54 protein-coding genes and 1 tRNA gene (1 of these 55 cut by a window edge) are annotated in these 47660 nt (G+C 69.3%); 16 read left to right on the top strand and 39 right to left on the bottom strand.

What is annotated here, in order from left to right; all coding sequences use genetic code 11:
* The 5 genes from ACGFYY_RS23625 to ACGFYY_RS23605 all read left to right on the top strand — a co-directional run.
* The coding region (locus ACGFYY_RS23625; protein WP_393712045.1) for an MMPL family transporter at nt 1–1218 on the top strand (1218 nt) is incomplete at its 5' end.
* 63 nt (nt 1219–1281) lie between these two features.
* Nucleotides 1282–2862, top strand: coding sequence for a molybdopterin-dependent oxidoreductase (locus ACGFYY_RS23620; RefSeq protein WP_393712043.1), 1581 nt, complete (start codon nt 1282–1284; stop codon nt 2860–2862).
* An 89-nt stretch (nt 2863–2951) separates the two neighbouring features.
* Nucleotides 2952–3602, top strand: a complete 651-nt coding sequence (locus ACGFYY_RS23615) for a fasciclin domain-containing protein (protein WP_393712041.1) — start codon at nt 2952–2954, stop codon at nt 3600–3602.
* A gap of 770 nt (nt 3603–4372) precedes the next feature.
* Nucleotides 4373–5656: a molybdopterin-dependent oxidoreductase gene (locus ACGFYY_RS23610; protein WP_393712039.1), complete on the top strand. Its 1284-nt coding sequence runs from the start codon at nt 4373–4375 to the stop codon at nt 5654–5656.
* A complete protein-coding gene (locus ACGFYY_RS23605; RefSeq protein ID WP_364852281.1) occupies nt 5653–6156 on the top strand; it encodes a hypothetical protein in 504 nt (167 codons plus the stop codon). The genes ACGFYY_RS23610 and ACGFYY_RS23605 overlap by 4 nt, the downstream gene beginning before the upstream one ends.
* Nucleotides 6157–6223: 67 nt before the next feature.
* On the opposite strand, the gene ACGFYY_RS23600 is transcribed toward ACGFYY_RS23605, so the two are convergent.
* From ACGFYY_RS23600 to ACGFYY_RS23585, 4 genes are all read right to left on the bottom strand, one after another.
* Complete coding sequence (locus ACGFYY_RS23600) at nt 6224–7102, bottom strand: cytochrome c biogenesis CcdA family protein (protein WP_393712036.1); 879 nt, start codon at nt 7100–7102, stop codon at nt 6224–6226.
* Nucleotides 7103–7108: 6 nt separating this feature from the next.
* On the bottom strand, nt 7109–7693 hold the full coding sequence (locus ACGFYY_RS23595; RefSeq protein WP_393712034.1) for a redoxin domain-containing protein: 585 nt from the start codon (nt 7691–7693) through the stop codon (nt 7109–7111).
* A gap of 96 nt (nt 7694–7789) precedes the next feature.
* Nucleotides 7790–8509 (bottom strand): Crp/Fnr family transcriptional regulator, encoded by a 720-nt coding sequence (locus ACGFYY_RS23590; RefSeq protein WP_393712032.1) that lies wholly within the window; start codon nt 8507–8509, stop codon nt 7790–7792.
* A gap of 185 nt (nt 8510–8694) precedes the next feature.
* Nucleotides 8695–9177 (bottom strand): hypothetical protein, encoded by a 483-nt coding sequence (locus ACGFYY_RS23585; RefSeq protein ID WP_364852290.1) that lies wholly within the window; start codon nt 9175–9177, stop codon nt 8695–8697.
* 354 nt (nt 9178–9531) lie between these two features.
* On the opposite strand from ACGFYY_RS23585, the gene ACGFYY_RS23580 reads away from it, so the two are divergent.
* Nucleotides 9532–10179 (top strand): carbonic anhydrase, encoded by a 648-nt coding sequence (locus tag ACGFYY_RS23580; protein WP_364852292.1) that lies wholly within the window; start codon nt 9532–9534, stop codon nt 10177–10179.
* 195 nt (nt 10180–10374) lie between these two features.
* On the opposite strand, the gene ACGFYY_RS23575 is transcribed toward ACGFYY_RS23580, so the two are convergent.
* The gene (locus tag ACGFYY_RS23575; protein ID WP_364852294.1) at nt 10375–11061 is read right to left on the bottom strand and encodes a methyltransferase domain-containing protein; all 687 of its coding nucleotides are present in this window, start codon (nt 11059–11061) and stop codon (nt 10375–10377) included.
* 165 nt (nt 11062–11226) lie between these two features.
* On the bottom strand, nt 11227–12102 hold the full coding sequence (locus ACGFYY_RS23570; protein ID WP_364852296.1) for a DUF4394 domain-containing protein: 876 nt from the start codon (nt 12100–12102) through the stop codon (nt 11227–11229).
* A gap of 1069 nt (nt 12103–13171) precedes the next feature.
* Between ACGFYY_RS23570 and ACGFYY_RS23565 the strand changes: the two genes are divergently transcribed.
* From ACGFYY_RS23565 to ACGFYY_RS23555, 3 genes are all read left to right on the top strand, one after another.
* Nucleotides 13172–14776, top strand: a complete 1605-nt coding sequence (locus tag ACGFYY_RS23565) for a DUF4331 domain-containing protein (protein ID WP_364852300.1) — start codon at nt 13172–13174, stop codon at nt 14774–14776.
* 106 nt (nt 14777–14882) lie between these two features.
* Entirely contained in the window at nt 14883–16232 is a 1350-nt protein-coding gene (locus ACGFYY_RS23560) for a tetratricopeptide repeat protein (RefSeq protein WP_364852303.1), read from the top strand.
* Nucleotides 16229–17929 carry a nickel transporter gene (locus ACGFYY_RS23555; RefSeq protein ID WP_364852305.1) on the top strand — a complete coding sequence of 567 codons (1701 nt, stop codon included), beginning with the start codon at nt 16229–16231 and terminating at the stop codon, nt 17927–17929. Before ACGFYY_RS23560 ends, ACGFYY_RS23555 begins: the two co-directional genes overlap by 4 nt.
* A gap of 69 nt (nt 17930–17998) precedes the next feature.
* On the opposite strand, the gene ACGFYY_RS23550 is transcribed toward ACGFYY_RS23555, so the two are convergent.
* From ACGFYY_RS23550 to ACGFYY_RS23530, 5 genes are read right to left on the bottom strand one after another with little or no spacing between them, the layout of a single operon-like run.
* Nucleotides 17999–18427 carry a hypothetical protein gene (locus ACGFYY_RS23550; RefSeq protein ID WP_364852307.1) on the bottom strand — a complete coding sequence of 143 codons (429 nt, stop codon included), beginning with the start codon at nt 18425–18427 and terminating at the stop codon, nt 17999–18001.
* Entirely contained in the window at nt 18424–18663 is a 240-nt protein-coding gene (locus ACGFYY_RS23545) for a hypothetical protein (RefSeq protein WP_364852308.1), read from the bottom strand. The genes ACGFYY_RS23550 and ACGFYY_RS23545 overlap by 4 nt, the downstream gene beginning before the upstream one ends.
* Nucleotides 18660–19070, bottom strand: coding sequence for an HK97 gp10 family phage protein (locus ACGFYY_RS23540; protein WP_364852310.1), 411 nt, complete (start codon nt 19068–19070; stop codon nt 18660–18662). Before ACGFYY_RS23540 ends, ACGFYY_RS23545 begins: the two co-directional genes overlap by 4 nt.
* Nucleotides 19067–19477 (bottom strand): DUF6093 family protein, encoded by a 411-nt coding sequence (locus ACGFYY_RS23535; protein WP_393712026.1) that lies wholly within the window; start codon nt 19475–19477, stop codon nt 19067–19069. The genes ACGFYY_RS23540 and ACGFYY_RS23535 overlap by 4 nt, the downstream gene beginning before the upstream one ends.
* Nucleotides 19470–19838: a hypothetical protein gene (locus ACGFYY_RS23530; protein ID WP_393712024.1), complete on the bottom strand. Its 369-nt coding sequence runs from the start codon at nt 19836–19838 to the stop codon at nt 19470–19472. Before ACGFYY_RS23530 ends, ACGFYY_RS23535 begins: the two co-directional genes overlap by 8 nt.
* Nucleotides 19839–19933: 95 nt before the next feature.
* On the opposite strand from ACGFYY_RS23530, the gene ACGFYY_RS23525 reads away from it, so the two are divergent.
* On the top strand, nt 19934–20464 hold the full coding sequence (locus ACGFYY_RS23525) for a hypothetical protein (protein ID WP_364852316.1): 531 nt from the start codon (nt 19934–19936) through the stop codon (nt 20462–20464).
* A 668-nt stretch (nt 20465–21132) separates the two neighbouring features.
* Here ACGFYY_RS23525 and ACGFYY_RS23520 read toward each other — a convergent pair.
* From ACGFYY_RS23520 to ACGFYY_RS23500, 5 genes are all read right to left on the bottom strand, one after another.
* The gene (locus ACGFYY_RS23520; RefSeq protein ID WP_364852318.1) at nt 21133–21453 is read right to left on the bottom strand and encodes a hypothetical protein; all 321 of its coding nucleotides are present in this window, start codon (nt 21451–21453) and stop codon (nt 21133–21135) included.
* A gap of 56 nt (nt 21454–21509) precedes the next feature.
* Nucleotides 21510–21704 (bottom strand): hypothetical protein, encoded by a 195-nt coding sequence (locus ACGFYY_RS23515; protein ID WP_393712021.1) that lies wholly within the window; start codon nt 21702–21704, stop codon nt 21510–21512.
* Nucleotides 21701–22750 (bottom strand): major capsid protein, encoded by a 1050-nt coding sequence (locus ACGFYY_RS23510; RefSeq protein WP_364852320.1) that lies wholly within the window; start codon nt 22748–22750, stop codon nt 21701–21703. Before ACGFYY_RS23510 ends, ACGFYY_RS23515 begins: the two co-directional genes overlap by 4 nt.
* On the bottom strand, nt 22750–23172 hold the full coding sequence (locus tag ACGFYY_RS23505) for a head decoration protein (protein WP_393712018.1): 423 nt from the start codon (nt 23170–23172) through the stop codon (nt 22750–22752). Before ACGFYY_RS23505 ends, ACGFYY_RS23510 begins: the two co-directional genes overlap by 1 nt.
* A gap of 109 nt (nt 23173–23281) precedes the next feature.
* Nucleotides 23282–23956, bottom strand: coding sequence for a hypothetical protein (locus ACGFYY_RS23500; RefSeq protein ID WP_393712016.1), 675 nt, complete (start codon nt 23954–23956; stop codon nt 23282–23284).
* 127 nt (nt 23957–24083) lie between these two features.
* On the opposite strand from ACGFYY_RS23500, the gene ACGFYY_RS23495 reads away from it, so the two are divergent.
* Nucleotides 24084–24596, top strand: a complete 513-nt coding sequence (locus tag ACGFYY_RS23495; protein ID WP_393712014.1) for a hypothetical protein — start codon at nt 24084–24086, stop codon at nt 24594–24596.
* Here the strand turns inward: ACGFYY_RS23495 and ACGFYY_RS23490 are convergent.
* The 6 genes from ACGFYY_RS23490 to ACGFYY_RS23465 form a co-directional block, all read right to left on the bottom strand.
* The gene (locus tag ACGFYY_RS23490) at nt 24553–26304 is read right to left on the bottom strand and encodes a hypothetical protein (RefSeq protein ID WP_393712012.1); all 1752 of its coding nucleotides are present in this window, start codon (nt 26302–26304) and stop codon (nt 24553–24555) included. The genes ACGFYY_RS23495 and ACGFYY_RS23490 overlap by 44 nt on opposite strands.
* A gap of 133 nt (nt 26305–26437) precedes the next feature.
* Entirely contained in the window at nt 26438–27844 is a 1407-nt protein-coding gene (locus tag ACGFYY_RS23485; RefSeq protein ID WP_393712010.1) for a terminase large subunit domain-containing protein, read from the bottom strand.
* Between the two features lie 118 nt (nt 27845–27962).
* The gene (locus ACGFYY_RS23480) at nt 27963–28514 is read right to left on the bottom strand and encodes a hypothetical protein (RefSeq protein ID WP_364852334.1); all 552 of its coding nucleotides are present in this window, start codon (nt 28512–28514) and stop codon (nt 27963–27965) included.
* 703 nt (nt 28515–29217) lie between these two features.
* On the bottom strand, nt 29218–30657 hold the full coding sequence (locus tag ACGFYY_RS23475; RefSeq protein ID WP_393712007.1) for a ParB N-terminal domain-containing protein: 1440 nt from the start codon (nt 30655–30657) through the stop codon (nt 29218–29220).
* Nucleotides 30654–31325: a ParB/RepB/Spo0J family partition protein gene (locus ACGFYY_RS23470; RefSeq protein WP_393712005.1), complete on the bottom strand. Its 672-nt coding sequence runs from the start codon at nt 31323–31325 to the stop codon at nt 30654–30656. The genes ACGFYY_RS23475 and ACGFYY_RS23470 overlap by 4 nt, the downstream gene beginning before the upstream one ends.
* Before the next feature lie 63 nt (nt 31326–31388).
* Nucleotides 31389–32099: a methyltransferase domain-containing protein gene (locus ACGFYY_RS23465; RefSeq protein ID WP_364852342.1), complete on the bottom strand. Its 711-nt coding sequence runs from the start codon at nt 32097–32099 to the stop codon at nt 31389–31391.
* 230 nt (nt 32100–32329) lie between these two features.
* Between ACGFYY_RS23465 and gltX the strand changes: the two genes are divergently transcribed.
* On the top strand, nt 32330–33709 hold the full coding sequence (gene gltX / locus ACGFYY_RS23460) for a glutamate--tRNA ligase (protein ID WP_364852403.1): 1380 nt from the start codon (nt 32330–32332) through the stop codon (nt 33707–33709).
* A 3-nt stretch (nt 33710–33712) separates the two neighbouring features.
* On the opposite strand, the gene ACGFYY_RS23455 is transcribed toward gltX, so the two are convergent.
* Genes ACGFYY_RS23455 through ACGFYY_RS23420 form a run of 8 tightly spaced genes read right to left on the bottom strand, consistent with a single transcriptional unit; the run spans nt 33713 to nt 42389 of the window.
* Nucleotides 33713–34699 carry a glycosyltransferase gene (locus ACGFYY_RS23455; protein WP_364852344.1) on the bottom strand — a complete coding sequence of 329 codons (987 nt, stop codon included), beginning with the start codon at nt 34697–34699 and terminating at the stop codon, nt 33713–33715.
* On the bottom strand, nt 34614–35309 hold the full coding sequence (locus tag ACGFYY_RS23450; RefSeq protein WP_364852346.1) for an HD domain-containing protein: 696 nt from the start codon (nt 35307–35309) through the stop codon (nt 34614–34616). Before ACGFYY_RS23450 ends, ACGFYY_RS23455 begins: the two co-directional genes overlap by 86 nt.
* Nucleotides 35306–37027 (bottom strand): carbamoyltransferase C-terminal domain-containing protein, encoded by a 1722-nt coding sequence (locus ACGFYY_RS23445; protein WP_393712001.1) that lies wholly within the window; start codon nt 37025–37027, stop codon nt 35306–35308. Before ACGFYY_RS23445 ends, ACGFYY_RS23450 begins: the two co-directional genes overlap by 4 nt.
* Nucleotides 37027–37824: a radical SAM protein gene (locus tag ACGFYY_RS23440; protein ID WP_364852405.1), complete on the bottom strand. Its 798-nt coding sequence runs from the start codon at nt 37822–37824 to the stop codon at nt 37027–37029. Before ACGFYY_RS23440 ends, ACGFYY_RS23445 begins: the two co-directional genes overlap by 1 nt.
* Nucleotides 37824–38948: a hypothetical protein gene (locus ACGFYY_RS23435; protein ID WP_364852350.1), complete on the bottom strand. Its 1125-nt coding sequence runs from the start codon at nt 38946–38948 to the stop codon at nt 37824–37826. The genes ACGFYY_RS23440 and ACGFYY_RS23435 overlap by 1 nt, the downstream gene beginning before the upstream one ends.
* On the bottom strand, nt 38945–40054 hold the full coding sequence (locus ACGFYY_RS23430; protein WP_364852352.1) for a radical SAM protein: 1110 nt from the start codon (nt 40052–40054) through the stop codon (nt 38945–38947). The genes ACGFYY_RS23435 and ACGFYY_RS23430 overlap by 4 nt, the downstream gene beginning before the upstream one ends.
* On the bottom strand, nt 40054–41049 hold the full coding sequence (locus tag ACGFYY_RS23425) for a D-2-hydroxyacid dehydrogenase (protein ID WP_364852354.1): 996 nt from the start codon (nt 41047–41049) through the stop codon (nt 40054–40056). The genes ACGFYY_RS23430 and ACGFYY_RS23425 overlap by 1 nt, the downstream gene beginning before the upstream one ends.
* Nucleotides 41046–42389 carry a glycosyltransferase family 4 protein gene (locus tag ACGFYY_RS23420; RefSeq protein WP_364852356.1) on the bottom strand — a complete coding sequence of 448 codons (1344 nt, stop codon included), beginning with the start codon at nt 42387–42389 and terminating at the stop codon, nt 41046–41048. Before ACGFYY_RS23420 ends, ACGFYY_RS23425 begins: the two co-directional genes overlap by 4 nt.
* Nucleotides 42390–42633: 244 nt before the next feature.
* Between ACGFYY_RS23420 and ACGFYY_RS23415 the strand changes: the two genes are divergently transcribed.
* The 4 genes from ACGFYY_RS23415 to ACGFYY_RS23400 all read left to right on the top strand — a co-directional run bounded on the left by ACGFYY_RS23415 (nt 42634) and on the right by ACGFYY_RS23400 (nt 44751).
* Complete coding sequence (locus ACGFYY_RS23415; RefSeq protein WP_364852358.1) at nt 42634–43506, top strand: helix-turn-helix transcriptional regulator; 873 nt, start codon at nt 42634–42636, stop codon at nt 43504–43506.
* Nucleotides 43503–43739 (top strand): DUF397 domain-containing protein, encoded by a 237-nt coding sequence (locus ACGFYY_RS23410; protein WP_364852360.1) that lies wholly within the window; start codon nt 43503–43505, stop codon nt 43737–43739. Before ACGFYY_RS23415 ends, ACGFYY_RS23410 begins: the two co-directional genes overlap by 4 nt.
* Nucleotides 43736–44005 (top strand): DUF397 domain-containing protein, encoded by a 270-nt coding sequence (locus tag ACGFYY_RS23405; RefSeq protein ID WP_364852362.1) that lies wholly within the window; start codon nt 43736–43738, stop codon nt 44003–44005. Before ACGFYY_RS23410 ends, ACGFYY_RS23405 begins: the two co-directional genes overlap by 4 nt.
* A 164-nt stretch (nt 44006–44169) precedes the next feature.
* Nucleotides 44170–44751: an endonuclease domain-containing protein gene (locus tag ACGFYY_RS23400; protein ID WP_364852363.1), complete on the top strand. Its 582-nt coding sequence runs from the start codon at nt 44170–44172 to the stop codon at nt 44749–44751.
* Between the two features lie 97 nt (nt 44752–44848).
* On the opposite strand, the gene ACGFYY_RS23395 is transcribed toward ACGFYY_RS23400, so the two are convergent.
* The 9 genes from ACGFYY_RS23395 to ACGFYY_RS23355 all read right to left on the bottom strand — a co-directional run.
* Nucleotides 44849–44946, bottom strand: a tRNA-OTHER gene (locus tag ACGFYY_RS23395).
* A gap of 10 nt (nt 44947–44956) precedes the next feature.
* Nucleotides 44957–45226, bottom strand: coding sequence for a hypothetical protein (locus ACGFYY_RS23390; RefSeq protein ID WP_364852365.1), 270 nt, complete (start codon nt 45224–45226; stop codon nt 44957–44959).
* Entirely contained in the window at nt 45226–45387 is a 162-nt protein-coding gene (locus tag ACGFYY_RS23385; protein WP_393711995.1) for a hypothetical protein, read from the bottom strand. The genes ACGFYY_RS23390 and ACGFYY_RS23385 overlap by 1 nt, the downstream gene beginning before the upstream one ends.
* A gap of 103 nt (nt 45388–45490) precedes the next feature.
* Nucleotides 45491–45829 (bottom strand): VRR-NUC domain-containing protein, encoded by a 339-nt coding sequence (locus ACGFYY_RS23380; protein ID WP_364852369.1) that lies wholly within the window; start codon nt 45827–45829, stop codon nt 45491–45493.
* Nucleotides 45826–46080, bottom strand: coding sequence for a hypothetical protein (locus ACGFYY_RS23375; protein WP_364852371.1), 255 nt, complete (start codon nt 46078–46080; stop codon nt 45826–45828). The genes ACGFYY_RS23380 and ACGFYY_RS23375 overlap by 4 nt, the downstream gene beginning before the upstream one ends.
* A 193-nt stretch (nt 46081–46273) precedes the next feature.
* Nucleotides 46274–46468 (bottom strand): hypothetical protein, encoded by a 195-nt coding sequence (locus ACGFYY_RS23370; protein ID WP_393711992.1) that lies wholly within the window; start codon nt 46466–46468, stop codon nt 46274–46276.
* The gene (locus ACGFYY_RS23365; RefSeq protein ID WP_364852375.1) at nt 46469–46735 is read right to left on the bottom strand and encodes a hypothetical protein; all 267 of its coding nucleotides are present in this window, start codon (nt 46733–46735) and stop codon (nt 46469–46471) included.
* A gap of 31 nt (nt 46736–46766) precedes the next feature.
* On the bottom strand, nt 46767–47003 hold the full coding sequence (locus tag ACGFYY_RS23360) for a hypothetical protein (RefSeq protein ID WP_364852376.1): 237 nt from the start codon (nt 47001–47003) through the stop codon (nt 46767–46769).
* A 642-nt stretch (nt 47004–47645) separates the two neighbouring features.
* Nucleotides 47646–47660, bottom strand: partial view of a hypothetical protein gene (locus tag ACGFYY_RS23355; protein WP_393711989.1) — the 3' portion only. The gene runs 228 nt beyond the window's last position; 15 of the gene's 243 nt are visible here — the last part of the coding sequence; its start codon lies beyond the right edge, outside the window; it ends in the stop codon at nt 47646–47648.

The raw sequence follows: 47660 nt of genomic DNA, 5'->3' as shown, positions 1-47660 counted from the left end.
GCCCTGCCCTCCGAGCGCGCGCTGGGACCGGCGGTGGCGATCGCCATGATCTGCTGTGCTGCCGTTTCGCTGACCTTCCTGCCGGCCGTCCTGACTCTGTGCGGCCCACGCGCGCTGCGGCCACGCGACAGGACCCGGGCGGGGGGAGGACGGACATGGTGGGCGCGGGCGATCGAGCGCCGGCCGCGCCGAGTGTGGCTCGGCTGCCTCGTCCTGCTCGCCGCAGGAGCGGCCTGTGCGCCGCTGCTCGCCCAGAGCGGTGTCCCGCTGCACCAGGCACTGCCGGCTACCGCGCCCTCGGTGACCGGACAGAGCGTCCTCTCCCGCCACTTCCCCGCCGGTACGGCAAGTCCCGTCGTCATCCTTGCTCCGCCCGCCCGGACAGCCGAGGCGCACAATCGGGTCACGGCGGCGCAGGGGGTGGCGACCGCGGTCGTCACACGGTCCGGGCCTGGCGCCAGGGTGCAGATCCTTGCGACGCTGAGGGACGCCCCGGACAGCGCGCAGGCCCGGCGCACCGTCGGCCGGCTTCGCGCCTCCCTTGTCGGGACGGGGGCGTTGGTCGGCGGGCAGAGCGCACAGCTCGCCGATCTGCATACGGCGTCCGTGCGCGGCCACCGGCTGATCATGCCGCTGGTACTGCTGGTGGTCCTGGCCGTCCTGATCGTCCTGCTGCGCTGCCTGCTCCTGCCGCTGCTGCTGGTCGCGGCCGCCTGGGGCAGTCTGTTCACCGCGTTCGGTGCCGCCGCACTGGTGTTCCGGGTGGTTCTGGGCGGCACGGCCACCGAGCCCGCTGTGGTGCTGTTCTCTTTCGTCTTTCTCGTCGCGCTCGGCGTGGACTACAACATCTTCCTCGTTCACCGAATCCGCGGCGAAGCAGTCGAACGGGGCACTACTGCCGGTGTTCGGAGGGGGTTGGAGACCACCAGCGGCGTCATCAGCGCCGCCGGCCTCGTCCTGGCCGCCACGTTCGCCGCGCTGTGCGCGATGCCCCTGCTCTATCTCGCCCAGATCGGCTGCATCGTCGCGATCGGTGTCCTGGTCGACACCCTTCTCGTGCGGCTGTTCCTCGTCCCCGCTCTCATCCTTGACCTCGGACACCGGACCTGGTGGCCCGTACACCTGCCGGGCGACAAGGCCCCCGGTGACGGCGCTCCGTCCCGCACTCCGCCGGCCGGTGCCCTTGCCCGGCCTACTCAATCCACGTCCGCGCCGTAGCCATGACAGAAGGCGATTCACTCTTTCGGGTGTGGGACCCATCCGCCGGGTGGGTCACGCCGAATGGCGGGTGTGAGCAGCTTTCGCAGCACCCTCTCCCGCGCCGCCCTGGGCGCGCTGGCCGGACTTCTGGCCGCGTTCACGGCTCTTGCCGTCGCGGAGCTGGTCGCCGGGCTGCTGCGGCCGTCGGCGGGGCCCGTGACCGTCGTCGGCGGGGCCGCGATTGACCGGACGCCAGCCGCGGTGAAGGACTTCGCGATCCGCACGTTCGGGGAGAACGACAAAACCGTGCTGCAGCTGGGGATCCTCGCCGTCCTCGCGCTCATCGCCATGGGGCTGGGCATGCTCAGCCTGCGGCACCGCCGTGCCGGTTCCGCCGGTGCGCTGCTCTTCGGGATCGTCGGCGCCGGCGCGGCCCTGAGCCGTCCGGATTCGACCGGGGTCGGTGACGCGCTCCCCTCGATCGCGGGAGCGGTCGCAGGCGCGCTGACGCTCCACCTCCTGGCGTCGAAGGCCGCTCCGGAATCCTCAGGCACTGGGGCCGGCGGGGCCGGGTGGAGCAGAAGGGGTTTCCTGACCGCAGCGGTCGCAACCGCCGGGGCTGCCACGACCGCGGGGGCACTCGGCCGGTTCTTCGCCAGCCGTCAGGGTCAGGGTGCCACCGCCTCCCGCAACAGTCTGGTGCTGCCGAAACCCGCCTCCCCGGCTCCGCCCATGCCGTCGGGGGTCCAGCTGAAGGTGCCGGGAATCAGCCCGTTCACCACACCGAACCAGGACTTCTACCGCGTCGACACCGCCCTCGTCGTTCCCCGGGTGGATGCCGGGACCTGGCGGCTGCGCATCCACGGCAAGGGCGTCGCCCGCCCCCGCACCTACACCCTCGACCAGCTCCTGGCCCGCCCGCTCATCGAACGCGACATCACGCTGACCTGTGTCTCCAACGAGGTCGGGGGCCCTTACATCGGCAACGCCCGCTGGCTCGGTGTGCCCCTCGCCGGCCTCCTCGAGGAGGCCGGTGTCCGGCCGCCTTCACGCGGCGGCAGGGCCGATCAGCTGGTCGCCCGCTCGGTGGACGGGATGACCCTCGGCTCACCGGTCGAGGACGTCATGGACGGCCGGGACGCCGTTCTGGCGGTCGGCATGAACGGGGAGCCCCTGCCGTTCGACCACGGCTACCCCGTCCGGATGCTCGTCCCGGGCCTGTACGGGTATGTGTCGGCCTGCAAGTGGATCACGGACATCGAGCTCACCACCTTCGACGCGTACGACCCGTACTGGGTCAAACGCAAGTGGGCCCGAAAGGCACCGATCAAGACGCAGGCCCGCATCGACACCCCCAAGCCGTTCGCCCGCCCCGCTGCCGGCCCGTCCACGGTCGCGGGTGTCGCCTGGGCCCAGCATCGCGGCATCACCCGTGTCGAGGTACGCATCGACGACGGGCCCTGGCAGGACGCCGACCTTGCCGTCCAGGACACCGTCGACACCTGGCGCCAGTGGTCCTACCCCTGGCAGGCCACCCCCGGCGGACACACCATCACTGTCCGAGCGACCGACGGCACCGGGCAGGTGCAGACGGAAGAGCGCACCCGCACGATCCCCGACGGGGCGAGCGGCCGGCACAGCGTCTTCGTGACCGTCCCCTAGACCACCGGACCGGCCCCTTCTCCCGGCCCGGCACCACAACCAACCAATTCCAGCCAGTACAGACACCCCCCTTCAAGGAGTAGAACGCCATGAACAGCATGAAGATCCGCCGCACCGCGATCGCCGTCGCGGCAGCCGCTCTGCTGCCCTTCTCCCTTGCCGCCTGCTCGGACTCCGGCAGCGATACCAAGGCCGCCCCCAGCGCAGCCGCGGGAGATGAGGCCAAGACCGGTGAGGGCACCCCTTCCGGCGACGCGATGACGGGTGCCCAGCCCTTCGGTGCGGCCTGCGCCGGCGTGCCCAAGGAAGGTGCCGGTTCCTTCGACGGCATGGCCAAGGACCCGGTCGCCACCGCCGCCTCCAACAACCCGGCCCTGTCCACCCTGGTCGCCGCCGTCAAGCAGGCCGGCCTCGTCGACACCCTGAACAACGCGAAGGACATCACGGTCTTCGCGCCGACCAATGACGCCTTCGCGAAGATCCCGAAGGCCGACCTCGACAAGGTCCTCTCCGACAAGGCCACCCTCACGAAGATCCTTACCTACCACGTCGTCGGCCAGAAGCTCACCCCCAAGCAGCTGGAGAACGGCTCGTTCGAGACCCTGCAGAAGGGCATGGTCACCACCATGGGATCCGGCGAGTCCTACAAGGTCAACGACACCTCGAACGTGGTGTGCGGGAACGTGAAGACCGCCAACGCCAACGTCTACATCGTCGACACCGTCCTCATGCCGAAGTAGCGGCCTACGGCATCCACTGTGCGCCATTCGGCCCGGCACGTCCTTGGGAGACGAGGACGTGCCGGGCCGCCGTCCGCTGCGTGGACAGTCGGCCAAGCCCGCTGGCGGTAGCTCCGACCCGGCCTCCGGCCATAGTTGGTGGGGCGCGGCTGCGGACCACAGCCACGAATCCGGGACGATGAGTCGAAGTGGCCCATGGGTGCCACGAGCAAGGGGCCGGGCGCGAGTCGCAGGCATGTAGTCCGTGTGGGTTGATTCGCCCCACATGCGGCGGCCACCGCAGGCGAGAAATGGCCGCCGAGGGCAGGATGAACGTTGAGCGGCGGGCAGCGGCATGACCGTCGCCGGGCTGTGGCTGCCACCTCTTCTCGCGGCCACAGCCCGTTGCGTACCGCCACGACGGACAACGCAGCAGTCGGCTTCACGGGCTCGGTCTCCGAGACGAGCCACGGCGCGGCTGGACCAGGCCGGACGATCGATCTGACGACGCAGCGCACGGTCGTTGCCCAGGGGAAGGCGACCACATGGACGGCGACCACCCGCACGAGAATGAGATGAAGCGCCCGGCTGGGGAACCGAAGGGCCAGCCCCCTTCCCCTGAGGGTTCTCCACGGCACGATGCCCAGCCGACCTCCAGCCCGAAGCCCGAGGCTGCTGCCGTGCCCGGCTCACCGCGCCCGGGCAGCGGTCCCCCGCCGGGCCCTGCGCCGGCCGGCGGACCGTCTCCTGCCCGGGGTCCGGAGAAGGCACGGATCCGGGAGCGGATGCGCATGCTGCTGGATTCGGGTCCGCCGCCGGGGCCGGCCCGGCCGGGGTTTTGGCGCAGTCCCCTGCGCGGGCCGTGGCTGACGGCCGTGTTCGGGCTGGTCCTGCTGTTCGGGATCAGCATCCTGTTCGTGACCGGACTGCTCTCCTACGCCGCCTACAACCCGGATCTGGACCCGATCAACGACCAGACCCCGGGCAAGGGGCTGCTCGGCTTCTACCTGTTCACCTGGCCCACCTCCCCGTACTGGGGCTACCGGCTCAGCCAGGGTGTTCACGTCACTCTCGGGATCGTGCTGATCCCGGTCCTGCTGGCCAAGCTGTGGTCGGTGATCCCCAAACTGTTCGAATGGCCGCCGGTCCGCTCGGTCAGCCACGCACTGGAACGTCTGTCGCTCCTGCTGCTGGTCGGAGGTGCCGGGTTCGAGTTCGTCACCGGGATCCTCAACGTCCAGCTCCACTACATCTTCCCCGGCTCCTTCTACACCCTGCACTTCTACGGCGCGTGGGTGTTCATCGGCGCCTTCGTCCTGCACGTCGTCTTCCGGCTCCGGCGGGCCCTGATGGCAGTCGTGTCACACGAGCCAGGGCCTGCGCAGTCGCCCCCCGTAAGTGATCCGCCCGCGCCCGCCGACCCGATGGGCTTGACCTCACCCCGGCCCGCCGCGCCCACCATCTCCCGGCGCGGTGCGGTATTGATGGTCGGAGCGGGATCGGCGGCCCTGCTGGCCGTGACAGTGGGACAGAGCATCGGCGGCTGGATGCGGGCTACCGCCCTGCTCGCCCCCCGCGGACAAAACCCCGGCTCCGGCCCGAACGGGTTCCAGATCAACAAGACCGCCGCCTCCGTGGGCATCCGCGCCGTCGACATCGGTCCCGCCTGGCGGCTGACCGTCCGCGCCGGCACCCGACAGGTCGTCCTCACCCAGGACGAGCTCTACGCTCTTCCCCGGCACACATCCCGGCTGCCGATCGCCTGCGTGGAAGGCTGGTCCACCCAGGACCAGGAGTGGAACGGCGTCCGCCTGGCCGACCTCGCCGCCCTCGTGGGCCTGACCGAAGATCCGCCGCAGGTCCTGGTGCAGTCGGTACAGCGCGGCGGGCCCTACAACGCTGTCGTCCTCGCCCCCAACCAGGTACGCGACGACCGCTCCCTGCTCGCGCTGGAAGTCAACGGGGCAGTCCTCTCGCACGATCACGGCTACCCGGCCCGGATCATCGTCCCCAACGCGCCTGGCGTCCACAACACCAAATGGGTGGGCCGCCTCACCTTCGGCGAGCCGGCATGAACCGCTTCCGTGCCCGCTACGGCGCCTCCCCTCTCCACCTCGCGCTCACCCTGTGCTCTTTCGCCCTCGCCCTCTACGCCGGGGTCCGGCTCCTGGACGGCGACACCTGGGGTGTCGCCGCTTGGTTCGTGGGAGCCGCACTGCTGCACGACCTCGTCCTGCTGCCCCTGTACTCGGTCGCAGACCAGGGACTCCAGAGCCTCCTGCCACCCAGAGAACCCGGCGCGGCCAGGGGCCTGAGCACTAACTACGTCCGCGTCCCGGCGTTCGTCTCGGGTCTGTTGCTGCTCGTGTGGTGGCCGCTGATCCTCGGCCGGGTGGAGCAGTTCACGGCGGTCTCCGCGCTGCCTGCGGATGTGTTTCTCGGCCGCTGGCTGCTGATCACCGCCGCGCTGTTCGCGGGCTCGGCGCTCTGGGCGCTGATCCGCATGGCACGGTCCACCCGGCCGCCACGGGCCGTGCGACGCGCTCAGCGGTCGGCCGGCACGGACACGAAGTGACGCCCCGCCGCGATGGCCGTGATGTGACCCGCCGGATGTCCGGGCTGTTCCGCCCCAGGCCACATCGTCACCTCGGCGGCGCGATGTGCTGGCTGCCTTCGGAGCGGCGGGCGCGCTTGGTGCGGCGGATCAGCAGGGCCGCCAGGAGCAGGAAGGCGAAGACGGTGGCGATCACGGCGGGTCCGACGCCGTCGAGGGCATCGGCGATGGTCCGTTGGAGGGTGCCGGCGGCGTCGATGACGGGGTCGGTGGTCGCGGGGTCGCGCTGGACGCGGATCTCGTACCAGCCGTAGTAGGCGACGTAGGCGCCGACGGCCAGAAGCAGGCCGCCGCCTAGACGCGGGGCGATCGCGCCGAGCCGGCGGATGCGGGTGACGGCGGTGGTGCGGGTCAGGGCAACGGTCAGGGAAGCCGTGCCGACGATCAGGCCCATGCCGGCGGCGTAGGCGGTGAACAGCGTGACTCCCTCGACGGTGGAGCCGGTGCGGAAGGCGGAGACGACGATGGCGAGGAAGGGGGCGATGGTGCAGCCCAGGGAGGCGGTGGCGTAAGCCATGCCGAACAGTGCCATCGAGGGCAGGGAGCGGGTGACCTTGGGGGCCCGCCGGAGTTTGGGCGCGAGGGTCGGCAGTTGGCGGCCGGCCAGGAGCCAGCCGCCGGCGGTGGCTATGAGCAGGCCGAAGGCGATGGTGAACCAGGGCAGGTGCTGCTGGACCTGCCCGGCAACGGGCTGGATGGCGAGGCCGAAGATGCCGAAGAGGGCGGCGAATCCGATGGTGATGGCCGCGGTGGCGGCGAGGGCACGGCCGACGGCGGTGGTGCGGGTGGGGTTGTCGTCGCCGAGGACGAGCAGGGACAGGTAGGCCGGCAGGAGGGCGAAGCCGCACGGGTTGACGGCGGCGAGTATGCCGGCGGTGAGCGCGAGGGCGAGGGGGAGGTCGGACATGTCGGTTCAGCCGGTCAGGCCGGCGACCTTCTCGTCCAGGCCCTTGCCAGCGGGCAGGACCCCTTCGTAGACGGTGGCGCCGTTCTTGTCGAGGATGACGTAGCGGCTCTGCTCGGTGACCTTGAACCGCTTCCACACCTCGCCCTTCTCGTCCGACAGGTGCGGGAAGGCGCCGGTCTTCGTCTCGGCGACGAAGTCCTTCATGGCGGTGTTGGTGTCCAGGCCGGCGACGCCGACGACGTTCACCTTTCCCTGGTGGGCGGCCGCGACCTTGGCGGTCTCGGCTGCCTGGGCCTTGCACTTGGGGCACCACGGGGCCCAGAACCACAGCACGGCCGGCTTTCCGGCGAGGGTCTTTGCGTCGAGCGGCTTGCCGTCCACGGTCGTGGCGGTGAAGTTGAGCGCCTCGGGCACCGCCGACCCGTTTCCGCCGGGGCCGGTGGGCTGCTGGGCGGGGGACGACACCGTCGATGGCGACATGCCGACCGCGCCCGAGTCACCGGCGGTTTCGGAGCCGCTGCCCGCGCCGCACGCGGTGACGGTGAGCAGGGCGGCGGCAACAGCGGCCGGAAGCAGGGTGCGGGCACGCATGGGGTGACTCCTGTGTGTCGGGGACCGTGTGAGCGTAGATCGCCTTACCGGGTCGCGGGGCGGTTGTGTCCTTACGGTTCGGTGACGTCGGGCGGGTCAGCCCGCCGCGTCCTGGAGCCGTTCACGGGCGAGCACCGTGATCCGGCCTCGTGCGAGCCGGAGCAGCCCATGCTGCTCCAGGTCGCGCAGCACCTTGGTGCAGGTCTCGCGGGAGGTGCCGGCAAGGGCTGCGAGCTGTTCGTGGGTGAGGGCGATCTGCGGGTGGCGTCCGCCCGGACGCAGCGCACTGCCCGGGGGCTGGGCTGCGCTGAGCGTGACCAGGGTGGTGGCCACGCGCTGGGCGACGGTCTTGAACACGGTGTCCGAGAGACGTTGTTCGAGTTCGGACAGGCGCCGGCCCAGGATCGCGGTGATGCGTGCGGCGATCCGGGCGTCGGTGAGCAGCAGCCGGCACACGTCCGCCTGGCTCATCACGCAGACGACGGTGTCGTCGAGTGCTTCGGCGTAGTTGCCGTACATGTGCTGTCCCAGCAGGACCATCTCGCCGAAGATGGTGCCCGGGGAGATGATCGCGGTGGTCAGCGCCCGGCCGTCGGCGGAGACCCGGAAGACGCGGACCCGGCCCTTCTTGAGGATGAACAGCACCTCGGAGGGCTGGGTGGGCGAGTAGAGGATCTCACCGGCGTGGTAGGTCTTCATCGGTGCGGCTTGGGCGATGGCTGCCATCTCCTGCTCGGACAGGTCACAGAAGATGTCGACCTCGGCCAGGCACCACGTCCGCTCCGCCGCCCCGTCGTCCGCCGTGGTATCGGTCATGGTGGGTGTCTCCTCGCGTCGTCCCGGAGCCCACGGCGGAGGCGCGGCACCCCACACCGGGCCGGCCAGCGCCCTGGCGCTGCTGGCCAGACAGTAGGACACCGCTGCCTGGCCACCGGGGACGCGGCGCGGCGCGCCCGGCGGTGTACCGGCCGGGCCGGAGGAGGACGCGGGAGCCTGGTGGTTCATCGGGCGGGGCCGCTGTGCCTGCCCGTGGCCTGGGCGATGGAGGCGAACGTGGCTCCGGCGAGCAGCCCGAAGACGAGGTGGGCTCCCAGGCTGGAGGCGGTGACCTCATTCCAGGTGAAGACCGGCATGCTCATGTTGGCGGGCATGATCCACAGGGCACCGACGGCCCACCACAAGGCGCCGTAGAGGAGTCCGAGGACAACGGAGGGCGCGAGACGCTGGGCGAACCGCCCCAGCACCACGCCGAAGGCGATGCCGGCGAAGGCGGCGATGGCCAGGTGGATCAGCCAGCCGGCGAAGGCGTTCGTGGAGCCCAGGAGGCCGGCAACCATGGTGATCATGGCGGTGTCCATCATGGGCCGGGACACCGACATCCAGATGCCCATCCCGACGCCGCCAACCAGTCCGGCCGCGGCGCCCCATGCCGCGTGGACCGGGACGACGACCGTTCCCGGTGGTGCGTGAAAGGTGGTGGCCATCAAGACCGCCTCCTCGTGCGGGGCTTTCCGTTCTCACGGCCGACTCTAAGATATCGGAGATGTTCCGCTATGTGAGGACGCTCACGTACTGGCCGGTAGATGCCAAGGCCGACCAGTATCGGAAAGATCCGCTGCGGTTCGGGGTGGCGAACGATGTCCTCGGGCCCAATGAACCTCCCTGACCGGGGCAGCGCACCCACAAGCGGTGTGTCCTCGGCGCGGCGCCACCCGTAGATCATGCCGCCGTTCCCCCGGCCGTCGCTGCGGCAGGCCAATGGCAGCCAGCGGGACACGACACGCGAAGGCGTGACCCCCGACCGACCGTCCCGGCTAACAACCTCGTACGCTGCCGCCATGGCAACCACTCCTGTCCCTCCCGCCCAGGCCCTTGATGCCCTGCTCGCCGGTAATGAGCGATTCGTGGCCGGGGCCCCGCTGCACCCCAATCAGGATGCCGCCCGGCGTGCGGAACTCGCTCCGGCTCAGAAGCCCTTCGCGGTCCTGCTGGGATGCTCCGACTCACGGCTGGCTGCCGAGATCATCTTTGACCAGGGGCTGGGCGATCTGTTCGTGGTCCGTACCGCCGGGCACGTTCTGGGGCCGGAGGTACTCGGCAGCATCGAATACGGCACCGGCGTGCTGGACTGCCGCCTCGTGGTGGTCCTCGGGCACGATTCCTGCGGCGCCGTCGCAGCCGCCCGCGACGCCGTCGAGAACGGTACGGTGGCCACCGGATACGTCCGCGACGTCGTCGAACGCGTCACTCCCAGCGTGCTCGCCGCCCGCGCCGCCGGCCTCACCGAAGAAGGCGACGTCATCGACGCCCACATCCGGCACACCGTGGACCTGCTCCTGGAACGCTCCCGGGTACTGGCCGACCAGGTCGCCTCAGGCCACACGGGCATCCTCGGCCTTGCCTACCAGCTCGCCGACGGCAACGCCCGGCTCGTCACGGACCGAGGCATCCCGGCCGCGGCCTCGTCGACCACGCGCACCGGCTGATCCCCCACGCGGCTGGCGGCGGCCACAGTTCCACCGTACGGGTTGGGTACATAGACGAGCAGGCTGCGCGGGTACGACTTTCCGAGGCTGCACGGCAGCCTTGGCTACCGCGGTCCGGCCGGCAACGAAGCCGCCCTCGTGGCTAGACCAGCACACTGGTGGTGTCCGTCAAAGCGATACACGCTGACGACGTCCTCAGCGGTCGGTCTGCAAGGATACGAAGTGACGCCCACGTCGTGACGTCCACCGTTCCTTCGCCGCCCAGCCCGTGTCCGCGGCGTGGCGGGTGAGCGCGTCCGCTCCCACCGTGGCCCAGGGGAACGAGCCCTGCACGGGACGGTGCCCCTCGTGAAGCCGGGCAAGATGTCGCCGGTCGGTCCCCCCGAGCGGGACCTCGACGATCAACTGGCCCCCCTCGCGCACCAGGGCCCGGATGCGCCGCAGCAGGACGGACGGGTCTCCACCGATGCCGATGTTGCCGTCCAGGAGCAGTGCCGTCTGCCAGCGCCCCTCATCGGGGAGCGGGTCGAAAATCGACCGGCACAGCGCGCTCCCGCCACGGCTCACCGCCGCCCGGACCGCTGGCAAGGAGATGTCGATGCCCAGGGCGTGATGGCCGCGTTCGGCAAGAGCCTTCACCACCCGGCCGGGTCCGCATCCGATGTCGAGCACGGTTCCTTCACAGCGGCGGACCACCCCCATGTCGCAGGCGTCCGCCCGCCCGCACCACCGGATGGTCGCAAGCGGCAGAATCCACCCTGTGCCGTCCCGAAGCGACAGCTCCGCGCTGCCGCAGGCCAGAGCCCGCGCGTAGGGAGCGGCGTTCCAGTGCTCCAGCGACCGGTCGCGCCGCTCGGCGCCGGTACCCGAATGAGCAGACAAGGATTCCAGACCGTTCGTTGAAGTCGGCGTACCCGCATCGTGTGGGGTACGGAGAGCGGATGGTGTGCCGGCGGTGGGGGGGGGGGGGGGGGGGGGGGGGGGGGGGGGGGCCCCCCCCCCCCCCCCCCCCCCCCCCCCCCCCCGAGGCCTGCTCAGAACGTGGGGCTACTTCTGGTTGAGGGGCAGGGCCAGGTCGGTGACCTGGTACTTCGTCGGGAAAGCACCCTTGTCGGTGGCCTTACCGGTCAGCAGATTGACCGAGTACAGGCGGTACTTGCCGCCCATGCCGATGGCGGCGAAGCCGTGGTTCGTGCCGGAGGCCGCGTCGAAGTAGATGTCGAATCCGGCGTCCAGGTCGGCGTTGACGCCCAGGTTGCCGGTGGGGGCGAGGGTGCCGGCGTTCGCCGGGGACTGCAGGGAGACCCGGTCGGCCATGGTGTCCAGGTCGAACAGGGTCGTCGCGGTCGCCGCGTTCAGGTCGTTGTTGGTGTAGGCGGCGCCGGTCACCCCCATGGCGGTCGAGGGAGGGGTGGTGGGGTTGGTGAGGGTGCCGTCGACGGTGGTGGTCAGGGGGGCGGCCGGGTCGTCGATGTTGTGGCGCAGGTTCTGGCCGGTGTTGGAGATGACGCGCAGACGGTTCGCTGCGGGGTTGAAGTCCACGCCGAAGGTGGTCCCGGCCAGCGCGACGGTCAGCTGGGAAACCTTCGTCGCCTGGGCGTTCATGGTGTCCAGGGTGTAGATGCCGCCCCGGTCGCCGACGCCGTAGAGCTTCTCGTTCTGGACGCGGAAGTCGATGCCGACGAGCTTGGTGTCCCCGGAAAGGCCGGAGACCTTGCCCAGTGACCAGGTCTTGGACGGCTTGTTCACGTCGAACTCGACCAGCCGCTGGTCACCGGTCAGCCCGATCGCACTGAGGCCACCCTTGTGGTCCATCGCGGGCATCGTCTTCGGCGGGTTGTCGTCGGCCGCGGCGAGCGAGGGCGCCGCGCACAGCGCGGCAAGAACGGCTGCGGAAACCGCGGTCACGGTGAGATTACGCATGTTCACTCCATTCATCGGTGCCTCGGCAAGGGTGGCCGACGGCTCATCGGGGGATTCGTCACCACCGCCGCAGCGGACAGGCACCTGGAGCGGATGCCACCCGCACGGCCCAAGGAACGGAACCCGGGCTACGCCAGCCGGGTGGCGACATCGTGTCCCCGGCAGTCCACGGCGTCCCGGCCGTACTAACGGCGCAGACGGTGTGTTCATGAATACGGATGAGGGATGGCAACGCACGGAGTGCGCGGGGCTGGAGATCTGCCTGAAGGGGGACGAGGTTCGCGGACTGAGGCTGCTGGGCTGGGAGGCGGCCCTGCCCCGCTCACTGGCCGTCGTCCTGGGCGTTCTACCGGCCATGGCCCCACACCATCCAGCGGCACGATCACCAGGAGGAGCCTTCGCACAATCCGCCCGGTCGATCGCCTGAGGGGAACCGCTCCTGCCTGCAGCTCGCGTGGACAACCTCACTCCGGGCCGGTGGCGGGGCCGTGACCAGGCTGCAGAAAAACAGTCTCACCGAGGGATGAGGCTCTCCCTGCGTGATCTGGCCGTCCACGAGGAGAACCACGATCCGGTTGCGCCGCTCGTACACGCGAAGTGCCTGCCGGCGCAGTGCCGGATCGCCCCGTCGCGAACGCTGCGGCACCGACACGTCACGGCTTCACACCTCAATGACGCTATTGCAACTATGTTGCAATAAGCGGGAGTTGGCTCGTTCGGGCTAGCGTGAAACCGCGTGTCGCCGCGGCCTTGAAGCCGATGTAGCCGAGCGCCCTCGTGGGGCTGGCCTGCGGGTTCGTCCTCCCTCTCGCATCGCGGACGCCGGCGCGGACCGGCTGGCGGGCGCGCGGCGAGCGCCGTGCGTGGTTTCCTTCGGCCTGCGCGACCCCGCGCGAAGGTGTGTCCGGGCCTGGCCAGTCCCCGTTGCCTTTCCTGACCCTGCCCGGGCAGCGCGAACCCTGGTTCGCCGCGGTGCCGACCGCCACCCGAACAACCCCGAAGCGGCACCGACGCCCACCCGATGCGGCCGGGCCCGGTACGCACCCTGTTGGGAAGGAAGCATCTTCCAGTGAAGGCAACACCTGCGGCGTCCGGCCGACGCCGGCTGCTCGACCACTCCCTGCTCGTCCTCGGCTCCGGCGCGCTGGCGACCGCCATGGCCGTCCTGACCCTGGGCCCCGGGGTCAGTTCCGCCTCCAGCCACCGCGAGGCACCACTGATCGCGGGCGACCCGCGCGCGGACAACACCGACGTGTACGCCTTCACCAGCCCAGACAAGGCCGACACGGTCACGATGGTGGCGAACTGGATTCCGATGGAGGAGCCGAACGGCGGCCCGAACTTCTACGCCTTCGGCGACGACCTGCGCTACAACATCAAGGTCGACAACGACGGCGACGGCAACTCCGACGTCACCTACACCTGGCGCTTCCGCAACAGCTACCGCGACGCCGCCAACCAGTTCCTCTACAACACCGGCCAGGTCACCTCGCTGAACGACCCCGACCTGAACTTCCGCCAGTTCTACGACCTGGTCATCACCACGGGCGGCAAGAGCAAGACCGTCCTGCAGAACGTGCCCGCAGCCCCGTCCCGCACGGGCAAGGCCTCCATGCCCGACTACACCACGCTGCGCAACCAGGCGACCCTGAACCTCCCCGGCGGCGGCAAGACCTACTCCGGGCAGGCCGAGGACCCGTTCTTCGCCGACCTGCGCGTCTTTGACCTCCTCTACGGCGGCGACCTGTCCGAGCGCGGGCAGGACACCCTGGCCGGTTACAACGTCAACACCATCGCCATCCAGGTCCCCAAGAGGCAACTCGCGCTGAAGGGGAACGCCTCGCGCAACCCCGTGATCGGCATCTGGTCGACCACCGAGCGCGAGGGCGTCACCGTCAGCGACTCCCGCAAGAAGGCGCACCAGAAGGACTGGAAGCAGGTCTCCCGCCTGGGTAACCCGCTGGTCAACGAGGTCGTCGTCCCGATCAAGTACAAGGACGCCTTCAACACCCTCAACCCGTCCCAGGACCGCACCGTCCAGCCCGTCGTCGACAAGGTCCTCGACCCGATCCTGCCCAAGCTCATCCAGCAGGTCTACGGGATCCCGGCCCCGGCCACCCCGCGCAACGACCTCTTCGAGATCTACCTGACCGGCATCTGCAAGGCGTGCGGCCCGATCCAGGCCGACCTGAACGCGCACCGCCTCAACAAGGACGCCAACCTCAAGAAGATCGTCCCCGCCGAAGAGCTCCGTCTGAACACGGCGGTCCCGCCGACCGCGCAGCCCAACCGCCTCGGTGTCCTCGCCGGTGACCTGGCGGGCTTCCCGAACGGGCGCCGCCTCGCGGACGACGTCATCGACATCTCCCTCCAGGCCGTCGAAGGCGCCGCCCAGACCGGCGTCCTCGTCCCCGCCCTCGCCGACGGCGACAAGGTGAACACCAATGAGGTCCCGTTCGGCAACACGTTCCCGTACGTGGCGCTGCCGCACACCAAGAACGTCAACACCGGCCCCAATGGCCCGGAGCGCAACGCCGAGCAGTCGGCGATGAAGAACTCGGCCGCTGAGGTTCCCGCCCTGGCCCCGTCCCACGCCGCGGCCATCGGCGTCCTCGGCGCACTGCTTCTCGGAGCCGGCGGCTTCCGCCTGCGCCGCCGCAACAAGGACAGCTGAGCCGGTCGCAGCCCCGCGGCGGGCTGCGACCCACGGTGTCAGGGCCCGGGCACAGCACTGCCGGGCCCTGACACCGGTACCACCGGGAACCGGGGAGGAATTTCTCGTGCAGCACCATGCCACCGCACCGCCATCCACACCACCATCGTCACGGGCGCGCACGCGGCTGCGCAGCACCGCGGTCGTACTGGCCCTGGGAGCGGTCATGTTCACCGTCGGCGCGGTCGCCCTGAACCCGAACGGAGAAACCGCCGCCCAACCGGCAGTAGGCGCCCGTGCGGCAGGACCGGCCCCCGGCTCCATCCAGGCGCTCCAGGCACGTGTGACCCGTCTGCCGAAGGACCCCGGCGGTTGGGCGGCGCTCGGCATGGCCTACGTACAGCAAGGACGTACAACTGCCGACCCCGCCACCTACGCCCGTGCGGAGAAGGCCCTGCGGACCTCGCTGACCGTTCAGGGCACGGACAATACGGACGCCGAGATCGGCATGGGAGCCCTGGCCGCGGCCCGGCACGACTTCCCCACCGCCCTCGACTGGTCGCTCAAGGCCACCACCAGCGACCCCTACAGCGCCTCCGCCCACGGAGTGCTCGCCGACGCCTATACACAGCTGGGCCGCTACGACGCGGCGGACGCTGCCGTGCAGAAGATGATCGACCTGCGCCCGGATGCGGCCTCCCTGGCCCGCGCTTCCTACGCCTTCGAACTCAAGGGCGACACCGCCCAGGCCCGCGACCTGATGCGCCGCTCCCTCACCGCAGCCGCCACCCCGGCCGATGCGGCCTTCGCACGCACGGTCCTGTCCTCGCTCGCCCTCCAGGACGGCGACGCCCGGGGCGCGCTAACCGAAGCGCAGAACGGACTGAAGGCCGCGTCCGGCGATGCGGCCCTCCTTGAAGCCCGAGCCCGCGCCTACGAAGCACTGGGCGACACCCTCAAGGCGGTCGCCGACTACCGGGCCGCCATCGCCGTCGCCCCGCTGCCGCACTACCTGCTGGGACTGGGGGAACTGGAACAGTCCCTCGGCGACCACGGCCAAGCGGAAGCCCAGTACACGCTGCTGCGTGCCCAGAACCGGATCCGCGAGAACAACAAGGCACCCGCCGATACCGACGCGATCCTCTTCGAAGCCGACCACGGCAACCCGCAGCAGGCCGTCACCATGGCCGAAGAGACCCTGCGAACCAGGCCGTTCATCGCCGTCCACGACGCCTACGCCTGGGCCCTCCACCGGGCCGGCCGCAACACCGAAGCACTCGAACACGCCGACCGGGCCATGGCCCTGGGCACCCAAAGCGCGCTTTACCACTACCATAGCGCCGCCATTCAGCATGCCCTCGGTCGGCTCGACGCCGCCCGCCATGACCTCGACCAGGCACTGCGCCAGCCGGGCTTCCACCCCCTGCACGCCGACGACGCCCGCGCGCTGCTCCAGCGAATCGACGCCAGCGAATGAACCACATCCTGCGCCGCACCCTCACCGCCCTGACCGGTGCCGCGCTCGCCGCTACCGCGGGTGTTGCCGCGGCCCCGGCCGCGAGCGCCCATCCGCTGGGCAACTTCACAGTCAACTACCACACGGGTCTCACTCTGCACCCCGACCGCATCGACGCCCGGGTCATCGTCGACCGCGCTGAAATCTCCGCCCTCCAGGAACGCGCCCTCGTGGACACCGACCACGACGGCAGCCTCACCGGACCCGAAGCCCGCGTTTACGCCGAGAAGGAGTGCGCCGTCCTCGGGCGTCGGCTCCACGTCCTGGCGGGCGGCCGTAACGCCGATTGGAACGCGACTTCGGCCAGGCTCGACTATCAGCCCGGCGAGGCCGGACTCAAGACCAGCAGACTCACCTGTGAACTCACGGCTCCCACCTCGCTCACGAGCCCGACCGACATCTCCGTGACAACCAGCTACGACACCCAGCGCATCGGCTGGAGAGAAATCACGGCCACCGCACAAGACGTCAAGATCACCCAGTCCGATGTCCCGGCCGCCTCCACCACCCACGAACTGCGCGCCTACCCGCAAGACCCTCTCGCATCCCCCCTCGACCAGCGTGCCGCGAACCTGCGCACCGAGCCCGGCCAAGGCGCAGGCCTGGTACCCGCAGCCGGAGCCATCTCTGGTGCCGGTCTGGTCACCGGCGTCATCGGCAAGGTCACCAGCCTGTTCGACTCCCTGGTCGGAGCACGGGAGGTCACCCTTCCCGTCGGGCTGCTGGCCCTGCTCCTTGCCGTCGTGCTGGGAGCCTCGCACGCCGCGATGCCCGGCCACGGGAAGACCATCATGGCCGCCTACCTCGCAGGCCGCCGCGGAACCCGCCGAGACGCCGTCACAGTCGGCGCCACCGTCACCCTCACCCACACCGCCGGCGTCCTCGTCCTCGGACTCGCCCTACCCGCCGCCACCCACCTCGCCGGGGAATCCGTCCTGCTCTGGCTCGGCGCCGCCAGCGGCCTCCTTGTCACCGGCATCGGTCTATGGCTCCTAGCAGGCGCCCTACGCGGCAATACCCTCCACAACCACCATCACCACGGCCATCACGGGCACACCCACGATCACGACCACCCGCACGTCGCCCACCACAGTCACCATCACCCCCATGACCACGACCACAGCCACGCAGAAGATCACGGCCACTCCCATGACCACCACGGGTCCGGGCCTGCCCACAGCCCCGGCAAGCTGATCCCCTCGAGCCGCAGCACCCCGACCGGCCAGCCGCACGACACAGGCCGCGTCGCCACACTCGCTCCCGCGCACCACGAGCACTCCCACCCCACTGCGCCACCAGCGCAGAAGGACGCCAGCCGCCCAGCGAAGGCCGGCCTCATCGGCATGGGCATCGCCGGTGGCCTCGTCCCCAGCCCCTCCGCCCTCGTCATCCTCCTCGGCGCCGTCGCCCTGGGCCGAACCACGTTCGGCATCACCCTCGTCATCGGCTACGGGCTCGGCATGGCCGCCACCCTCACCCTCGCAGGACTCCTCCTCGTCCGCGTACGCGAACACATCGAAACCCACCACCGCGCCCACGTACTGCGCGAGAACATCCTGCTGCGCAAGATCGCCCGCACCGGACCCGTTCTCACCTCCCTCCTCGTGATCGCCGTCGGATTCGGCCTCACGGTCCGCGCAGCAACAGGAAGCGGATAGGACACGAGCCAGCTGCCTTCAGGGAGAGCGAGCCGACTGGATCTCACTGAACTTCCACAACCGTGCCGTTCAGTTCAGGGCAGTGCAGGCAAGTTTGTACCGCTGTGGGTATGTGACGATCTCCCCAGCGGCGCTAGGGTCCACGCCTTCGTCCGCGAGGAGCTCTCGTGCCCACACGGTCATACCTGGCACAGCCAGCGGCTGCTCCCACCCGTCGGCAGTGCGTCCCAGGAACGCGCGGCGAACCCTGTCAGCCAGCCACTCGGCTTGATCGATGCGGTTGGCGACGATCGTCACCTGGTAGGTGAGATGCGCATCCTCCGAAGCATCGGAGAAGGGCGCCCCGTCGACGGGTCCGCCCAGAGGGTAGAGGACGCTGTACGGCAGCGGCGTCGGTCGGCCGTCCACCAACGGGAGCGCCCCGAGCCCGCAGGGCCTACCAGTGGCGGCAGTCAGCATGGCGCGCACGGCAGCCGTGAGCAGGCCGCGGTCGATCATTCCGAGCCCCCCGAGAAGTGTGCGGCCGCTGGGCCTTCGATGGAGAGGACGCCGTACCGGCACAACCCGAGCGCGTCCCACTCTGTGACGCCCGGCGTCGTAATGATCGACAGAGCCCGTTCGCCGTCGCCGTCCAGCATCTCTGCGACGATCACGGCCCGGGACAGGATGCCGCGCTCGTGACCGCCCAGGACCTCGGTCAGCGCCGTCTCAAGGTCGGCGGACAGCTCGCTCACAGGGCACGCTCCACAGCTGCACCGAGGAGCCGCACGACGGTCGGCGCCGTTGCTTCCAGGCCAGGACCGGCGTGCGGGAACGGGGGCTGCGCGTACCGGCGGCCCAGCGAGTCAGTGCCGACGAAGCCGTACTCCAGCCTCCTGGCCTGCGGGGCGCTGGTGCCGACTTCCGCGACCCATACCGGGCCGCCGCCGTGTACCTCCGACCGCCACGATGCGCGGTACTGGCCGGTGATCACCCTCGGCCCCGGACGGCCGGAAGCTCGGGCCCGGACCGCCGCAACGATCGCCGCCGCGCTGAACCGCACCGCCGCCTCCGACTCCCCGCGCAGCACGAGCGCGCCCTGATCGAGAGCAGCCGCAAGGGCAGCGGGATGGTTGAAGGAGCCGCCCTTCTTCCTGCTCACGATGCGCTCCGGTCGCGCTGCTCCAGCCACACCGTCCGCAACACCGGGAACGAAGACACCTCGCCCAGCGTGGTCACCTCGTACGTACGGCCCACGGCCTGGACGTCGCGGGCCTCCTTCACCAGCACCTCGTCGTGATCCTCCAGCTCCGCAGCCTCCACGGGCAGCAGAAGCCGGTACCCGGCACGGACTTCCTCAGCCCACGCGCCGTCCTGGCCCTTGGCGCGGATCTTCTCCTGCTGCGGGTACAGCCCGGCCTTGCCCTCGTACACGACGAGCGGGGAGGCCGGAATGAGCTCGCCCGTCGCCGGGTCCAGGACGTCTTCCCCGCCGGCCCGGATCACGCGGACCTTGTCCGGCATCATGTGCCGGTCCGCGAAGCGGGCGATCCCGCGGACGTTAAGCACTGGCCGCCCACTCCCGCAGCTGGGCCAAGGCCCCGCGAGTCAGCTCGCCCGGCTGGCCGTCGAGGTCATCGCGATTCAGCACGGCCTGGTCGAGCTTCTGCCACTGCACCGCGTCGAGGAACTGGAGCACCACGTGCCGCAGATCCGCCGGCTCCGCCATCACCTCCGCGAGACCGTCGAAACCGAACCCCTGCCACTCGGTGTTCACGTACAGGGTGACCTCTGGAGTCTCGCCCGGGGCCTGCATGACCCTGTAGACCTCTACGGCCGCAGAAACGTCCTGGCCGTCGAGCTCGATCACCGGAGGCTCATCGTGGGGCGCGGCGATCCGAATACGGCGAGGCTGATCAAACTTGCTCATGCTCTGGACAGTAGGTGCGCGAGCAGCACGCCCTGCGGTCCGCTCATCCGGCTTGTGTGTGGCATGGACCTGATGCCATGCGGTTGGATACCGGCATGGTCGATCCCGTTTCCGCTGCTGCTGCGGCTGCCGCCCGTACGGCCGTCAGCTCCGTCTCCCGAAAGCTGCTGACACGCACAGCTCCACGGCTGGGAGGACGGGACGAACGGCGGGCCGTGTACGCCCGATTTCAACACGCCCTCGCCGAGGGGGTCTCCTTCGCCCAGTACCTGCGGATCGAGCGCCAGTTCGGCCCCCAGTTCATGGCACAGAGGACCCGGCGAGAGCTCGCCATGAAGGTGCACGAACGGCAGACGGAACTTCTCCAGGCGTACCTGGAGATGAGGTTGGTGGGAAACGCTGAGCCTGTCGCCGCAGCCGACGAGGTCATGGACAAGACATCCGCAGTTCTGGACAAGATCAGCTCAAGCGACGAAGAGTTCCAGGCGGCGATCGCTGAGGCCATGGCCATGCAGCGGGACTTCACCGACGTGTGCCGGGCAGACCTCTGGTACTTGCCGCAGTGGTGGCAGCTGTACCGAGGGGCTTGGTGGAAGTCGCGCGTGAAGTGGCTGCGTCGCCGTTGAGGACATCACTCTCCGGGACCGTCTCGTTCGGTGCCGTAGCGTGAAGCGCGTCCATTAAACAAAGCTGGCTGCTGTGCTTATCGGACCCGAGTGCCCCGTCCTCCCCAACGAGGACGGGGCACTGTCCTGTCCGCCAGGTGCGCCCTGGCGTTGACCGTTTTCTCTTCTGCCCGTTTCGGGGCGCCCGGGGGTAGAAGTTCCTGGTAAGCAACACCACGCGTACGGTGAGGATCCACGACCAGGGAGAGCACGTGCACCCTCCTCGCCCCGCGAACTCGTTACGCGCGGAGCAGGCCTTCAGAGCCCGCCTCGCTGAAGCCGGCGCGCAGTTGCTCGAGAACACGTGGTTGGGCAACTGCTCGCCGCACACGATCCGCTGTGCGGCCGGGCACGTAGTGGCTCCGCGTCCGGCCAACCTTCAACAGGGGCAGGGGATCTGCCGGGTCTGCGCCCGACGCTGCCGAGAGACCGCGGAGGCAGCCTTCCGGGAGCGCCTGGCTGCGGCAGGCGCCACCCTGCTGGAAGAGACCTGGCTCGGGGTCCACACCCTGCACCGCATCAGGTGCGCTGCAGGACACGAGTCCAGACGCCGCCCTTCGGCGGTCCGTCGATCCGGCTGGGTATGCCGCTCGTGCCCCCGCTCCATGCCCACCTGACCCCGCTGCGCGTTACCGCCGTGCGCGTGCCACCAGGGGGAAGCTGGTGACGGCCACCAACGCCACCTCCTCGGCATCGTCGGGGCCGGCCTGACCAGCCACCTGCGCGAGTCGGCGTTCGAGCGCCGCGACGTTGCTGGTCTGGTCGATCGTGGCGATCCCGTTGATGCTCACGCGCAAGGGCTCAGCCAGCAGGGCGGCGATCCGCTCCTGTAGAACTTCCTGAGCCACGGCCCGCGCCGAGTGGAGCCGTTCGTACCTCTGCTCCAGGTCGGCCGGATCGGTGTCCGGCCCGAGCTGCGCCATCAGCCACCGCAGCACTTCGCTGTTCATGCTCGTCCCTTCCACACACGGAGCTGGGGAGGAGCGGATGCTCCTCCCCAGCCGGTCTACGTCGTCTTGCGGGGCGCCTTGGCCCTCGGGGGCGGCTCGCCTTCCCAACAAGCAGGGTTGGTGATCTGCTCGGCGATGGCCGGGTCCGTCACCTCCGTGCCGACCGTCAGGACGATCGGGACGCGCTCCTCAGGGTCGAGGACGTGCACGGTGGCCGCGAGGACACCTACGGCCTTCACCGCGGCGCTCACAGGACCGTCGCCGTGATGTGGCAGTCCGGGGCAGCGAGGACCGGCATGGCGACGGCGGCCCCCTTGGTCCAGATCTGCACCGGGTCATCCTGAGCGTCCCGCGTGATCACGATGCCCGGAGCCTCCTGCCGTTCGATCTGCGGGTCCGTGCCCCGGGACAGGGCAAGGGACTCGGCCGTGGTGCCGTACTGGGTCTGGCCCCACCGCTGGCGGTCCGGCGGGAGGAGGATCCACTTGTCCTCGGGAAGGACACGCTTGGACACGTCGTCCTGCCAGACCTGCGCCTTGTACTGCGTGATCGGCGGCAGGCCGTACGTGCCGCGCACAGAGTTGACCTGCTCGGGGGTGAGCGCGGACGTCGGGGTCTGGCCGCCTGCCGGAGTGCCGTAGTACGCGGCCCGGTAGGCCTGGTTTCCCGCGAGGTGGGAGGCCGCCTTCCGGGAGGTGAGGACCATCTCGGGGGCCGGGGCGCCGATGGAGTCGAGGTAGTCGATCCAGCGCAGCTCATCGGCGAGCGGGTCCGCAGTCGGATCGGACCAGGGCTTCGGAGCGGTGGGCATGTTCGCCGCGGGGACTCCGTAGTCCACTTCGACGGTCAGCCCGTTCTCTCCGGCCAGGGTGAAGCGGCCGTCCACGAGGACGTCGCCGGCGGCGAGCTCCAGGCGGGAGCGGATGGCTTCCACGTGCCGCTCGACGTCGTCGTAGAGCAACTCCACGAGTCGGTCCTCATCTGCACCGCGCGTTGCGTCGAGGAGCAACTGCTCCATTTCGCCCACGAGGAGCTTCTGACCCAGGGCGGGCAGGGTGCCCTCCGTGGTCGTCTGCTCGGCCTGGCGGCGGGCGATCGGCACGGACGCGTCGTAGGCGCGGTAGGACGCCGTGTTCACGCGCCGCTTGGTGTTGCGGATGCGCCACTTCACATCCTGGACCTGGGTCTCCGCGAAGACGGTCTGCGTGAGCAGGAAGTCCTGCGGGTTCGGGATGGAGCGGGCGTAGACGGTGAGGTCCGCGACGGACACGTTCTTCAGCAGGTCGGCGATGCTCATCAGCTCACCGCCAGGAAGCGGATCTGCGCGCCCGCCGCGTTCGCGGCGATCTTCGTGACGTCGATGCCGCCCGGGATCTTCGCGGCCTTGACGGTGCCGTGCCAGAACAGCGCGGCCGGGATCTTGGTCTGCCCGGACGTGAACGCGGCCTCTGCGAAAACCAGGCCGGCGAGAACCTGGCGGCCGTCGGCAGCGGCGGGGTCGTACGCCCCGTACAGGCCGGAGGCGGTGATGCGACCGACGGTCACGCCGGAACGGACGAAGCCGTGTGGGCCCGCGGCCGTGGGCTCGACGTAGTGGGTGCTCTTGGTGAGCTTGGTCAGGTCGAGGGTGATCGTCTCGGTGGAGTCGGTGCCGTGCCGGGAGGCGAGCCAGTCCCGGTCAGCGGTGAGGGTCACGGTGGTGGTGGACGGCTGGATCAAGCCGCTTCTCCTATGTGCAGGAGCGGCCTGCTCTCACCGGATGGTGGAGCGGTCCACGAGGAGTGCGGGGCGTGGTCCCCGAAGGCGCGCGGCCGGACTTGCGCGCTGGTCAGGAGCTCGGGGGCAGCAGGCCGCGCCGCCGAGCCATCGCGAGGCCGCCCTCACCAGGCTTGGGGGCCGGACCGCCGGGGCGGGCCGGAGGACCTGACGCCGGGGCGCCACCGGGCGCGGGCGGAACTTGGCCGGCGCCCGGAGCCGCTGCTCGGAACAGCTCCGGGCGGCGTCCCTGGAGGTCGGTGACGGCCTGGTCGAGAGCCGTGGCGTCGGCGTCATCCGGAAGCCGCAGTAGCGAGACCGCATCCTCCAGGTTGTCGCCGACTGCCCCGCGACCGGCGAGCGCGGACCGGCGGACGGCGCTTCGCTCCCTGGCGACAGCTGCGGCCTCGCGCTGCGCCGCCGCCGTCTCCCGCGCTGTGAGGTCCTGCTCACGGCGCTCAGCGTCGGTCAGCTGCTGCTGTTCGGCGTCGCGCTGTTGTGTGACCCACTGCTCCAGCTCGGCTGCGGAGGCGAAGCCGAGCTTCTCCACGAGATCGCGACGGCCAGCGCGGGAACCCTGGTCCTTCTCGCGGGCCATCATCTGCTGAAGCTGCTGCTGCCCCAGGGTCACCTGTGGATCGCCCCCGTTGGAAGGGTCTTCCGACGAGGCACCCACGACGGGGAAGATCGGGCGGCCATCGCGCCGGTAGCCGAGCACGGCGCGCGGAGGCGGGAGAAGGCGGGACATCAGGACGTGACTCTCCTCGACGTCCCCGCGCCGTAACCGAGTGTACGGAGCCGAGCGGGACGCCTTCGGATGACCCGTGCCGCCCACCTGGCATGATCATCGGCAAAACGACCAGGTGGGGGGCACCGTGGAAGAGATACAGGTCTCGCTGGGCAAGACGCCGCAACGGCGGCCGCGGGGAGTGCGGAACGCGATAGTGGCCGGGGGTGTCACCGTCGCGGTGGGTATCGGGGTCGCGCTGTGGCAACCGTGGCTCGACCGGGCCCCGTTCACCGTCTACCAGGTGGCCGTGCAGGACGCCGAGTACACGAGGCCAGGTTCGAGTCCGGGCACCTGTGTACGGACGAGCGCCTCGGAGGAGGAACGCGTCATCCTGGACGAGGAAGGTACGCGCCTCGCCTCCGCACGGGATCCACGCGAAGGCGAGGTGCTGGGACCAGAGTTCGGGGAGTTCGCCGGCGCCTGCCTCTTCGTGGCGCGGATCGACGGTGTGACGGGAGGCCTTGGTACCTACGTGATGCAGTGGGGCGGAGGCACGAAGCACACGATGTCCGAAGAGGATCTACGAGAGCCTCTGGAAGCCCAGCGCGAGAGCGTCAAGACGTGGAAGCGCGAGAACTTCCAGCCGGCGGAGGACTGACCGGAGCATGCTCGGCGTCGGGGGCCCTTCCGGCTGTGATCCGCTCGATCTCCGCGCGTGCGTCGTCGATCGGATACCCGGCCTCTTGCAGCATCCGCACGCCGGTCTCCAGCGACAACACGCCAGCGCCCACCGCCCGTACGACCTCTTCGAGAACGGCACCGCGATCCGTGGGGGTGTGCGGGCCGAACACCAGCCGCACGGGTGTGGTCGCCCCAGCAGGCCAGCCCTCGGCCTGCCCGGCCTGGTGGAGCCGCTGCACGAACCGAAACAGCAGGGCGTACTTGTGCGCGCGGGCAAGTCGCATGGACTCCACGAGGGAGTCCAGCGGCCCCAGGGAGAGCTGAAGGGCGTAGCCGCTGGGGACCTTGGAGGGATCGGCGGTGCCCAGGCTCACCGCAGGAAGCCGGGCGTTCACAGCCGCCCGCTCGCGAATCTCCTCCACCCGCGCACGTAGTTCCGCGAGCTGCCCGGAGGTGTCGAGGACATCCATCCGTCCGCCGTCACCCAGCTGGAACACGGTGCCGGGCTCGACGGCGAGCGGCCTTGGCCGGCCGGTCACCCGGTCCACTTCGGCGCGTACACCTGCCAGGCCGATGATCGGGGCGCCCGTCGTGGCCGATGCGCGCGCCGAGTCCGTGTCGGACTCCGCGAGCTCGTCGAGGGCCTGCATGACCGGGGCCAACGCGGACTGGCCGAAGTGCTCGCCGTCCGCCACCGAGTTGGTGACGTGCACGATCGGAACGAAGTCGATGCGCAGATCAAGCCGGTCAAGGACCTCCCCGTCGGCTCGGGTCCTGACCCGGGCCTTTTCCATCGGCAGGTCATCGAGCTGCTGCCCCAGCCGAAGGTCGTCAAGCTCCCACTCTGCGTCCGTGAGGTAGCAGGTGACCGCGGAAGGCCTATCTGCCCACGGGTAGGTGCGCTCGATCCGCCCGGTCTCCGGGTGGCTCACGTCGCCCTGCTCAAGAAGCCACCCGCCTGCACCGTCGGCAACGAGTTCTCGGCGGCCGATGCTCGTGCTGCGGGTCGCTGCGGAGATCGGGCCGAGCTCGTACGTGATCCGTCGGACTCGCGCCTTCGTACCGCGGTCAGGGTCCGCGGGGATCTCCCACGCGAGATGGACCGTGGCCGGGTAGTCGCCGGGGTCCGCGTCCTCATCAAGGACGGGAAAGTAGAAGCCCGGATCGAGGGTGCGCAGCCGGACGCGCCTCTTCTCCGGGTCCCAGGCCAGCAGGTACACGGAATCCCCGAGCAGCACGGCCTTGCGCTCGGCCGCCTGCATCCGCAGCGGCAGCAGCTCCTTCTCCGCCCAGTCCCGCAGGCGCTGCTGAACATCCGCTGCAGCGGTCGCCTCCGGAGTGGGGCCCTCGTCGCCGGCGTACTCGGCGCCAGGCGCCACGATCTGCTGCACCTTGCCCAGCAGGTGGGCCAGTGTGGTGTTCACGAAGGCGGTAGCGTCCCCGAACTCACGCCGCTCGCTGCCGGCCTCGTTGCCGGTGACGAGGGCCAGTTCGCCAGCCTGGTTGGAGTCGTAGGCCGCAAGGATCTTGTACGCCGCCAGGCGGCGCGCGGCGTCGGGCGGCAGCCAGCCCGGCCGTGCTGCCGGTGCCAGAGCCCGGTGGGGGAGGCCGGTGCTGGTGGTGGTCATCATCGGCTTGTAGTTCAGCCACGACCACGCGTCGGAAACGAACTCGCGCAGGCCCAAGGAACGAACTCCTCAACGACCCCCGCGCCGGATTCAGCCTAAGCGAGCGAGCCCGACGGCAGTTCGCCGCATGTTCTGCGGAGGACGTCCCGGCGCATCCTGTGCTGCCGGGACGTCTCCTTCTGCGAGGCTCCTACCTGCGGCCGTCGAGGCGTCCATCCCGGTAGCCGCCGGAACTCGTCCCCCCGTGCTGGGGGCTGGCCAGTTCGGTCAGCGCATGGACTGCGGCGTCCATCCGGTCCGGAGAGTCCATGCCGGCGACCCATGTCACCATCTGCTGCTCCAGGGTCGGCCACTGCCCGACATGGTGAACGCGGCCCTGCTCGTAGAGCTGGGCGATCGGCTCGGCGCGCAACCTCTTGCCCTTCTTCGCGGTGACCGAGATGACCGCGGGCATGAGCATCTGCTCGGTGCGGTTCTCGCGGTGCAGGTCCTCCCACGCCTGCGCGATCACCTGGCGGCTCATGTCCCCGCCGTAGTTCGACTCCACCACGATTGCGTCCGCTCGGAGTTCGATCGCCAGCAGGCAGGTCTCTCTGCCCCAGGCGTCCGCGCCACGGTTACCGCTGCGGTCGTCGAGTAGGTAGAGGTGTCCGTCTGCGTCGCGGGCCGCGGCGATGATGCCGGTCTCGTCTCCCACGGCCGACTCGCCGCCAGCAGGGTCGACTGCAACAACGATTCTGCTGAGGTCGATGCCGCGCAGCTGGGCGGCCGAGATCCGGTTGTCCGTGATCCACGCCCAGTCCCAGACACCGCCGTCCTGCGGCCGGGGCTGCTGCATGTACAGCGACCACCAGACGCGCTCGCCGACGGATGCCCGTATGTCCGCGAGGGCCGCTTCGTCGTACCGGCCCGGCCAGAGAGCGCCGCCGACGGAGCGGCCGAGCGCGTCGTCTTCGGCGAGGGCCAGGGCGGGCAGGTCGATGACGGTCCACCGGTGCCGTTCCTCGGCCAGCACACGGCCGGCAAGGTCGTCCTCGTCCCAGCGGGTCTGGATGAGGATGACGGATCCGCCGGGCTCGATGCGGGTCAGGAGAACGGCCTGCCACCACTCCCAGAGGCGGCGCCGCATCGTGGGCGAGCTGGCTTCGGCAGCGTCCTTGATCGGGTCGTCCACCACCGCCAGGTGGGCGCCCTTGCCGGTGAGACCGCCACCGACGCCGGCCATGACCGCGCCGCCCTCGGTCCCGAGCAGGTCGAACCGGTTGGCCGCCGAGCTGCCTGGGCGCAGGCCGATTCCGATCTGAGGTTCGTAGGCGAGGATCGCGTCCCGGATCCACCGGCCGTGATCATCGGCCAGGTCCGAGGAGTACGAGGCGATCATCACCCGGTGTTCCGGGCGCCGCCGCAGGTACCACAGAGGTGCCCAGCGGGCCGCGCGCCGGGACTTGCCGTGCCGGGGTGGCATTGTGAGCAGCAGCCGTGTCGGAACCCCGGCGGCCACCCGCTCGAATGCGCGGTCGATCAACCCCAGGTGCGGGGCCTGCATCTCCTTTCCGTCGGTGAGGACCGCCGCCATCGCGCCGGGGGAGCGGTCCATCGCAAGGCCTCGCTCGATCTGGGCGAGGCGGGCTCGGAGCTGTGGTGTGGAGGCTGCGGCGATCTCACGGCGGCGCGACGCGGGCAGCGTGCGATACAGCTGGAGAACCGCAGCCTCGTCAGCCCTCCCCACCCTCGGAACCGGTGTCGCCGGCCAGCGCGATCAGCCGCTCCAGCTCATCCAGGCCGGTTGTCTCCACCTGCACGGCGCCGCCGTCCACGCCGGTGATCTCCGTGCGAACCGGACGGTTCAGGCCGAGGAGGTGGCTGCTCCGCTCGATGATGCGGACAGCACGGTCCACGGCGGCGAGGTCGCCGGTCCGGATCGCGGAGCGGTACACGCCGAAGAACAGCCGCTCCAGCCGCTCGGCCATGAGCTTGCGCAGCTCATCGGTGCTTTCGTCCAGGACGGTGCTGCGCTCTGCAAGCGCCTTCGACACGTCCTTGCAGGCGAGCTCGATCAGCCGGCCGTCGCTCGGCGGCTCGGCGCCGCGCCGGTACGCCTCGATGCCGTACCCCTGTGGGTAGGCGATCCCGTCGCTGTTGATCGCCGGGTCCGCGGCCAGCTTCCGGCCGATGGTCAGCCAGTGGATGCCTGCCAGCTTGAGGTCGATCGCGTCGGTACGCCGCTGGGTGATGGCGGCCCGTGCGGCCCTGTTGGGGCGGCCCATGTGCGCAGCTCCTCGAAACCCCCGCGCCGCCCTTCCATGATCCTGTACGGAGGGCGGCGGCAGGGCTGCGAGCTGCTAGCGGGCGAGCGCCTACTTCGTGAGGCGGTCCACGGCCACCGGAATGCCATTCACGCGTGAATTTCAGCCACTGTCTGGGAAACGCTGTCGGTCAGCCCTCGAAGGACAGCTGCGTCACCCCCGGCGGCTCCTCGGTGGGTGCTGCTGCTGCCAGAGCTGCCGGGACGCGGCGGTTCTGCCTCAGCCACCATCCGAACTGCCAGTTCCTGCATGTCCTGAACAGTCTGGCCTGCCGCAGCGGTTCGCCAGCAGGGATCGAGTGCTCCCCCCACCCGGTGATGGGCTGCGCATTGCGCAGCCGTACCCGCAGGCCAGGCACGAGAGCGTCCCCCTCCCACTCCACGCCAGGCGCATGCTCGAAGCCGAGGTGGGCGTTCCTGCCCCAGTCCCACGGAATCGGCAGAGCGCATAGGTACCAGGCTGCTGGCGGATTCACCGTCGGCAGGAGCAAGGTCTGCCGCCTCGACCGCTGGTCCACGGCCGGCCTGTCGCACTCCGCGAAGGTCCGCAGGCAGTGCTGCGTCAGGTCGACCTGGCGTATCCCGGCGAGCCACATGATGCGGTATGCATCACGTGCCTCAATTTCTATGCGAACCCTCTCTGAGTCCGCTCCCGATATCATTTCCTACCCCTCCGATTGAGCGTTCCTTTCCTTGGTCAATTCTATCAATCTTTCCACAATTCCGAAATGCCTGTTGTGGTGATAGTCGTTGGGGTATGGCATATTGAATTCGTTCCGGAAAGCCTCCTCGTATTCTTCGATGGGAAATGCGCGCGGCTTGCGGCACACAGCCTTGATCGTGGCCTTGCTGGCGTCGCTGAGCTCGACCTCCTCGAAGTAGCGCGACAACAAGCCGTGCAGGGAATCTGGCGTGTGGTAGCGGATGCGCTGCCACTTGCCCTTGACGAACCGCATATCCACGCCATGCTCATCAAGGAACTTCAGCCGCGTTGCATCGCGGCTGATGGAGTGTTCCGAATCCTCGTACGCCTGCTCGTGATTCAAATTTCGTGTGCCGATGGCGACCGTGCCGTTCTCGGCGCAGAGGGCGTTGACCGTGAGCAGCACCCAGTGCTGATACTCCAGGCTTGTTGTTCCATTGATCACTGAGTCCAGGACGACGACTTCGTACAGGCCCCGCTCTCGGAGGCTGCGTTCGATGGTCCGGATCATGCCGACGATCCCGCGAATGTCCAGGCTGTACTTGCCCTTGAACGTGCGGTACGGCTCGTAGTCGTGGACCTGATAACCCTGTGCGCGCAGGTGCCGGGCATAGTCACCGTGGCCTGCCCCGAAGTCAACAACCCGGTGCCCGGTCGTCAGCCAGGGCAGGACCAGCTGCTCCCAGGTCTCTGACTTGTAGCGGACCTTCTCCACCGCCGCCTTCGACGTGGGCTCTCTGAGCCTGTTCGGCTGGATGATGTGCTGGTTCCACACGGGGGCCTGCTCGTCCAGCCCCGTCCAGTCGTAGACGCCGTACTCCCCGGTCAGGTCCTCCACGAGCTGGCCGGCGTCGAAGGAGGCGACGGTCCACGCCAGGATGTCGAATCGCTGGGCCTTCGCAACGGCGGCGTACTCGGCGTTGAGGACGATGCGGCCCTGATCGTCGATGACCACGGACCCCCATGGGCCGTGGGCGGCTGTCATGAAGCCGATGGCCTGCTGGAAGGGCAGGTTCCTCGACGCGACGACCTCGATGGTCTGCCAAGGGATCCAGCACCACTGACCGATCGGGCCGGCCTCCGCGTACACGACGCTGCTCTCGGTCTCGACCCGGTTGTGGAGCAAGTTGAATTTGATCTCGTCCTGAAGGCGGACCTTCTGCGGCAGGACCGTCGCGGGCACGGTGTCCTGCCCGATCGCCCTCAGCCCTTTCGTTCTCTGGTGACCCGCGACCAACGTGCCGTCGGCATTCAAGATCACGGGCTTGACGACGCCATGCCGACGCAGGGAGCCCTGGAGCCGGACGAACGCGGAGTCCGACAAACGGCGCGGGTTGTAGTCGGCCGGCCGTAGATCGGCCAGCGGATAGGCCGGGTCGAACCGGACGTCAAGCGGGCTCACTGGCCGACTTCTTCCTCAGAGGCAAGGTGCTCCTCGTTCAGAACATGCCAACCAAACCCGAGATCGGTGTCGTGATCATCGACAAACTTCTTGTAGAGCGAGTTCAGGAGCTCGACCTCGTTCTGGGTCACTCGAACGCGGGTTGAAGACCACTGGAGGTAGCCCCACTGGAGGTAGTCCACCGTTGCCGCGGCTCCGGTTCCGGCCCCGTCGGTGGGCAGCTCGATCGGTGCTGGCAGGGAGGCGTCGTCCAGGAGGTCGTCCACCTGTGCCTGGTCGTAGCCGGTGCCGGCGAGGTCGGGCAGGTCGGTGAGGATGTCCGCGAGGAGCTGCGTGTCGTAGCCGGCCAGATCGCTTGTGCGGTTGTCGACAATGACGATCTTCGCCGCCGTGTCCTCGTCGACGTCGAGCCAGGTGACCGCGACCTCTTCCCAGCCCAGGGTCCGGGCCGCCTTGACGGTGTGGTTGCCCGCCAGGATCTCGTTCGGGCGTCCGGTGAGGGAGCCCTTGTTGACCACGACCGGCTTATACTGGCCGTGGGTGGCCAGAGACTCGGTGATCGACTCGAGATCGCCGGTCCGCGGGTTGCGGTAGTAGTGCGAGAGGTCTTCGAGCGGGACAGCCAGTGCCGCGAGGGAGTCGGGGATGCGGGGTGCAGCAGTAGACACGAGGGCTCCAGCCCCGCGCCCACCTTCGACCTTAGGTGATCAAGCAGGAAGCCCCGCGTCCCTTCAGTCGCGGACCGCCACCGTGCACACGACCCGCCGCGCTTGGTGGAACACCCCAGCAGGGGAGTACGACAGGAGGGCCGCGCGCAGGTCCCGTTCGTACGCTGCCGTCCTGGCCCCCAGGATCTCCGGGCTCGTGTAGGACATGGAGAACTGCAAGCCAACCAGCTCGTCCAGCGTGAACGTGAGGGGCTGCTCGAACAGGGTGGTGTCCGTCCGTGGGAACGGTGACGCCGCCAAGTCGAGCTCGGGATCAACCCCGCGGTGATGGGGTCCGTGGCGGTCGCGATAGCCGTGCCCCAGGTACTCGGCGCCGACGCTCTCGATCACGTCCAGCCAGCCCGGCCGAGTACTCGCATCACTGCTGCCGACGAACACCACCCCGCCGGCGGGCTCGACCAGGTGGTCCAGATCGGACAGCACTCGTGTGCTGTCCATCCAGCCGAAGGACCGGCCGAGCGTAGCCACCGCGATCGGGGGGAGCCCGAGCTTCGGGAGGTCCGCAGCCCACGCCACCCGCCATGCGACCCCCACCACCTTCTCGGCGGCGGCGATCCGGACGCCCTCGGCGATCATGGCCGGCTCGGGATCCAGCGCGTGGACGACCTTGACGTACCGGGCCAGCGGGATCGACAGCGTTCCGGGACCACACCCGAGGTCGAGCAGCTGCTGCGTCCCATCCAGCTCGAAGCGGTCACGGATCAACTCCAACACCGAGCTGGGATACCCAGGCCGATAGGAAGCGTAGAAGGGGGCCGCAGCCGCAAAATTCGTCACGCCACCATCTACAACGCCCACCACCTGCGCCGATGTGCTGACGCCCGGCGTGCCGCCGACGCCACCCGGTAGGAGGGCAGAAAAGGCCGCCTTGGACGGTCTATCAGGACCGCTACGCTGGGCCGATGAAGCCGATCCGCGTCCGATTCGCCCCCTCGCCGACGGGCATGTTCCACGTCGGCGGAGCCCGCTCCGCTCTCTTCAACTGGGTCATCGCTCGACAGGACAAACAGGGGAAGTTCGTCCTGCGGATCGAGGACACCGACGAGGAGCGCAACCGCCCGGAGTGGGTGGAAGGGATCATCAACGCCCTCGCCGCCATCGGCATCCACGCCGACGATCCGCACTTCGAGGGGCCCTACTTCCAGTCGAAGAACAAGGACGCCCAGCTCGCCGCCGCCCTCCGTCTCTACGACGAGAAGAAGGCGTACTACTGCGACTGCACCCGCGAAGAGCTCGTCGCACGTACCGGCTCGCAGCACCTCGGGTACGACGGCCACTGTCGGGACCGCGGACTTGAGTTCGTCGAGGGACGAGCCCTGCGGTACCGCACCCCCGACGACGCCATGACCGTCGTGGACGACCTCGTGCGCGGCCGGACCGAGTTCCCGAACAAGGCGATGGAGGACTTCGTCATCGCCCGAGGTAACGGCAGCCCCGTCTTCCTCCTGGCCAACGCCGTCGACGACATCGACCAGGGCATCACCCACGTGGTGCGCGGCGAGGAACACCTGTCGAACACGCCGAAGCAGCAAGTCCTGTGGGAGGCGCTGGGCGCCGAGCCTCCCATCTGGGCTCACCTCCCGGTCATCGTGAACGAGAAGCGGCAGAAGCTGAGCAAGCGCCGCGACAAGGTGGCACTGGAGGACTACCTTGGCGAGGGGTACCTCCCGGACGCGCTGGTCAACTACCTGATGTTGCTCGGCTGGGGACCCTCGGACGGGGTGGAGATCCGGCCCTTCGCCGAGTTCGAGGAGCTGTTCCGCCTGGAGGACGTCAACAAGGCCAGCGCCTTCTTCGATGTGAAGAAGCTGTCCGCCTTCAACGGCGACTACATCCGCGCCCTGACCCCGCGGGCCTTCGCCGAAGCGTGCCGGCCGTGGCTCTCCGGAGAGGCCGCACCATGGCGGGCAGAGGAGTACGACGAGGCCACCTGGCAGGCCGTCGCCCCGCACGCGCATACCCGGATCACTGTGCTGTCGGAGATCACTGCCTACGTGGACTGGCTGTTCCTGCCGGAGCCGCCACAGGATGAAGCCTCGTGGGCGAAGGCCATGAAGCCGGGGGCTGAGGCGATGGTCGCGGGCGCGAGGAAGGCGTGGGGTGCGCTGGATGAGTGGACCACCGAGCACCTGCGGACTGCTCTGGAAGGCGTCGCGGCCGAGCAGGGCCTGAAGCTGGGCAAGGCGCAGGCGCCGGTACGGGTCGCTGTCACGGGACGTACGGTCGGGCTGCCGCTCTTCGAGTCGGTGGAGGTCCTGGGTAGGGATCGGACCCTGGCCCGCCTGGATGCCGCAGCGGGCCGCCTGGAGAGCCAGGATCGCTAACGATCAGGTGATCTTGGCGATCACCTTGCTCCACTCCTCGGCGAAGTAGGCTTCATCGAATCGGGCCAGGGCCTCGTACGCGGCCCTGGCCTCTTCGTGCGGAGCCTGCGCACGTCTTCGAACCTGCTCGGCGAGCCGTACCGTGTCCGGCGGCGGCTGCTGCGTCAGCGCCGCTAGGTCACGAAGTCCTGCGAGGGGCTGCACCAGGCTGGGCAGCCCCAACAGCAGGGCCTCCGCCGCGCACCGGCTCCAGCCCTCCTGCATCCGCGGCCGGAACACCCCGACATCGCAGGCCCGAAGCAGGCGCAGGTACCGGTCACGGGGCAGGTCCAGGTGGGTGCCGGTGAAGCCGATCGTGTTGTTCCCGCTGGCCACGACCTGGATCCCGTGCGCGCCGGCGAGCTCTTGGGCGACGCATTCGGTGCCCTTCCAGTGCACGGCCTTGCCCGTGTAGACGGCGATGGTGTCGGGCTCGAAGGCGAACTCGGAGCGGCAGCGTGCACGGTCGAGGGTGCGGGCCTTGTCGATCTCCTCCATGTCGAAGGCGTTGTAGATCACGTGGACCTTCCGCACCCCTTTGTCCCGTAGGAACTCGGCCCAGTACGGCGCCACGCAGACCACGGCCGCGCACTCGGGCAGGAGCGAGAAGAGGTGCTGCCAGAGTGCCGCTTCGACCGGGGCCGAGTCGTGCTGAAGCGGTTCGTAGTGGTGCAGGATGAAGACCGTCCTGTGCCGCATCTCGCGGCTGAAGAGGATCAGGCTCAGGTCGTCCCACACGAACGAGATGTCCGGGCGGTCCAGCGGATGCATGAGCGGGGTTAGCCGCTGCAGGTGGCGGATCTTCCGCCACCTGCGCACCGGGTCCTGGCGCTTGTGATCGGTCAGCGTCCGCCACACGACCTGGTCAGCGGTCACCTCGTGGAGCATGCGGAGGTACACCCTGCCGCCGGTCCGGCCGATCGGTTCCATGGAGTACACGGTCTGAGCCAAGGCGCTTCTCCTCCTCCTCGTACCGGTGGTACTCGGCTCGCAGCAGCTGTGCTGCGGCGGCCAGGTGGGGGCTGAGGTGCCTACACCGTTCCGCGAGCGGCAGGTGAAACGCCACCAGGTCCTCGACGAAGCGGGTCCGGCGGCCTGCGTCCGGGGAGCGGGACAGGTCCCTCAGGTTGTGGATGCGGTCCGCGAGGCGGATCACCAGCTGCACCGGCGCCAGCGCGGACGTCTTGGCCCGCCACGCCTCCCGGTCGCCGGGCCCCTTCGCCCTCCCCTGAAGGCGGTGGTCGGGGGTGATCGCCGCGATCCGTTCGGCGAACTTCTCACCGAGCCTCGCCACGATCACCGGGCGCGACTCCGGAGAGACCTCCAGGGCATCGTGGAGAAGCCCCACCATCAGGGCCGTCGTGCAGGTCACCCCGAGCTCGTCGCGCAGGATCCGTACGACCGCCGCCGGATGCTCGACGTACGGGGTGCCCTGGTCGCGCGTCCGCCCGTCGTAGATGGCCAGCGCGACGGGCACGCACACGGCGGCCGTCCTCTGCTCATCGGGGGTCCACCCGTCCGCGCCGAGTGCGTCCCAGAGGGCCATTGCGGCTTCCTTCATGCGGACATCTCCAGAGGAGGCCGGCCGTGGGACAGACGGTCGGGGACGAAGAGGGAGTCGCCGACCGCCAGAGCGTCGAGGCCGAGGGAAGCGGCGGCTTCCACCGCCTGGGCCGCGGTGCGCAGGATCGGGGTGCCCTTCAGGTTGAAGGACGTGTTCAGAAGCATCGGCAGGCCGGTGCGCAGCCGGAACTGCTCCAGGATCTCTTCCAGCCCGCTGTGTCCGGGGTGGACGACCTGTGCCCGTGCCGTGCCGTCACGGTGCACGATCGCCGGTACGCGGTCCGCCTGATGCGGGAGGACGCGGACGACCCGGTTCATGAACGGGTCGCCCTCGCCGGCGAACCACTGGGAGGCGTAGCGGGCCAGCACGGCGGGCGCGAACGGCCGGTAGTCGGCTCGCCGCTTCAGCTGGTTGATCGTGTCCCGGGTGTCACGGCGGCCGGGGTGGGCAAGGATCGACCGGTGCCCCAGGGCGCGCGGCCCGAACTCCATCGCGCCCTGCACCCAGCCGACGACATAGCCATCAGCGAGGAGCCCGGCCACTGCCGGTGCCACGCTGTTGCCGAGCCGGGGCACCGGGTGCCAGTCGGCGGGCAGCAGGCCCATGCCCGCCCCGTCGGGCTCTGGGCCCCAGCTGGCATCGGTCGGCTGGCCCAGCGGGTCCTGTTGGAGCTGGTGGTGCCATCCGTACAAGGCGGCGCCCACGGCGGTACCCGCATCGTGGGGCGCCGGGGCGACGAAAACGTGGTCGAACCCGGACTGCTCTGCGAGGGATCCATTCAGGGCGGAGTTGAGGGCGCACCCGCCGGAGAAGACGAGGTGCTTGGCTCCGGTCAGCTGGTGCAGGTGCCGTGCGACGTGCACGACGGCCCCGGCGAATGCCTCCTGTGCGGCGGCTGCGAAGTCCGCGCGGACGGAGAGCGGGATCACTGCGGCGTTCGCGGTGGTCCACTCGTAGCCGCCGGCGTGCAGGGGATTTGCGGCGTCGGCCGATCCGTACGGCGCCAAGACGTGGACCTCCCCGTCTTCGCCCAGGCCGATCATGTGGGACATGGCGGATCGGAACCGGTCGGGGTCGCCGTACGCAGCCAGCGCCATCATGCTTCCCTCAGGCTCGTCCCCCGGCGGGATCACTCGGTGGGCCATGTTCCGGTAGAAGTGCCCCAGGGAGTGGTGGATCCGTTCGATCCCGTCCCGCCCGGCCGCGAGGGTGGGCAGGGCCTGGTGGATCCGGTCGATCTTGCCGTGGCGCAGGTCGTAGCCGGTGATCCTCTCCCGCCCGGGCCCGTACTCGAATCCGAGCGGCGAGCCACCGGCGTCGATGACGAGCCCGGCCGCGTGGTCGAGGTCGGACATGAGGTACCCGGCCAGGACGTGCGCGGTGTGGTGGGAGACCAGGCGGAGTTTGCGGCCGAGCGGGTCAGGGAGCAGGGCGGCCAGCTCGTCGTGCTCCGTCGCGAGCCACTGGCCGGAGGACGGACTCGGGCGCATGGCCGCAGCCCACACGGCATCGACCTCGTGCGGGTCGATGCCCGCCGCGTCCAGGCACCAGGTGAGGGATTCGGTGGGCGCGGTGAGGACGCCCTTGAGTTCGCCGTGCCGCCGGTTGTGCTTGAGACCGGACCAGCGTTCCTCTTCGGCCGCGTACAGCCGGCCGTCCACGACGAGCGCCGTGGACGTGTCGTGGTGGAAGTTCAGGCCCAGGGCAACAGCCATCAGGCACCTCCGATCAGTGCGGGCACGACGGCGTGCCCGGAGTCGCTGTACTCGTGGCACTTCAAGCAGAACTTGTAGTGCGTGGCCCGCGGTGCGAAGACCTTGTCGGCGAAGTCGGCGTCCCACACGGAGAACTCCGAGTCCTCCTTGGCCATGGCGTTGAAGCAGCGGTAGCAGGACCCGTCGGTCTCGATCATGAGGTGTTGGTCGAGGTACCGGGCGCACAGGCCGCCGAGGACGTTCGCGGGCTGTCCGACGTCGATGTGGTGGACGTCGTTGGTGACGTGGATCGAGCCGGTGGAGCGGGCCAGAGCGGCGAAGCCTTCCATCCGCTCGTCGGAGACCTTGCCACGGATGGAGTTCAGCACGACGGTCTTGCCGGCCGCTCGCAGGACAGGAACGACGTGGTGGACCTCGTCGTAGTTGTCGTGCTCGTCGTCCGCGCCGATGAGGACCTGGTCGTACACCTCCAGGGTCACGTCCATGAGCCTGCGGTTACGGGCCAGGGTGATCGCGTTGGTTCCGAGCACCATCACCGCGTGCGGCAGGCGGTCGTGCGCGAGGTGGGAGAGGTCCGCGAAGCCGCGGTGCACCGTGGGCTCGCCGCCGTTGATGTGCAGCTGGGCGAACGGCACCCGGTCCAGTTGGTTGAGCACGGCGGAGAAGGTCTCGATGGGCATGTTCACCCCGTGCGCGCCGTCCGCGAAGATGCAGAAGTCGCAGGACCGATTGCACTTCGTGGTGATCTTGACTTTGGCGGTCTTGAGGGTCCGGGTGGGTAACCGGGGCTGAGTGATCACGAGTTGGGGTTCCTTACCTGTGTGATCGGGCCGCTCAGGAAGTCCTGAACGACGGACCGGGCCACGGTCCAACGGGTGAGGAGGTCCCGCAGGGTGCTCGCCGTGGTCGTGGTCCCTTGTGGGGGCAGAAGGTCCGCCATCGCGCCGGCCAGGCCCCGGTGAGCCACCGGACCGCTGAGGGCCAGGCCCTGGAGGGCGTCTCGGGCGCTGCTCAACTCCTTCGCCTCGCGGGCGATCAGGTAGTTGGTGTGCACACCCGGGGGCGGGGTGAGGTAGTAGCGCCACCTCGCCGTCTTCGTCCGCAGCATCCCCGCGGTCATGGTCCATGTACGGACCGCCGCGGTGGCGGGGTCCTCGGAGGGGACCGTCTGGTCCGAGGGGCGGATGAGGCGGGTGGCCGCGTCCACTGCCGCGTGCGCCGAGCGCAGCAGTTCGTCCACGGGCAGAGCAGGACGGGAACGGGCGGGGCTGGAGTGGGAGGAGAACAGCTCTGCGTGGCGCGCAGCATCCTGCGGCCTCCACCGGACGAGGGCTTCCAGCTTCCCCTGGAGGCGGGTGCGCTTGGACAGGCAGGCCGCGGCGAACCAGCAGGGGGCGACGTAGTGCCAGGCGACGCAGTGACGCGCGTAGTCGGCGAGGTCTCCGGTGACGTTGTCGGCCGAGTCGTCCCCCAGGCGGTACCGGCCGCCGATGCGGGACTTGAGCAGGGCGCCGTAGAAGCGGGCGTCGGCGGTCGTCCACGGGGCGGACTCGGCGCCCTTGACCCACGGCTCCAGGAGTTGGTGCTCTCCGTGCGCCACCGACCAGGTGACGACCTCTGCGGGTTGGACCAGTCCCGCGTCCAGCTCGGAGGTGGTGAAGATGAACCCGGGCGGGTGTTCCAGGAGCCGGGCGTGCAGGGGGTCCGCAGCCACGGCGCGGCTGTGGGCGCGGAACAGGCGGTCCCCGTAGTTCGCCCACGACGGCGGGGTGGAGCTGAGGATCAGCCGGAGGTCGAGGTCGGAGTGCGGGGCGATGAGGTCGGGGCGCTGCCACTTGTGGGTGATCAGGACCGGCCGAAGGCCGGCTCCGGTGAGCTCGCGCAGGTATCGGTCAGTCGCCTGCGCGTAGAGGTCGGTCACTGGCCGGCGCCTTCGGGCTGGCGCACCGCGCACCCGCCGCCGGTGTTGTTGCCGAGCACGGGCAGCAGGACGGGGGCACCCTCCGGGCGGGCCATGCGGTCCCAGCGCAGGTCGTAGTCCACGTAGTGCTTGCCGCCCCATGCCTCGTTGCTGTCGCGCTCGAGCATGGCGGTGAACAGGTGGGCGAACGCGTCGTCCAGTGTGTTTCCCGCGATGTGGGGGCGGAGCTGGATGTCCCGGTTGTGCAGGATGCAGGGTCGGGCCACCCCGCTCGCGGTCACCTTGATCCGGTTCGCGTCCGAGCAGGTTGCACATGAGCTGTTCGAGATGAAGCCGATGGACCCCTTCCAGCCCTCAGGCTGGCTGTACTGGCCGGGGCTGCGTACGCCGAGGCTGGTACGCGAGACCTCTCCGGCTCCCGTGAACCAGTCGGCCAGCAGGGTGCGCACCTCGGCTTCGGGGACGAATTCCTCGTCGAAGAACTCCTGCGCGGGGCCGATGTTCTGGAGCTCGATGAGGCGCACGGCCACGGGTAGGGTCCGGGCGACGGACGCGACGGCGAACGCGTCCTCGATGTAGGAGCGCATCAGCACGCAGTTCAGCTTCACCCGCAGGCCGAGCTTCAGGGCCTCTTCGACGGCGGCCATGGAGACGTAGGGGTCGCCTCCGCCCATGATTTCCCGCGACCGTGCAGGGTCGAGGCTGTGGATGGACACGTTCAGGTACGTCAGGCCGGCCTCGGCGAGAGCGGGCACGGTGAGCCCCGGACGCAGGTTGCCGTGTGTGGTCATCCCGATCTGCGCCCCGTCGCCGAGCCCGCTGGCCAGCGCGCCGACGACCCCGAGGATGTCCCTGCGGAGGGTCGGCTCGCCGCCGGAGCAGTGCGCCTTCCGTAACCCCCAGCGGCCCCCGACCGCGGCGAGGTCGGTGAACTCGGCGACGCTGAGCAGCTTGTCCTTGTGGCCGTAGTCCGGCATGCAGTGCGGCTTGCAGAACACGCAGTCGCGGTCGCAGATCCCGTTCAGGGTGAACGCGTAGTACGGGTGGTTACGGCCCGTTGCCTGGAACGCTTCCAGCACCCGCTGGTGCTCGGCGGTCAGTTCCATCAGTAGCTTCCTTCGATCTGGTGGAGGGCGGCCTCTTCGGTCAGGCCCCGCAAGGGACGGCCCGAGAGGTAGTTGTGGAGGTTGGTCGCGAAGAAGCGGAGAGCGCCGTCCATGTAGGCCCTGGAGAAGGCCGCGCTCTTCGGCGTGAGGAGGACCCTGGGGTGCCGGCGGAGGGGATGCTTGCGGGGGAGCGGTCGAGGGGTGGTGACGTCCAGGGCGACGCGCAGCCTGGGCTTTTCGTGCAGGGCCTGCGTCATCGCCTGGTGGTCGACCGTGGACCCGCGGCCGAGGTTCAGGAACACGGCATCCGCCTTCATCGCGGCAAAGGCCGGCACGTCGAACAGGCCGTTCGTGGACGGTGACTTGGGCAGGAGGTTCACCACGACGTCCGCAGTCGGCAGGTGATCGCGCCACTGGTCTGCGGGCACGTAGTCGATGAAGGTGTTCGGGCCTTGGGGGAGGGTGCGCCGTACTCCCGTCACGTGCATCCCGAAGGCGTTGCCCAGCAGCCCGAGGTGCGTGCCGATGCTGCCGCAGCCGACGATCAGCATCCGCGAGCCGGCCAGGTCGAAGAACTCCTCGGCCATGGCCTCCTTCCACGAGGACCGTGTCCTCTGGAGGCGGGAGCTGGTGATGATTCCGCGAGAGAAGGCGAGGAGCATCCCCATGGCGTGCTCGGCCACCGGTTGCCCATGGAAGCCGAAGGACCGAGTCACCGTGATTCCGGAGGACAGGAGCTGCGGGACGGGCAGATGGTCGGTCCCCGCAGACGGCGTCGCGAACCAGCGCAGCCCGATGCCGTGCCGCAACCAGTCCGCATCGAACCGCCACCCGAGGTAGACGTCGGCCTCCGCGAGGGCAGCAGGCACCTGGTGGTCCGCGACCGCGCGAAACCGCACCGTCGGGAACGAGGTCTGGAGACCGGCCAGGTGGTGGTCGCGGATGGTGAAGAACTCCTGCTCGGAGTTCAGGGCGATCACGACGGTCGCAGTCACGGCGACTCCCCCTCGTGTGGCGTGAGCGCCCAGACCGCGCACCGTCCTACGGCCTTGCGGATCGTGGAGGCGTAGTTGTGGTGCTCGACCACCAGCCGGGTCCCGGCCTGCGCGAGGCGGGCGCGGTCAGCGGGGGTCGCGGCCAGCGCCCGCCGCAGTGCCTGCGCCAGCGCGGGCGGCTGCTCGGGGGGAGCTGAGAACCCGGTCGCCCCCTCGACCACGGTCCGTGCCAGACCGCCGGCGGAGGTGGCCACGACCGGGCCCGCGCCCGCGGCGAAGCACTCCAACGGGATGCGGCCGAAGGGTTCTCTGCGGGACGGGACGACCAAGGCGCGCATCCTGGTATCGGTCACCCAGCCTCGAATCGCAGGGTCAAAGCGCGTCAGCAAAGTGGCGTCGACGCGGTGACGTTGCAGCAGCCCGGCCAGGTGACGCTGATGCGGCGTCGGCCACCGAGCGGAGGCCACTGCCGCGAGGACGAGATGCGGAAGCGGAAGGCCCTCCAGGCGGAGCAGCGCGAACGCCTTCACCAGGTCCTCGAAGCCCTTTGAAGGCAGAGCGCGGCCGAACGAGAGGACGAACCCGTCCTCCGCGGCTGCCGGGAGCGGCGGAGGCGTGACCTGCTTCAAGTCCTCCTCGCCGAGGAGCAGGCCGTTCGGGAGGTCCATCACCGCCGACTCCGGTACGCCGCAGGCAGCGGCGAGGTGCTCGCGCATGTGGGCTGAGATCGCGGCAACCCAGCCGCCGCGCTGCACGGCGGTGGCCATCCCTCGCCGCTCCCAAGCGATCTGCTCGTACGCGGCCGGCTCGGTGAGCAAGGTCGAGGACCTGGGGATGAGCAGGATCTCCACCCCTGGGGCGGCGTAGGAGCCCACAGCCATGAACGGGACGTCGCACCCGATCAGGAGGCTCCCGGGACGCAGGTACGGCGCGGCGCGGCGGACCGCTTTGGCGCACAGGACCTCTAGGTCCGATGGCGTCGAGAGCAGGGATGCCCCGTCCACCGGCAGGACGATCGCTTGAGCGTCCGACAGTAGGGTCTCCATCTCCTGACTCCACCGAGGTGTGTGCCCCGGAGTTCCAGGGGTGTGGAGTACCGGGACGACCACCAGCCGACCGCGCGGAACCATCCGCGCCAGCGCCGTGATGAACGTGCGGTTGCTGAACCCGCTGCCCGAGCAGGCGCCGTAGACACCCTCGTGGGCGAGCACGACCACGAACCGGTTCGTGCCGGTGCCGCGATTCGAGGGAGCACCCTCGGGGGCCGTGCTGGTCAGTCCGGCGGTGTGGTGGGTCGGGGGTAACGGGGTCGTAGGGCCGACATGTTCAACGATGGTCATCGGCAGACCTTCCAGGAATGCGACCACATGCAGCCGGTCACGCCCAGCGTGCACGTCGATGCGAAGCGTTGCGGTCCACAGCGTGAACCCGGCGATGGCATCACGTCAAGCATGTGACTGGCATCGTGCCAACTTTCACGCCAGTCACGTGAACTGCCTGTGCGGCCGTACCCTGTTGACCACGCCGGGGGTGAATTGCCCCTGTGCTCCATGAGGCCTGGCCCTGACTTCGAGGGAGCGAGTAATGCCGCCAGCAGTCCCCACCAATCCCCGCTCGGCCCGCAAGCAATTCGGCGCAGACCTCCGCCGGCGGCGCGAAGACAGGGGGCTCAGCGCCGAAGAAGTGGGTACAGAAATCGGCTGCTCGGCCTCGAAGATCACGCGCATCGAAACCGGTGAACGGTCAGCGCACCCCGACGACTTCGGGCGTCTCATGGACTTCTACGACGTTCCGGAAGCTGAGCAGGAACACCTGAGCCAGCTCTTCAGGGCAGGCCGCAGGCGGACGAAGGAGTGGTTTCACGCCTACGGCGACGTTCTGTCGAAGAACTACGCCGAGTACATCGTCAAGGAAGGCGAATCGGACGGGGTGGAGGAGGTACAGCAGGACTTCATGCCCGCCCAGTGTCAGACAGAGCTGTACGCCCGAGCCGTGACCAGCGTTGGTTATGCCGCCCTCGGGCCCGACCAGATCGATGCCTTGGTCGAGGTGAAGATGCGCCGCCAGCAACGCATCCTGTCCGAAGGCATGCGGTTCAACGCCGTGATCACCGAGGCCGCCCTCCGCTTCGAAGTCGGCGGGAGGAAGGCGCATCTCGAACAGCTCCGGCACCTGCGAACGGTACTGGAGCTGCCCCATGTCGAGGTGAGAGTCATCCCCTTCAGCAAAGGCGAGTCTGGGCTTGTGACCGGCGGGTACACACTGTTCCGCAACGACGGCCAGGACGAACCCACCGGGGCCTTCGCCGAATCCGTCGCGGGCAACGTCTACATCGACGACGCCCTGGGCCTGAGGCGTCTCAGCAGGCTCTACCGCTACCTCTCCGAGGCGGCACTCTCTGCCAAGGAGAGCATCGACCTGATCGATCGAACCCAGAAAGAACTGACGACATCATGAGCTCTCCGCATCCGGACCTCTACACCGCAGACATCGACCCCGGCAGCTGGCACCGCAGCACGTACACCGCGAACGACGGCAACTGCGTCGAGCTGGGTCAGTTGCCCACCATCCCCGAGGCGATCGCCGTTCGGGACTCCTGGTATCCGGAGCGTCGAGCACTCCGCGGGAGCAAGAACGCGCTTCGCGAACTGACCGAGGCCGTTCTCGCTGGCCGGCTGGCCACAGCATGACCACCCGAGCCGAGAAGGAAGTCCTGTACGCGCTTTCACTGGACGATGTGGTTTGGCTGGCTGCCGAGGGGAGTGCTCCCAACGACCGCTTTGAGCTGGCATATCTGCCAGGCGGAGCAGTGGCGGTAAGGCAGAGCAACGACCCGCAGCGGGCCGTGCTGCGCTACACGGCCGACGAATGGTCGGCCTACCTCGACGGCGCCGCCGACGGAGAGTTCGACGCCGACCTCATCCCGCAGGCAGCAGCACCGCGCATCGCGCCTTGAGCGTGATCTCGCGAAGCCGTCTGGCCGTCCCTCGCCGGAATCGAGGGACGGCCAGACCGAGGCCAGTCTCCCCGCCTGCACTGACAACGGCCTGGCTGCAGGGGCGGGCAGCCGAGACACCGGCGACAACAGGCAGTGTCAGCGGTGGGTTCTAGGATCCCGGCATGATTTCTCCGGATGAGATCGAGCAGATCATGGCGCGCATCGAAGCTGAGGGCGCCGGCGAGTTCTGCGATTGTGGGGCCTGGGCTGCTCGGCTGGTGCGGGGCCGAGAGTGCCAAGGGTGCTACAGGATGCGCCGGGGCATTGAGATGTATGGGCTCACCATCCCCCGGTACAACGCCATCTGGCGCGCGCAGAACTTTAGCTGTGCCCTCTGCGAGAACAACGAGGAGCCGTGCGACGGCGGCATCCCTCACGAAGAACCGCGCCCCTGGCAGATTGATCACGACCATCACTGCTGTGGCGTGAAGAGAGGCAGCAACCGTTGCTGCGTCCGCGGGATCCTGTGCCTCCCGTGCAACCTGAACGAACTGGCGCCGTATGAGCGCAAGCGCCGCCGCGGCGCTGGCTTCCCCATCCCGAAGATCGACGCCTATCTGGCCGATCCTCCTGCGCGCCGCCGGGAAGCCCGTGTCATCAGAGGCCGCGACGATGCCTATCTGCCAACGTCCTGGGCTTCCATCCACGACGCACAGGTGGTCGAGCGCGGGTTTGTGGGCTGGGGCGGCTTGTTCGATCGCTGAGCCTCCGTTCTATGGCCGAGAGAAGACGATGCGAACGCTCGTGGATCGGGAAGTGTTGGATGGCGAAGCCCCTTCGGCTTGGAGCCGAGGGGGCCTGTGGTGCCCACCCCGGGGGTCGAACCCGGATCTCTGTGGCCTTCCTCCCGCACGCACGCGCCGGGTGACCACGCACCTCTACCGTTGGGTCAGGTGGGCAAGGGCGGATCTAGGAGAGGCCGACCGCCGGGGTGCCGACGTAGCGCGCCCAGACCGCCCCGCTCGATTCGCCTGTGCGCCGTGAGGTTGCCTCGAAGGCTCCGGCAGGTCGGAAGGCGCGGATCTTGCCGTGCCGGATGCGGTAGGCCTGGTTCGCAGCCTGGGCCTTTAGGTCGTGGTCGGAGATGTGCGCCCAGTCTCCCGGGCGCTCGCGCAGAGCGCGCGCGGTGCGGCCGGCCGCGGTGTCGTCGTCCGGCAGGGTGTCGAAGCGGGCGTGCATCAGTGATCTCCGTTCGTGGCCGTGGCGGTTTGGGCCAGTGCCCGGATGCGGGCTGCTGCCTCGAACTGCTCGTCGGCGAGGTGGTCGCAGAGGTGGTTTGCGAGTGCCGCGATCTCCGCGAAGGTGGCGGTGATCGCGGCTGTCGCTTCGGTGGTGGCCATCAGCGGTTGTTGCAGCGGCACGTGTTCGTGATTGGGTTGAACCACGATTCGCAGGAGTTGCACCAGATGGCGCCGGGAACTGGCGGGTTGGACGGGACGGGGCTCATGGTGTCTTCCTGGGGTAGAGAGCTTCGGGCAGGGTGGCGCGGGGGCCGTCGGGGGCGAGGGTGGCAACGATCTGCGCCAGGTCGCGGGGCCGCCACAAGGCGACCTCGAAACCGCAGGCGGCCAGGTGCTGGAGCCATTCCTCCTGGGCCGGCCGGATGCGCCCGCTGTCGGTCTTGAGCTCGACGAAGAGCGTTCGCCGGGTCCGTGGATGTCCGTAGACCTCGTCAGGCCATCCCGCGTCACTCCGGCGGGAGTTGTGCGTGTGGTAGGCGAGCGACCAGCCGCGCATTGCGGCCAGCTGGCGAACGCGGCGCCGGAACTGCTCCTCGGTCACGTGTCGGTACCGGGCTTGTATGTCCAGTCCGCAATGGCTGCGGCGAGGACTCTGCGGTGCTGCGCTGCCATCGGGTCCGGGCGCGGCTTGTGCAGCGGCGGCGGAGGAGTCTTGCGGCTGGTCCGGCGAACGCGTTCCTTCAGTACGTCCTGAACGCGGTACCGCTCGCTGAGCAGCTCGGCGAGCGGGTGCCCGTACTGCTCCAGGATGTGTTGCTCGTCCAGGTCGGCAAGGGCCGTGGTCGTAGGCATGTGGATCTCCGTAGGTGGGCCGGGACCCGCAGTGGGGGCGGGTCCCGGCCGGAGGGGGTGGCTCGTATCGGACGAGCCGGTCCGGGCGGGCTGGGCGCGGGGTGTCGCTGCCCGTCCGGAAGCTGGTGGGTGTCGCGCCGTGCCTTCGGTTTGACGATCAGACCGTAACACGGAAATAGATGGTGGCCTATATCTAGTCCAGTTCGACCACCTCGGTCAGGTCGTGTGCGGTCGGCCGTGCTCGCCCTGGCCACTGGACTCGGACGAGGCGTTCGCCGGTGAAGGGGTCGGTGGCGTGGCCCACGACTTGCCCGAGCGGGCGCAGTTGACCCGGGGGTGCGGGCGCGGTCGGCGTGACGGTCGCCCCCTTGGAGGGCTCGGCTGCCACTCAGGCCCCCCTGCTGGTGGTGAGATGTTCGAGGCCGCGCCCCCAGGGGGTGGTGACCGGTTCGTTGAACGCGCAGCCGCCGCCGCTTCCTTCGAGGTCGGTGGCTTTCCAGTCGCCGCCTCCACCGTTGGCCGGGCGTTCGAAGTGCTGAACGTCCCCAGTCTCCAGTCGGATGGCCAGGCGGAGGCCGCCGGCCCCGGTCGGACTGACGCTGAATGCGGTGCCGGTGGTGAGCGCCTCTTGGGTGAGGGTGTCTCCGAGGGTCATGTTCGTCCTTTTGATGATGGCCTATTTGGGATCAGAAGAGGGCGCCGAACCCATCGCAGGTCGGGCAGGTGTCGCCGTCCGGGGTGGTGCCGTCCTCGCAGGAGGGGCAGTCGTGCCGCCGTCCGATCCCGCGGCAGTCCTCGCACTCCCGGGTCTGCTCGTGCCAGCCGTGGAGATAGATCTCCGTGCCGCTCCCTTCGCACGTCTCGCACTCGGGGGCGTCGACGCCGAGGATGTCGGCGCAGTCGATCGGGCTGAAGGTGGGCATGTGAACCTCTCGATCGGGAGGGGTTCACCCCCTCTCCATACCTTAATTCTACTACCTACATGGGGGGTGTCCACCCCTTCGGTGATCCAATTCTCGGCCCCATCCAAGGCGGCGTCCACGCACAGTCCGGCCCCGACGCTGTTCAGGCGCCGATCGCGCGCCCACCGCCAGGCCATGGCAATGCGGCCGGCGGCGGATACCCGCACCCTGCTGTCACCCGGAGCCCGCCCTATCCAGCCGCGTCGCAGCAGGAGCACGGTGGCAGCGGGCGGGATGCGGATGAGTCCGGCCTCGATGTGCACCTCCCCGCCCGGGCCGGCCGCAAGGTGGGCCCGGCCTGCCCCGAGGAGCAGCAACCTCAAGTCCTCGTCCTGCCGCGCGGTGAGCGTCTTCGGGGCGGCGATCGGATCGAGCACCACCCACCGCCCCCGTTTCTCGAGGACCAGCGCCCCGTACGCTCTGGCCCGGACGACGCCCCGCGGGTGGCCCGAGATCCGGGCGATCAGCTGATCGGCCTCCCAGGCGGTGATGTAGCCGAACTCCCCGTCTGCGGGGAACGGTGTCTGCTTGTAGGCGGCGTACTCGAACCCGCCCTCCAGGTGGGGGCGAGGCGTCAGCACCCAGTCCTGTCCGCGCCTGGTGTCAGGGTGCGGCATC

The organism is Streptomyces sp. NPDC048331, from assembly GCF_043201215.1.
Lineage (GTDB): Bacteria > Actinomycetota > Actinomycetes > Streptomycetales > Streptomycetaceae > Streptomyces.
This window is presented reverse-complemented; position numbering and strand designations above follow the sequence as displayed.

What these genes read in the sequence shown, in the direction of transcription:
- ACGFYY_RS23550 (WP_364852307.1), bottom strand. Translation starts at nt 18,427, where the DNA reads ATGATCGACCGCGGCCTGCTCACGGCTGCCGTGCGCGCCATGCTGACT.
- ACGFYY_RS23410 (WP_364852360.1), top strand. Translation starts at nt 43,503, where the DNA reads ATGAGCTCTCCGCATCCGGACCTCTACACCGCAGACATCGACCCCGGC.
- ACGFYY_RS23620 (WP_393712043.1), top strand. Translation starts at nt 1,282, where the DNA reads ATGGCGGGTGTGAGCAGCTTTCGCAGCACCCTCTCCCGCGCCGCCCTG.
- ACGFYY_RS23400 (WP_364852363.1), top strand. Translation starts at nt 44,170, where the DNA reads ATGATTTCTCCGGATGAGATCGAGCAGATCATGGCGCGCATCGAAGCT.
- ACGFYY_RS23590 (WP_393712032.1), bottom strand. Translation starts at nt 8,509, where the DNA reads ATGACCGATACCACGGCGGACGACGGGGCGGCGGAGCGGACGTGGTGC.
- ACGFYY_RS23360 (WP_364852376.1), bottom strand. Translation starts at nt 47,003, where the DNA reads ATGCCCACCTTCAGCCCGATCGACTGCGCCGACATCCTCGGCGTCGAC.
- ACGFYY_RS23375 (WP_364852371.1), bottom strand. Translation starts at nt 46,080, where the DNA reads ATGCCTACGACCACGGCCCTTGCCGACCTGGACGAGCAACACATCCTG.
- ACGFYY_RS23595 (WP_393712034.1), bottom strand. Translation starts at nt 7,693, where the DNA reads ATGCGTGCCCGCACCCTGCTTCCGGCCGCTGTTGCCGCCGCCCTGCTC.
- ACGFYY_RS23390 (WP_364852365.1), bottom strand. Translation starts at nt 45,226, where the DNA reads ATGCACGCCCGCTTCGACACCCTGCCGGACGACGACACCGCGGCCGGC.
- ACGFYY_RS23570 (WP_364852296.1), bottom strand. Translation starts at nt 12,102, where the DNA reads ATGCGTAATCTCACCGTGACCGCGGTTTCCGCAGCCGTTCTTGCCGCG.
- ACGFYY_RS23450 (WP_364852346.1), bottom strand. Translation starts at nt 35,309, where the DNA reads ATGAAGGAAGCCGCAATGGCCCTCTGGGACGCACTCGGCGCGGACGGG.
- ACGFYY_RS23585 (WP_364852290.1), bottom strand. Translation starts at nt 9,177, where the DNA reads ATGGCCACCACCTTTCACGCACCACCGGGAACGGTCGTCGTCCCGGTC.
- ACGFYY_RS23415 (WP_364852358.1), top strand. Translation starts at nt 42,634, where the DNA reads ATGCCGCCAGCAGTCCCCACCAATCCCCGCTCGGCCCGCAAGCAATTC.
- ACGFYY_RS23615 (WP_393712041.1), top strand. Translation starts at nt 2,952, where the DNA reads ATGAACAGCATGAAGATCCGCCGCACCGCGATCGCCGTCGCGGCAGCC.
- ACGFYY_RS23430 (WP_364852352.1), bottom strand. Translation starts at nt 40,054, where the DNA reads ATGGAACTGACCGCCGAGCACCAGCGGGTGCTGGAAGCGTTCCAGGCA.
- ACGFYY_RS23445 (WP_393712001.1), bottom strand. Translation starts at nt 37,027, where the DNA reads ATGGCTGTTGCCCTGGGCCTGAACTTCCACCACGACACGTCCACGGCG.
- ACGFYY_RS23600 (WP_393712036.1), bottom strand. Translation starts at nt 7,102, where the DNA reads ATGTCCGACCTCCCCCTCGCCCTCGCGCTCACCGCCGGCATACTCGCC.
- ACGFYY_RS23485 (WP_393712010.1), bottom strand. Translation starts at nt 27,844, where the DNA reads ATGGACCGCTCCCCCGGCGCGATGGCGGCGGTCCTCACCGACGGAAAG.
- ACGFYY_RS23385 (WP_393711995.1), bottom strand. Translation starts at nt 45,387, where the DNA reads ATGGCCACCACCGAAGCGACAGCCGCGATCACCGCCACCTTCGCGGAG.
- ACGFYY_RS23480 (WP_364852334.1), bottom strand. Translation starts at nt 28,514, where the DNA reads ATGGGCCGCCCCAACAGGGCCGCACGGGCCGCCATCACCCAGCGGCGT.
- ACGFYY_RS23520 (WP_364852318.1), bottom strand. Translation starts at nt 21,453, where the DNA reads ATGAACAGCGAAGTGCTGCGGTGGCTGATGGCGCAGCTCGGGCCGGAC.
- ACGFYY_RS23405 (WP_364852362.1), top strand. Translation starts at nt 43,736, where the DNA reads ATGACCACCCGAGCCGAGAAGGAAGTCCTGTACGCGCTTTCACTGGAC.
- ACGFYY_RS23525 (WP_364852316.1), top strand. Translation starts at nt 19,934, where the DNA reads ATGGTCGATCCCGTTTCCGCTGCTGCTGCGGCTGCCGCCCGTACGGCC.
- ACGFYY_RS23530 (WP_393712024.1), bottom strand. Translation starts at nt 19,838, where the DNA reads ATGAGCAAGTTTGATCAGCCTCGCCGTATTCGGATCGCCGCGCCCCAC.
- ACGFYY_RS23605 (WP_364852281.1), top strand. Translation starts at nt 5,653, where the DNA reads ATGAACCGCTTCCGTGCCCGCTACGGCGCCTCCCCTCTCCACCTCGCG.
- ACGFYY_RS23500 (WP_393712016.1), bottom strand. Translation starts at nt 23,956, where the DNA reads ATGTCCCGCCTTCTCCCGCCTCCGCGCGCCGTGCTCGGCTACCGGCGC.
- gltX (WP_364852403.1), top strand. Translation starts at nt 32,330, where the DNA reads ATGTTCCACGTCGGCGGAGCCCGCTCCGCTCTCTTCAACTGGGTCATC.
- ACGFYY_RS23365 (WP_364852375.1), bottom strand. Translation starts at nt 46,735, where the DNA reads ATGACCCTCGGAGACACCCTCACCCAAGAGGCGCTCACCACCGGCACC.
- ACGFYY_RS23580 (WP_364852292.1), top strand. Translation starts at nt 9,532, where the DNA reads ATGGCAACCACTCCTGTCCCTCCCGCCCAGGCCCTTGATGCCCTGCTC.
- ACGFYY_RS23420 (WP_364852356.1), bottom strand. Translation starts at nt 42,389, where the DNA reads ATGACCATCGTTGAACATGTCGGCCCTACGACCCCGTTACCCCCGACC.
- ACGFYY_RS23610 (WP_393712039.1), top strand. Translation starts at nt 4,373, where the DNA reads ATGCTGCTGGATTCGGGTCCGCCGCCGGGGCCGGCCCGGCCGGGGTTT.
- ACGFYY_RS23555 (WP_364852305.1), top strand. Translation starts at nt 16,229, where the DNA reads ATGAACCACATCCTGCGCCGCACCCTCACCGCCCTGACCGGTGCCGCG.
- ACGFYY_RS23510 (WP_364852320.1), bottom strand. Translation starts at nt 22,750, where the DNA reads ATGAGCATCGCCGACCTGCTGAAGAACGTGTCCGTCGCGGACCTCACC.